General features: G+C 33.4%; 49 protein-coding genes (1 of these 49 only partly in view). 25 read left to right on the plus strand and 24 right to left on the minus strand.

Going from position 1 to position 55904, the window contains the following annotated elements; all coding sequences use genetic code 11:
* The 11 genes from pta to GSY47_RS11680 all read left to right on the plus strand — a co-directional run.
* On the plus strand, positions 1–785 hold the end of the coding sequence (gene pta, locus GSY47_RS11630; RefSeq protein WP_179003306.1) for a phosphate acetyltransferase. Its footprint begins 1309 nt before the window's first position; 785 of the gene's 2094 nt are visible here — the last part of the coding sequence; the start codon falls outside the window, past its left edge; it ends in the stop codon at positions 783–785.
* Positions 786–1003: 218 nt separating this feature from the next.
* Positions 1004–2188, plus strand: coding sequence for an acetate/propionate family kinase (locus GSY47_RS11635; protein WP_179003307.1), 1185 nt, complete (start codon positions 1004–1006; stop codon positions 2186–2188).
* A 101-nt stretch (positions 2189–2289) separates the two neighbouring features.
* Complete coding sequence (locus GSY47_RS11640; RefSeq protein WP_179003308.1) at positions 2290–5034, plus strand: helix-turn-helix and ligand-binding sensor domain-containing protein; 2745 nt, start codon at positions 2290–2292, stop codon at positions 5032–5034.
* 244 nt (positions 5035–5278) lie between these two features.
* Entirely contained in the window at positions 5279–8284 is a 3006-nt protein-coding gene (locus tag GSY47_RS11645; RefSeq protein ID WP_179003309.1) for a SusC/RagA family TonB-linked outer membrane protein, read from the plus strand.
* A gap of 4 nt (positions 8285–8288) precedes the next feature.
* A complete protein-coding gene (locus GSY47_RS11650; RefSeq protein WP_179003310.1) occupies positions 8289–9755 on the plus strand; it encodes a RagB/SusD family nutrient uptake outer membrane protein in 1467 nt (488 codons plus the stop codon).
* Between the two features lie 75 nt (positions 9756–9830).
* On the plus strand, positions 9831–11204 hold the full coding sequence (locus GSY47_RS11655) for a glucoamylase family protein (RefSeq protein ID WP_179003311.1): 1374 nt from the start codon (positions 9831–9833) through the stop codon (positions 11202–11204).
* Positions 11205–11302: 98 nt separating this feature from the next.
* On the plus strand, positions 11303–11926 hold the full coding sequence (locus tag GSY47_RS11660; RefSeq protein ID WP_246611321.1) for a carboxylesterase family protein: 624 nt from the start codon (positions 11303–11305) through the stop codon (positions 11924–11926).
* Positions 11927–11937: 11 nt separating this feature from the next.
* Positions 11938–14238, plus strand: coding sequence for a beta-glucosidase BglX (bglX, locus tag GSY47_RS11665; protein ID WP_179003313.1), 2301 nt, complete (start codon positions 11938–11940; stop codon positions 14236–14238).
* Between the two features lie 92 nt (positions 14239–14330).
* On the plus strand, positions 14331–15107 hold the full coding sequence (locus GSY47_RS11670) for a glycerophosphodiester phosphodiesterase family protein (RefSeq protein ID WP_179003314.1): 777 nt from the start codon (positions 14331–14333) through the stop codon (positions 15105–15107).
* Positions 15108–15135: 28 nt separating this feature from the next.
* Positions 15136–17055 carry a discoidin domain-containing protein gene (locus tag GSY47_RS11675; RefSeq protein ID WP_179003315.1) on the plus strand — a complete coding sequence of 640 codons (1920 nt, stop codon included), beginning with the start codon at positions 15136–15138 and terminating at the stop codon, positions 17053–17055.
* Between the two features lie 166 nt (positions 17056–17221).
* Complete coding sequence (locus GSY47_RS11680) at positions 17222–18613, plus strand: M20/M25/M40 family metallo-hydrolase (RefSeq protein ID WP_179003316.1); 1392 nt, start codon at positions 17222–17224, stop codon at positions 18611–18613.
* 186 nt (positions 18614–18799) lie between these two features.
* On the opposite strand, the gene GSY47_RS11685 is transcribed toward GSY47_RS11680, so the two are convergent.
* The 15 genes from GSY47_RS11685 to GSY47_RS11755 form a co-directional block, all read right to left on the minus strand.
* Positions 18800–19105, minus strand: a complete 306-nt coding sequence (locus tag GSY47_RS11685) for a hypothetical protein (RefSeq protein WP_179003317.1) — start codon at positions 19103–19105, stop codon at positions 18800–18802.
* Positions 19106–19110: 5 nt separating this feature from the next.
* The gene (locus GSY47_RS11690; RefSeq protein WP_179003318.1) at positions 19111–19563 is read right to left on the minus strand and encodes a hypothetical protein; all 453 of its coding nucleotides are present in this window, start codon (positions 19561–19563) and stop codon (positions 19111–19113) included.
* Positions 19564–19651: 88 nt separating this feature from the next.
* Positions 19652–20326 (minus strand): YiiX family permuted papain-like enzyme, encoded by a 675-nt coding sequence (locus GSY47_RS11695; protein ID WP_179003319.1) that lies wholly within the window; start codon positions 20324–20326, stop codon positions 19652–19654.
* 99 nt (positions 20327–20425) lie between these two features.
* Positions 20426–21331, minus strand: coding sequence for a hypothetical protein (locus GSY47_RS11700; RefSeq protein ID WP_179003320.1), 906 nt, complete (start codon positions 21329–21331; stop codon positions 20426–20428).
* Positions 21332–21350: 19 nt separating this feature from the next.
* Positions 21351–22169 carry a 3-deoxy-8-phosphooctulonate synthase gene (gene kdsA / locus GSY47_RS11705; protein WP_179003321.1) on the minus strand — a complete coding sequence of 273 codons (819 nt, stop codon included), beginning with the start codon at positions 22167–22169 and terminating at the stop codon, positions 21351–21353.
* 848 nt (positions 22170–23017) lie between these two features.
* The gene (locus tag GSY47_RS11710; RefSeq protein ID WP_179003323.1) at positions 23018–23470 is read right to left on the minus strand and encodes a 2-dehydro-3-deoxyphosphooctonate aldolase; all 453 of its coding nucleotides are present in this window, start codon (positions 23468–23470) and stop codon (positions 23018–23020) included.
* A gap of 16 nt (positions 23471–23486) precedes the next feature.
* On the minus strand, positions 23487–24170 hold the full coding sequence (locus GSY47_RS11715; protein WP_179003324.1) for a lysoplasmalogenase: 684 nt from the start codon (positions 24168–24170) through the stop codon (positions 23487–23489).
* A 9-nt stretch (positions 24171–24179) separates the two neighbouring features.
* Positions 24180–25451: a sterol desaturase family protein gene (locus GSY47_RS11720; protein ID WP_179003325.1), complete on the minus strand. Its 1272-nt coding sequence runs from the start codon at positions 25449–25451 to the stop codon at positions 24180–24182.
* 64 nt (positions 25452–25515) lie between these two features.
* Positions 25516–25791: an ATP-dependent Clp protease adaptor ClpS gene (locus GSY47_RS11725; RefSeq protein ID WP_057118487.1), complete on the minus strand. Its 276-nt coding sequence runs from the start codon at positions 25789–25791 to the stop codon at positions 25516–25518.
* A 37-nt stretch (positions 25792–25828) separates the two neighbouring features.
* Positions 25829–26662, minus strand: coding sequence for a 50S ribosomal protein L11 methyltransferase (prmA, locus tag GSY47_RS11730; protein WP_179003326.1), 834 nt, complete (start codon positions 26660–26662; stop codon positions 25829–25831).
* 219 nt (positions 26663–26881) lie between these two features.
* Positions 26882–27634: a triose-phosphate isomerase gene (tpiA, locus tag GSY47_RS11735; protein WP_179003327.1), complete on the minus strand. Its 753-nt coding sequence runs from the start codon at positions 27632–27634 to the stop codon at positions 26882–26884.
* Positions 27635–27747: 113 nt separating this feature from the next.
* On the minus strand, positions 27748–28245 hold the full coding sequence (locus GSY47_RS11740; protein ID WP_091497065.1) for a TlpA family protein disulfide reductase: 498 nt from the start codon (positions 28243–28245) through the stop codon (positions 27748–27750).
* Positions 28246–28572: 327 nt separating this feature from the next.
* Positions 28573–29241 (minus strand): DUF2974 domain-containing protein, encoded by a 669-nt coding sequence (locus GSY47_RS11745; RefSeq protein ID WP_179003328.1) that lies wholly within the window; start codon positions 29239–29241, stop codon positions 28573–28575.
* Between the two features lie 146 nt (positions 29242–29387).
* The gene (locus tag GSY47_RS11750) at positions 29388–30488 is read right to left on the minus strand and encodes a BT_3928 family protein (RefSeq protein WP_179003329.1); all 1101 of its coding nucleotides are present in this window, start codon (positions 30486–30488) and stop codon (positions 29388–29390) included.
* Positions 30489–30571: 83 nt separating this feature from the next.
* Positions 30572–31114, minus strand: coding sequence for a DUF1599 domain-containing protein (locus tag GSY47_RS11755; protein WP_179003330.1), 543 nt, complete (start codon positions 31112–31114; stop codon positions 30572–30574).
* A 217-nt stretch (positions 31115–31331) separates the two neighbouring features.
* Between GSY47_RS11755 and folP the strand changes: the two genes are divergently transcribed.
* Entirely contained in the window at positions 31332–32156 is an 825-nt protein-coding gene (folP, locus tag GSY47_RS11760) for a dihydropteroate synthase (RefSeq protein ID WP_179003331.1), read from the plus strand.
* A 154-nt stretch (positions 32157–32310) separates the two neighbouring features.
* On the plus strand, positions 32311–32946 hold the full coding sequence (locus tag GSY47_RS11765) for a hypothetical protein (protein WP_246611322.1): 636 nt from the start codon (positions 32311–32313) through the stop codon (positions 32944–32946).
* 49 nt (positions 32947–32995) lie between these two features.
* Here the strand turns inward: GSY47_RS11765 and rlmH are convergent, their stop codons facing one another.
* The 8 genes from rlmH to GSY47_RS11805 all read right to left on the minus strand — a co-directional run bounded on the left by rlmH (position 32996) and on the right by GSY47_RS11805 (position 38970).
* Positions 32996–33469, minus strand: coding sequence for a 23S rRNA (pseudouridine(1915)-N(3))-methyltransferase RlmH (gene rlmH / locus GSY47_RS11770; protein WP_179003332.1), 474 nt, complete (start codon positions 33467–33469; stop codon positions 32996–32998).
* 129 nt (positions 33470–33598) lie between these two features.
* The gene (locus tag GSY47_RS11775) at positions 33599–33901 is read right to left on the minus strand and encodes an antibiotic biosynthesis monooxygenase family protein (RefSeq protein WP_179003333.1); all 303 of its coding nucleotides are present in this window, start codon (positions 33899–33901) and stop codon (positions 33599–33601) included.
* 171 nt (positions 33902–34072) lie between these two features.
* The gene (locus tag GSY47_RS11780; protein WP_179003334.1) at positions 34073–35488 is read right to left on the minus strand and encodes an amidohydrolase family protein; all 1416 of its coding nucleotides are present in this window, start codon (positions 35486–35488) and stop codon (positions 34073–34075) included.
* Positions 35489–35727: 239 nt separating this feature from the next.
* A complete protein-coding gene (locus GSY47_RS11785) occupies positions 35728–36012 on the minus strand; it encodes a GNAT family N-acetyltransferase (protein ID WP_179003335.1) in 285 nt (94 codons plus the stop codon).
* Positions 36013–36018: 6 nt separating this feature from the next.
* Positions 36019–36414, minus strand: a complete 396-nt coding sequence (locus GSY47_RS11790; RefSeq protein ID WP_179003336.1) for an OsmC family protein — start codon at positions 36412–36414, stop codon at positions 36019–36021.
* Between the two features lie 2 nt (positions 36415–36416).
* A complete protein-coding gene (locus tag GSY47_RS11795) occupies positions 36417–37298 on the minus strand; it encodes a pirin family protein (protein WP_179003337.1) in 882 nt (293 codons plus the stop codon).
* Positions 37299–37488: 190 nt separating this feature from the next.
* Positions 37489–37833 (minus strand): hypothetical protein, encoded by a 345-nt coding sequence (locus GSY47_RS11800; RefSeq protein WP_179003338.1) that lies wholly within the window; start codon positions 37831–37833, stop codon positions 37489–37491.
* Positions 37834–37869: 36 nt separating this feature from the next.
* Positions 37870–38970: a DNA alkylation repair protein gene (locus GSY47_RS11805; protein WP_179003339.1), complete on the minus strand. Its 1101-nt coding sequence runs from the start codon at positions 38968–38970 to the stop codon at positions 37870–37872.
* Between the two features lie 204 nt (positions 38971–39174).
* On the opposite strand from GSY47_RS11805, the gene nadC reads away from it, so the two are divergent.
* From nadC to priA, 7 genes are all read left to right on the plus strand, one after another.
* A complete protein-coding gene (gene nadC, locus GSY47_RS11810) occupies positions 39175–40032 on the plus strand; it encodes a carboxylating nicotinate-nucleotide diphosphorylase (protein ID WP_109192846.1) in 858 nt (285 codons plus the stop codon).
* 85 nt (positions 40033–40117) lie between these two features.
* Positions 40118–41041, plus strand: a complete 924-nt coding sequence (locus GSY47_RS11815) for a YihY/virulence factor BrkB family protein (RefSeq protein ID WP_179003340.1) — start codon at positions 40118–40120, stop codon at positions 41039–41041.
* A 1-nt stretch (position 41042) separates the two neighbouring features.
* Positions 41043–41471, plus strand: a complete 429-nt coding sequence (locus tag GSY47_RS11820) for a DUF2147 domain-containing protein (protein WP_179003341.1) — start codon at positions 41043–41045, stop codon at positions 41469–41471.
* Between the two features lie 13 nt (positions 41472–41484).
* A complete protein-coding gene (gene bla-B1-FLAV / locus GSY47_RS11825; RefSeq protein WP_179003342.1) occupies positions 41485–42228 on the plus strand; it encodes a subclass B1 metallo-beta-lactamase in 744 nt (247 codons plus the stop codon).
* A gap of 73 nt (positions 42229–42301) precedes the next feature.
* Complete coding sequence (locus GSY47_RS11830; protein ID WP_179003343.1) at positions 42302–42601, plus strand: nucleotidyltransferase family protein; 300 nt, start codon at positions 42302–42304, stop codon at positions 42599–42601.
* Positions 42594–42929, plus strand: coding sequence for a HepT-like ribonuclease domain-containing protein (locus GSY47_RS11835; RefSeq protein ID WP_179003344.1), 336 nt, complete (start codon positions 42594–42596; stop codon positions 42927–42929). Before GSY47_RS11830 ends, GSY47_RS11835 begins: the two co-directional genes overlap by 8 nt.
* A gap of 33 nt (positions 42930–42962) precedes the next feature.
* Positions 42963–45413 carry a replication restart helicase PriA gene (gene priA, locus GSY47_RS11840; protein WP_179003345.1) on the plus strand — a complete coding sequence of 817 codons (2451 nt, stop codon included), beginning with the start codon at positions 42963–42965 and terminating at the stop codon, positions 45411–45413.
* A gap of 6 nt (positions 45414–45419) precedes the next feature.
* On the opposite strand, the gene GSY47_RS11845 is transcribed toward priA, so the two are convergent.
* Complete coding sequence (locus GSY47_RS11845; RefSeq protein ID WP_091497027.1) at positions 45420–46118, minus strand: LytR/AlgR family response regulator transcription factor; 699 nt, start codon at positions 46116–46118, stop codon at positions 45420–45422.
* 178 nt (positions 46119–46296) lie between these two features.
* On the opposite strand from GSY47_RS11845, the gene rpsF reads away from it, so the two are divergent.
* The 5 genes from rpsF to GSY47_RS11870 form a co-directional block, all read left to right on the plus strand.
* On the plus strand, positions 46297–46638 hold the full coding sequence (gene rpsF / locus GSY47_RS11850; protein ID WP_026729424.1) for a 30S ribosomal protein S6: 342 nt from the start codon (positions 46297–46299) through the stop codon (positions 46636–46638).
* A gap of 5 nt (positions 46639–46643) precedes the next feature.
* Complete coding sequence (gene rpsR, locus GSY47_RS11855; protein WP_002987043.1) at positions 46644–46940, plus strand: 30S ribosomal protein S18; 297 nt, start codon at positions 46644–46646, stop codon at positions 46938–46940.
* A 64-nt stretch (positions 46941–47004) separates the two neighbouring features.
* Positions 47005–47445, plus strand: a complete 441-nt coding sequence (rplI, locus tag GSY47_RS11860; protein WP_179003346.1) for a 50S ribosomal protein L9 — start codon at positions 47005–47007, stop codon at positions 47443–47445.
* Positions 47446–47577: 132 nt separating this feature from the next.
* Positions 47578–48051, plus strand: coding sequence for a DUF6495 family protein (locus tag GSY47_RS11865; RefSeq protein ID WP_179003347.1), 474 nt, complete (start codon positions 47578–47580; stop codon positions 48049–48051).
* A 1116-nt stretch (positions 48052–49167) separates the two neighbouring features.
* Positions 49168–55904: Ig-like domain-containing protein (locus tag GSY47_RS11870; protein ID WP_455429032.1), on the plus strand; the 6737-nt coding region annotated here is incomplete at its 3' end.

Below are 55904 nucleotides of genomic sequence, written 5' to 3' on the forward strand. Positions count from 1 at the left end.
AAGTAAACATCATTAATCCGATAGAATCTGAATTTTACGAAGATTATGCGAACACGTATTATGAATTGAGAAAAGCTAAAAACGTAAGTATTACAATGGCAAGGGATTTAATGGAAGACGTTTCTTATTTCGGAACTATGATGGTATACAAAGGCCATGCAGACGGAATGGTGTCGGGAGCAGCGCATACGACACAGCATACCATTTTACCAGCGCTTCAGTTCATTAAAACTAAACCAAATTCTTCAGTTGTTTCTTCGGTATTTTTTATGTGTTTAGAAGATAGGGTTTCTGTTTTTGGAGATTGCGCCATCAATCCAAATCCAACAGCAGAACAATTGGCAGAAATTGCAATTTCTTCAGCAGAATCTAGTTTGGCATTCGGAATTGAGCCAAAAATAGCCATGCTTTCTTATTCTTCAGGTTCATCTGGAAAAGGAGATGAAGTGGATAAAGTGAGAACAGCTACAGCCATTGTAAAAGAAAAAAGACCTGATTTAAAGATTGAAGGCCCAATTCAGTATGATGCTGCGGTTGATTTAAGTGTCGGAAAAAGCAAAATGCCAGATTCTGAAGTAGCAGGACAAGCAAGTGTATTAATTTTCCCTGATTTAAATACAGGAAACAATACTTATAAAGCTGTTCAAAGAGAAACAGGAGCTTTAGCAATTGGCCCAATGCTTCAAGGATTAAATAAACCTGTAAACGACCTAAGCCGTGGCTGTACAGTTGATGATATTATCAATACAGTGGTAATTACAGCAATTCAAGCGCAGGGAATGTAAACTCAATTAAAAATTGAGAATTAAAAATTAAAAAAAGGAACACGGATGAGAAAGATTCGCTATCACGAAAACGCAGATTTGCACAGATTTTATTTTTGACGAAATGAAAAATCCGTTTTAATCCGAGTCTTTACGAAGTAAATCTGCGTCATCCGCGTACTATCCCAACAATAAAATAAACTTAGTGACTTAGCGCCTTTGCGGCAAAAACATAAAAAATGAAAATACTTATTATAAACTCAGGAAGTTCCTCAATTAAATATCAATTAATGGTTATGCCGACAAACGAAGTAATTTGTTCGGGTATGATTGATAGAATTGGTTTAGAAACTTCGAATATTACTTTTAAAACAGCTTCCAATTCAATAGAAGAAATATTGCCAATTCCAACACATAAAGTAGGTTTGCAGAAAGTTTCGGATTTGCTTTTGGATCCTGAAAAAGGAGTGATTAAAACGACTTCGGAGATTGTAGCAGTTGGACATAGGGTAGTTCATGGAGGAAGTTATTTTTCTGATACGACCATCATTACAGAAGAAGTTAAAGAAAAAATTAAAGAGCTTTCAGAGTTGGCGCCTTTGCATAATCCCGCACATTTGGTTGGAATTAATGTGGCGGAAGAAATTTTTTCAGATGCCAAACAAGTGGCTGTTTTTGATACCGCTTTTCACCAGACCATTCCAGTTGAAGCACATAAATATGCGATTCCGAATTTCCTTTTAACTGAGCATAAAGTTCGTGTTTACGGTTTTCATGGAACAAGCCATAAATATGTTTCAGAAAAGGCTATTAATTACTTAGATAAGAATTCTAAAATCATTACGATTCACTTAGGGAACGGTTGCAGTATGAGTGCTGTAAAAGAGGGAAAAAGTATTGATACCACAATGGGATTTTCGCCATCAAATGGTTTAATTATGGGAACTCGTGCTGGAGATATTGATCAGTCGGTTATCTTTTATTTAGTGAAAAATCTTGGCTACACTCCAGACGAAGTGAATTCTATTTTGCTAAAACAAAGCGGAATGCTTGGTTTAACAGGTTACAGCGACTTAAGAGATATCGAATCTAAAGCTCAAGAAGGAGATAAAGACTGCAAACTAGCCTTATTAATGAATGCGTATAGAATTCGAAAAACAATTGGTGCTTATGCGGCAGCTTTAAACGGTTTGGATGCTATCATATTTACAGCAGGAATTGGCGAGAATTCGTCATTTATGCGTAATTTAATCTGTACCGATATGGATTATTTCGGAATTCAAATTGACGCAGGAAAAAATCAAATTCGTTCTAAAGAATTGAGAGAAATCAACTCAGAAAACTCAATTGTAAAAGTGTTGGTTGTTCCTACTGATGAAGAGTATGAAATCGCCAATCAGGTTTTTCAGTTGCTTGAAAATTAAATATTAATTCTAATAGTTTAAAAAGCTTCTCCATCGAGAAGCTTTTTTACTTTTTAGAAATTAAATTTTTGTGAGTATCTTTGAGTTTTAATCTGAACATATTGAAATCGATACTTTTAAAATCAGTTTTCTTCTTTTTCATCGCTTTACAACTTCAAGCACAAGAATTACTTCCTTTCGTAGAAAATTACAGCAAATCCGATTATCAGGGAGATAATCAAATTTGGAATGTAGTTCAGGGAAATGATGATGCGATGTATTTTGCTAACAATCACTATTTACTTCGCTATGATGGAGTAAAATGGGAAAAATATACACTTCCAAATAAAACCATTATCAGATCTATTCTTATTGAAGGAGATAAAATTTATTCCGGTTCTTATAAAGAGTTTGGTTATTGGTACCGAAAAAATGGAACAATGCATTATGTCTCGATTACCAAAAATCTAAGATTGTTTGATGAAAGAGATAATGAAGAAATCTGGAAAATTTTCAGATTTAATGGTTCGCTTTATTTTCAATCCTTTAATGATGTCTTTATTTATAATGGAAAGACAATCAAAAAAATTAAATTTCCTTTCCTTATTTCGTATTGTTTTGCTGTAGATGAAAATCTGTATGTGGCTTCTGTTCAGGATGGAATTTTCAAAATGAACGATAAATATATTTCTAATCCAAAAGGATGGGACATTTTGAAGAAAACGGTTGTTCATGCTATCGAAAAACATGAAAATAAGACCTATATATTTACTCAGAAAAAAGGTGTTTTTGTTGTAGATAAAGACGGTTTAAAAAGTTGGGACAATCCAATAAACGAAACTTTGAAATCGGCTACTATAAATGTGGCAAAATTTATAAAAGGCGAAAAACTGGTTGTTGGAACAGGGAATCGAGGCATTATTATTTTAGATCTCAAAAACAACACCTGTAAAAATATTGAACGAGATAATGTTTTGATGAATAACTCAGTGTTGAGTTTAGGATTTGATAAAGAGAATGATCTTTGGGTTGGGTTGGATAACGGAATTGCGCATGTTGAGGTCAATTCGCCGATTTCTTTCTTTTATGACAATTCAGGACTTTTAGGTTCGGTTTATTCTGTTGCGACTATTAATAAAGGCTATTTAATTGCCTCCAATCATGGAATCTTTGAATACAGTGCAGGAAAATTTAATATGATGCCCAACACACAGGGGCAGGGCTGGAATATTTCTTTAATAGACGGAAAGTATATTATTGGCCATAATGATGGAACTTTCTCATATGAAAATAATTCGCTGACCAAGATTAATGGTGTCAGCGGAGGCTGGAACATGTCCAAGAGCAGTATTAATGATACCTATTTTCAGTCTACCTACAGTGGTATTTTGGTTTATGATAATCCTTCAGATCTTTCTCACTATAAAATTATCAAAGATCTAGCGAAACCTATAAAATATGTAGCGCAGAATAAAAAAAATGAAATTTGGGCTGCCGATAATTATCGTGGATTGTATCGTGTTGTATTAGACGATAATTATAATACTTTGAAAGTTGAAAATGTCACACAACAAAGTAAAATAATAAACGATTTTGGGATCAAGATTTTTGAATTCAGAAAAGAAATTCTCTTTTTAATTAATAATGTTTGGTACACTTACAATGCTATTGCTGGTAAATTGGAAGAAAACGAATTATTTAATGAAAATTTTAAAAACCTAACCGATATTGTTTCTATAGATGAAGATCATTTTATGGTTTTGCAAAACGGAATCCTTTATCACATTTACGTAGAAGGAAACAAATTTATATGGAATATCATTCAGGAGAAATATTATAAGGGAAAACTCATCAATGAAAATTTAAGAATCTTTAAAAAAGACAATTATTACTTGTTTAATCTTGACGACGGATTTATTTCGCTTAAGCTAAAATATGAGAATAAACAAAACTCTAAAATAGAAATTGAAGCATTCAGCAATAATGTTTTAGTTCCGAATGAATCCAAAATTAAATTCAATACCGAATTAAGAATAAATGCTATTTCAGGAATTTATGGAGCAAGTAAGCCTAATTTATTTTATAAGTTAGATAAGGGCAAAGACTATTTTTCAATTTCTGACGGATTGATTATTTTGAACAATTTGAGCAGCGGGAATCATTCTGTAGAAATCTTTAAACACGATGGTGCAAATTATGAAAAAGTTTCTGTTTACAAATTTAAAGTTGCAGAGCCTTGGTATTTTTCTTTTTGGATGATCCTTTTGTATTTATTTGTAATAGCGACAGTTTTATTTTTCTATTACAAATGGAATAAGTTTCGATATATGCAAAAACTAAAATTGCAGGCTGAAGAATTAAAACATCAGCGAGAAATTCTCGAAATGGAATTGAAAAAAGAAAATGAACTCAATCTTCAGGAATACGAAAAACATATTTTAGAATTAGAACTTCAAAGTAAATCTTCTGAAGTAGCAGGCAAATCGTTATCAATTGCGAAGCAGACAGAAATGATTGATAAAATCCAAGGAATTCTAGAAACAGAAAAAGATTTTTCTAAACTTAAAAGCGAAATTAAAAAAGCAATTAAGATTAATGAAGTAAATAAGCACGAATGGGAAATATTTGAAACCAATTTGAATCAGATCCATAATGAGTTTATCATCAATCTTTCTAAAAAATATCCACACTTAACTCCAAAGGATATTAAATTATGTGTTTATCTAAAAATGAACCTTTCTTCTAAGGAAATTGCTCCTATGATGAACATCTCTTTTAGAGGTGTAGAACTACATAGATATCGTCTCAGAAAGAAATTAAACCTTACTCAAGATGAAAACCTATCAAAATTTTTATTAAGTCTGTAAGATTTGATTTTGTTTTTTACAGATATTATATTTTTAGATATCTATTTTTATATAATTCTAATACATCATTACTACATCATAACGTTATGTTAAAGAAAAAATGATAACGATTACTTTGTTGATAATCAAATATATATTCTTAAAATTTAACATAATGATGTAGCTGTGTTGTAGTGGTGTTTGATGTACTACAACGTTGTAATTGTTTAATTTGGCTCTACTAACTTAAACGATTACGTACTGTATGAAAAATTTTATTTTTAGCTTTTTAGCACTCTTGTTGCTGCCTACGTATATGATGGGACAGGCGCAAGCAATTAAAGGAAAAGTAGTAGACAGTAGTGGAATGGGAGTTCCAGGAGCCATTATTAGTGCTCCAGAATCCAGAGCTACTGCTGATGCTGACTTCGATGGTAATTTTACCATTAATGCTAAAGTTGGGGAAATACTAAAAATCTCTATGCTTGGTTTCGACGCTGTTTCTGTACCAGCAACGGCAGGTCAAATGACTATTACATTAAAAGAAGCAGGTGATACTGCTTTAAAAGAAGTAGTTGTTATTGGTTATGGTACAAGAAAGAAAATCGATAATACTTCGGCTGTAAGTTCTTTAAAATCAGAAGAAATTACAAAGATGAAAGTGTCTAATGCTACTCAGGCTATTCAGGGTAAAGCTGCTGGGGTTCAGGTTACGTCATCTAATACTCCTGGAGGAACACCTTCAGTAATTATTAGAGGTGTTGGTACTGCATTAGGAGGTAGAAATCCTTTGTATGTAGTTGATGGTATGCCAACGGATAACATTAACAACATCAACACAAATGATATTACTTCTTATGAAGTTTTAAAAGATGCATCTGCACTTGCTATCTATGGTACTAGAGGGGCAAATGGTGTTATCATGATCACAACTAAGTCAGGTAAAGGTAAAATGACTGTAGATATTGATAGCTACAGTGGTTTTAAAACTGCTTTAAAGAAAGTAAAAATGGCAAATAGCGAGGAATATGCTCGTTATAGTAATGCTGCTTTTAATGATCCAACAAAATTTTCTTTGAATCAGCCGATCAATACTAATTGGTATGATAAAATTACGAGAACAGGTACATTCTCAGAAAATAATATTGCAATTTCTGGTTCATCAGAAAGTGTTAAATACTTCTTAAGTGCAGCAAATTATGAAGAAAAAGGTATTTTGAATGGAACAGATTATTCTCGTACCACTATTAGAAATAATAATGAGTATAAAATTTCTGAAAAACTTAAACTAAGCCAAAATTTTAGTGTAAGTTCTATCAAAAATACACCACAGCCGCTATCTGCGTTTACATCAGCATATAGACAATCTCCTATAGTTCCTGTGCGTTATGCTGATGGGAAATATGGTGTTCCATTTGTAAATAATGGAATTGCAGCTGAAACTGGTTCTCAATTTAATTCAGTTGGAAACCCTGTAGTAGCTTTAGACTACAATAATGAAAAACAACAAACTGTTATTTTACAGGGAGGTCTAAAATTGGATTATGATATTTCAAAATCATTAAAATTTACATCTCAATTTAATGGAGAATTCTATACATATAAGCAATACAATTATGTTGATAATTTAGCTTTATGGTTAGCAGCAGATCCAAGCCGTGTTGCATCAGCTTATGATACAAACAGTTTGAATACTAATACTTTGACAAGAAATAGAGACCAATATTTCAATTGGAACTTATCTAACTATTTCACCTATAATAAAGTATTTGCAGAAATTCATGATGTTGAAGTTACTGCTGGTATTGAAACAAACGTTATTGGTACTAGAGAAAAACTTACAATTACTAGAAAAAATGTTGAGTCTAACTCAAACTACTGGGCTTTAGATGGTGTTCCTTATGCAGCAGGTGTTGTAGGATATAATGATGTTGCATTAAATCAATCTAAATTATCATCTTATTTTGCACGTTTCCAATACAAGTTAATGGATAGATATTTATTTACAGGTACTGTAAGACGTGATGGTTCATCTCAATTTTCTGATGGTAACCGTTGGGGAACTTTCCCATCATTCGGTGCTGGATGGATTGTTACAAAAGAAAACTTCTTAAGTAATGTTAAAGAACTTAATCTTTTAAAAATTAGAGGTTCATGGGGTAGATTAGGTAACCAAAAAGTGCCATTAAATAATCAAACTTTTACATCTGGTTTAAATTATGGACCAGATTCAAGTTCAGGAATTACTGTAGATTCATCTGTCGATCCAAATTTATCATGGGAGATTGTTGAAGAGCTTTCAGGAGGTTTTGATATTGAGATGTTCAATAACAGATTAAAAGGATCTTTTGATTTATATGACAAAAATACAACAAATGCGATTTTATATGTTTTACCTTATTCAACTTCAGGACTTATACAAAGAACTGCTACACACGTAGGAGAAGTATCCAATAAAGGTTATGAGATTGCACTACGTTGGGACGATAAAATTAACGATAACTTAAGTTATTGGGTAGGTGGTAACTTCTCTCATAATCAAAATAAGTTAGCAAGTTTAAATAATCCATCTATTGCTCCAATTGTTTCTGGAAACTTAGGAAATGGACAAAATACTAAATTGCTTGATTTTACCTCTGTGGGACGCCCTATCGGTAGTTTCTACATGTACGAATATGCAGGAGTAGATCCAGCAAATGGACAGATGTTGTACTACAATGCTAATGGAGATAAAGTTGCTCAGGGAGCTTTAAATGAAGTTAACGATAAAAAATATGTAGGTTCGGTTTTACCAACTACTAACTATGGTGTTACTTTAGGTCTAACTTACAAAGACATCGACTTTTCTGTTGATGGTTATGGTACTGGAGGAGCAAAAGTTTATAATGGTAAAAAAGCTCAACGTTTCTCTGGAGAAAATGTCGAAGCTTCTTTAACAAGAGATTTTTGGACCCCAACAAATACGACAGCTTCCAATCCAGCTCCGTTTAACCAAGTTCCAGTTGCTTCAACGTATTATTTAGAATCAGCTGATTTCTTTAGAATTAACAACATTACAGTAGGTTACAAACTTCCTATTAGAGAAAATAGTTTTATTAACTATTGCAGGATTTATGTAAATGCTGTTAATCCATTTATTACTCAAAAATTCTCAGGATTTTCACCGGAAGCATTAGGAGACGGAGAATTAGTGACAGGTACTCAGGGTGTTGAGCTTGATGCTTACCCATCGTTAAGATCATTTGTAATTGGAGCTAATTTAAAATTTTAACATTATGAAAAAAATATATATATCATTGTTTTTACTTTCTGGACTTTTCTTTGCAGGATGTTCGGATGACTTTTTAGATGTGGAACAAACGGATAAAATTCCGGTTGATATCGATTATCTAAATACAGACAGTAAAGCTACAGAATTGGTTACAGCAATTTATAACCAATTTTTATCTTGGGACATGTCATCTTTTGGATGGAATGCAGTAACAAGTATAATTTCTGATGATGCTGATAAAGGTTCTGATCCTGGAGATACTGGAACTGATAAAGATGTTATGGATGCATTAACTTACAATGCTTCAACACCATCTTTTGAGAGTGTTTGGAAAGCAAATTATGCCGGTATTAATAGATGTAATCAAGCATTGACTTATTTACCACAATTGGATAAAGTTACTCCTGCATTACGAAACAGATTAATTGGAGAAGCAAAATTCATGAGAGCTTTTATGTATTTTACCTTAGTAAAAGGTTATGGAGCTGTTCCTATTGTTGATCGTTTAACGAATACACCATTAACTGCAGAAGATAAAGAAATGCAGTTGACTCGTAAACCAGTTGCTGATGTTTATGCCTTTATTGTAAAAGATTTAGCAGAAGCATCAGAATTACTTCCTGATAAATCTACTTATTCAGGTAATGATAAGCAAAGAGTTTCTAAAGGTTCTGCTTATGCATTATTGGCAAAAGTAAATTTATATGAAAAGAACTGGCAGAATGTAATTGATAATTGTGATAAAGTTACTGGTTACTCTTTAGTTTCAGATTATTCATTTCAATTTAAAAAAGAAGGAGAATTTGGTTCTGAATCAATTTTTGAAATCAATGGTGTTGGTTCACCAACATCTGACCAAAAACTTGGAATTGGTAATTATACAGTTTCACAAGCACCAAGAGGTAATGGTGGCTGGGGCTGGGGCTTCAACACTCCAACACAAGGTTTAGCAAATGCTTATGAGCCTGGCGATGTAAGAAGAGCTGCCACAATTATTTTTAGAGGTTCAGTTTTATATGATGGTAGAGTAGTAGCTTCTACAGTAACTAATCCAATGTATAATTATAAAGCATATTCATCAGACTTTTACAATGTTGAATTTACAGATACAAATCTTAGATATTTAAGATATGCAGAAGTTTTATTGATGAAAGCTGAAGCTTTAAACGAATTAGGACAAACTGGAGCAGCAATTCCGTTGTTGAATCAAGTTAGACATAGAGCTAATTTAGGAGATACACCAGCTGTATCTCAAGGAGATGTAAGAACAGCAATCTGGAAAGAAAGAAGAGTAGAACTTGCATTTGAACACGACAGATGGTTTGATCTAGTAAGAACAGGTCAAGCACAAGCAGCGATGGCTGCAGATGGAAAAACATTTGTGGTTGGAAAACATGAATTATGGCCTATTCCAACATTCTTTATCAGAGAATCAGTTGGATATTCAAGCCAAAATCCTGGAGGATATTAATTTATAATCTTTAAAATCACTTCCTTCAATTTTCTGGAGGAAGTGATTATTTATTACAATCTCAAAATCTTTATAATGATTAGAATTTCAGTTTTATTTTTAGCTTTTACTTTGTTTGGTTGCGGCAATGGCGATAAATCAAAAAAGGATGTACAGGAAAATACTTCTGTTGTTGCGGCATTAACAGATGAACAGCTATTAGATGCTGTTCAAAAACAAACTTTTAAGTACTTCTGGGATTATGCTGAACCAAATTCTGGATTGGCCAGAGAGCGTTACCATCCTGACGGAAATTATCCTGAAAACGATTCAAATATTGTAACAACAGGCGGTTCAGGTTTTGGATTAATGGCTTTGGTTTCAGGAATGTCTCAAGGATATATTACAAAAGAACAAGGTGTAGAAAGACTGAACAAAATTGCAGATTTTTTAGGCAAAGCAGATCGTTTTCATGGAGCATGGTCACATTGGATTGACGGAAATACGGGAAAAGTAAAACCTTTTGGAACCAAGGATAACGGTGGAGATTTAGTCGAAACTTCATTTTTGGTTGCAGGAATGATTACAGTTCGTGAATATCTTAAAGAGGGTTCTGAAAAAGAGAAAGCAGTTGCTCAAAAATACGATGCACTTTGGAAAGGTGTAGACTGGCAATGGTATACTAATAACAAAAATGTTTTGTATTGGCATTGGTCGCCAAATTATGCTTGGCAGATGAACTTTCCTCTTCAAGGCTATAATGAATGCCTGATTACTTATGTAATGGCGGCATCTTCGCCAACTCATTCAATTGATGCAAAAGCGTATCATGAAGGATGGGCAAGAGGCGGAGAAATAGTTTCTCCAAAAACAAAATACAATCTGCCTTTAATTTTAATGCATAATGGTGCTGAAGAATTTGGCGGGCCTTTATTCTGGGCGCATTATTCTTACGTTGGTTTAGATCCAAATCAATTAAGTGATAAATATGCTAATTATTGGGATTTAAATGTAAATCAGACCAAAATCAATTATCAGTATTGTGTTGAAAACCCTAACAAAATTCCTGGATACGGCCCAGAATATTGGGGATTAACAGCATCTTATTCTAGAAATCCTGACGGTTCTATTGGATATAATGCACATATGCCAAGCAATGATCAAGGCGTGATTTCGCCTACTGCAGCAATCAGTTCAATTGTTTATACGCCAAAAGAGTCTATGACTTTTATCCGCAATTTATACGAAAATCATAAAAAAGAAACTTGGGGAGATGCGGGATTCTACGATGCACTTAGTTTAGGAAATAAATGGGTTGCAAAACGTTATCTGGCAATTGATCAAGGGCCTGAAGTAGTGATGATTGAAAATTACAGAACAGGTCTTTTATGGAAATTATTCATGAATGCACCTGAGGTAAAACAAGGTTTAACAAAACTTGGATTTAAATCCGGGAAATACGGAATCTAAGAATTCACATGAAATACAAATTAGCTTTTTTCTCCCTCTTGTTTTCTTTTTTTGGCTTTAGCCAAAGTGAATCAATTGGAAAAATCAACACCGTCATAATGTCAAAGTATGAACTCGGTTATGTATTGCATAAACCGAAAAATACAAAAGAAAAAAAGCCTTTGATTGTTTTTATTTCTGGAGATGGAGAAAAAGGAACCGATCTTGAAAAAGTAAAAATTAACGGCCCTTTAAAATATTTAAAGAGTCATCAGTTGGATGCTTATGTTCTGGCGCCGCAATGCAAAGAAGATGAAAACTGGGATATAGAATCAATCTATCAGCTGATTCTAAAAATTCAGAAAGAGAACAAAATTGATTCAGAACGAATATATGTTACTGGTTTGAGCTCAGGAGGTTGGGCTTCTTGGAATTTGGCTTTTGCACATCCGGATCTATTTGCAGCAAACGTACCTGTCGCTGGTTTTGTAGATTTAATTCAGTTAGAGCACGCTTGTGAAATAGCCAATATTCCAACCAGAATTTTCCACGGATTGTTAGACGATGTAGTAAATGTAAATTATGCCATCACGATTTACAAAGAATTGAAAAAATGTAATGCAAAAGAGGTAAAGCTGACCATTTTTGATGATGCCAATCATGACAGCTGGACAAGAGTTTATGATAATCAAGAAATCTATGACTGGATGTTCCAGCAGAAAAAAACGAATACAAACAAATAAATAAATTAGGAATGAAAAACAAATTAGTCTTACTTTTTTTAGGATGTGCTGTTTTGGGTTATGCTCAGAAAAAGCCTTCTAAAAATACAGTGAAAATTAAACCCAAGTCTGAATTTGTGGCGGAATTAATGTCAAAAATGACATTGGAAGAAAAATTAGGGCAGTTAAATTTACCAACTTCGGGCGATATTACTACAGGGCAAGCAAACAGCTCAAATGTGGCAAAAAATATTGCCGAAGGTAAAGTGGGCGGTTTGTTCAATATAAAATCAGTACAAAAAATTAAAGAAGTACAGAAAATTGCTGTTGAGAAAAGCCGTTTAAAAATCCCATTGCTCTTTGGTATGGATGTTATTCACGGTTACGAAACAACATTCCCAATTCCGTTAGGATTATCTTGTACTTGGGATATGGCTTTAATTGAAAGAAGTGCGCAGATTGCAGCGAAAGAAGCAAGTGCAGACGGAATCAACTGGACATTCTCTCCAATGGTTGATGTGTCTCGAGATCCAAGGTGGGGAAGAGTTTCTGAAGGTTCAGGAGAAGATCCATATTTAGGAAGCCAAATTGCGAAAGCAATGGTTAACGGATACCAGCAGCACGATCTTTCTAAAAACAATTCAATTTTAGCTTGTGTAAAACACTTCGCATTATATGGTGCTCCAGAAGCTGGACGTGATTATAACACAGTTGATATGAGTCATATCAGAATGTTCAACGACTATTTCCCTCCTTACAAAGCAGCTGTTGATGCAGGTGTAGGTTCGGTTATGGCATCTTTTAACGAAGTGGACGGAATTCCGGCAACTGGAAACAAATGGTTAATGACTGACGTTTTAAGAAAACAATGGGGCTTTAAAGGTTTTGTGGTAACCGATTTTACAGGAATTCCCGAAATGATCGAACATGGAATGGGGAATCTTCAAGATGTTTCTGTTTTAGCATTAAACGCTGGAGTTGAAATGGATATGGTTGGAGAAGGTTTCTTAGGAACTTTAAAAAAATCTTTGGATGAAAAAAGAGTTTCAATCGAAACAATCGACAATGCTGTAAAATTGATTTTAGAAGCAAAATACGATTTAGGATTATTCCAAGATCCTTATAAATATTGTGATGAGAAAAGAGCTAAAACGGAGATCTTCACAACTGATAGCAGAAAAGAAGCGCGTCAGATTGCAGCGCAGTCTTTGGTTTTATTAAAAAACCAAAATCAGTTATTGCCTCTTAAAAAATCAAGGACAATTGGTTTAATCGGGCCGTTAGCAGATGCTAAAGAAAACATGCCGGGAACTTGGAGCGTAGCTACAAAAATGGAAAATGCGGTTTCATTATTAAGAGGAATCAAAGAAGTTGCTGGAGCAGAAACTAAGGTTTTGTATGCAAAAGGAAGCAACTTAGATTACGATGAAACGTTTGAAACGAATGCAACCATGTTCGGGAAAACATTACATCGTGATGCTCGTTCAAAAGAAGAAATGTTAGCAGAAGCTTTAAAAGTTGCGGAACAGTCAGATGTAATTGTGGCAGCTTTAGGAGAATCTGCAGAAATGAGTGGAGAATCTAGCAGTCGTACCAACTTAGAAATTCCACAAGCGCAGAAAGATTTATTAAACGCTTTATTGAAAACAGGAAAACCAGTTGTTTTAGTTTTATTTGACGGACGTCCGTTAGTTATTACTGACGAAGAGAAATCAGTTCCAGCTATTTTAAATGCTTGGTTCGCAGGAACAGAAGCAGGTTACGCTATCGCTGATGTTTTATTTGGAGATGTAAATCCATCTGGAAAATTGACTTCAACTTTCCCAAGAAGTGTTGGACAATTGCCAATTTACTACGCACACAAAAATACTGGAAGACCACTTTCTAATACTGAAGGTAAATTCGAAAAATTCAGATCAAATTATATTGACGAAAGAAACGAGCCATTATTCCCATTCGGATTTGGATTAAGCTACACGACTTTCGATTATTCAAACTTGAAAATTTCTTCAGATAAAATGAATTCGACTGGAAAATTAAAAGTAACTGTTGATGTAACAAACACTGGAAATTTTGACGGAAAAGAAACAGTTCAATTATACATTAGAGATTTAGTTGGTTCTGTAACAAGACCAGTTAGAGAATTGAAAGGTTTCCAAAAAATAGCGCTTAAAAAAGGCGAAAAACAAACAGTAAGTTTTGACATTACTGTAGAGGATTTAAAATTTTATAACTCTGATTTACAATTCGTAGCAGAGCCTGGGCAGTTTGATATCTTCATTGGAGGTAATTCAAATGCCGATAAGAAAGTTAGTTTTGAGTTAACTAAATAGTTGGTTTATTGATTAGTAATTAGCCCTTCGCGTGTTTGGTTAGCGAAGGGCTTTTTTTCTGAAATAAAAAATCAATTTTAAAAAGGAATGAAATGAAGAATTTTAAAATAGTAAGTTCAGTTGTTTTTGTGCTTGTTTTTTCTTTTTGTAATGCACAGAAAAATGCGATTGTAGCACATCGTGGCGCGTGGAAAAAGAATAATCTGCCAGAAAACTCCATCGCATCATTAAGACATGCAATTGACTTAAAACTGCCGGGATCAGAGTTTGATGTTTGGAGAACTGCTGATGATTCGCTTGTGATCAATCACGATGCACATTACAATAAAATGCTAATTGAAGAAACGAATTACGCCGATTTGATAAAATTTAAACTTTCAAACGGAGAAAAACTTCCAACGCTGCACGAATATATTTCAGAAGGAAAAAAAAATAATAAACATACACTTTTGGTTTGCGAAATAAAACCATCAGAAATCAGTAAAGAAAGAGGACAAAAAACTGCTGTAGCAGCAGTCAAAACCATTAAAAAATTAAAAGCCGATAAAAACACCTGCTACATCAGTTTTGATTATGATATTCTAAAAGCAATCAGAAAAGTGGATGCTAAAACTTCTTTACAATATTTGGAAGGAAATAAATCTCCAAAAGAAGTGAAAGCAGATAATATTAATGGTGTAGATTATCATTATTCAGTCTTTCAAAAACATCCGGAATGGATTCAGGAGGCAAAAGATAATAAGGTGATTTTGAATGCCTGGACAGTAAATGAAGCTGCAGATATGGATTGGCTTATAGAACACAAATTCAATTACATTACAACAAACGAGCCCGAACTTTTAAGCGAAAGATTAAAAATCAAAAAATAATCCTGAGCTTACTAACATCTATCAAACAATGAAAAAAAGATATAAACTTCTTGCAATGTCGATTTTGTTTGTGATTTTTTTCAATCACAATCTTTTGGCACAAAAATTAGGTAAAACAGAATGGTTTGATCCTAATAGACCAGCAACTACTTATTGTAACCCAATCAATATTGGCTACAATTATACCACTCACAATCATAACGGAATTCCATACTCTCGTCGTTCCAGTGCAGATCCTGTTATTATAACTTACAAAGGCGAATATTATTTATTTGCGACCAATCAGGCTGGTTTTTTCTGGAGTAAAGACATGTCAGACTGGAACTTTGTTTACGGAAGTTTCCAAAGACAGCCAGGCGATGACGATCAATGTGCACCTGCGGCTTGGGTTGTAAATGATACCTTATTTTACGTGGGTTCAACTTGGAAAAGAGACCATCCCATCTGGAAAACAGCCGATCCAAAATCAGGAAGATGGACACGTCATGTTGATAAGGCGATGCTTCCAACCTGGGATCCAGCGATTTTTCAAGATGATGACAAAAAAGTATATATGTATTATGGATCAAGTGGAAAATTACCTCTTGTAGGTGTTGAGGTAGATTATAATACTTGGCTTCCAAAAGGAAATCAGGCAGATTATGCGGAATTGTATAAAGCAACTGAGGTTGAAGATATTCAAAAGCCTTATGGCCAAATTAAGGAAGTTGCCATTTTAGATCCGTCAGCTCACGGTTGGGAACGTTTTGGACCAAATAATGATATGGAACCTGCACCATGGGGAAATTTCATTGAAGGGGCTTGGATGACCAAACACAACGGAAAATACTATATGCAGTACGGTGCGCCAGCAACAGAATTTAAAGGTTATGCAAATGGTGTGCATGTTGGCGATAATCCTCTTGGGCCGTTTACCTATCAAAAACACAATCCAATGTCTTACAAACCAGGTGGATTTGTGATTGGAGCAGGACACGGAAATACTTTCGCAGATAATTACGGAAATTATTGGAATACAGGAACTTGTAAGATCTCTATAAAAGATCGTTTTGAGCGTCGTATTGATATGTTCCCAGCTGGATTTGATAAAGATGATGTAATGTATTCTATTACTTCTTATGGCGATTTTCCAATCGTTTTGCCAACAAGCCAGCGCGATCAGACAAAAGGCGCTTCATCAGGCTGGATGCTGCTTTCGTATAAAAAACCTGTAACAGTTTCTTCTTCTGAAGAATGTATGGAAGTAGAAACACACAGAATGGATAACGGTGGCAAAAAAGTCTTTGAAAAATTCTGTTATGGTCCTGAGAATCTAACCGATGAAAATATTCAAACCTATTGGTCGGCTAAAACAAGTAATCCTGGTGAATGGCTTCAAATGGATTTAGGAAGACCAATGGAAATAAAGGCGCTACAGATTAATTATGCAGATCATAAAGCAACACAGTACAACAAAGCGATGGATATTTATTACCAATATAAAATATTCATGTCTGATGATGCTCAAAACTGGACTTTGGTAGTAGATAAATCGAAAAACGATAAAGATGCACCACATGATTACGTAGAATTGACAAAGCCATTTAAAGCGCGTTACATTAAAATGGAAAATATCCACAATGCTTCAGGTTTATTTGCGATTTCTGATTTCAGGGTTTTCGGAAACGGATTAGCTTCAAAACCAAAAGCAGTGGCTTCATTTAAAGTTGATAGAAACAAAGCAGATTCCAGAAACGCCATGATTTCTTGGAAAAAACAAAACGATGCCGTTGGTTACAATATTTATTACGGAATTACTCCAGATAAATTATACAACAGTATTATGGTTTACGGAGACAATACCTACGATTTTAGAGGTTTAGATAAAGGAACAAAATATTATTTCACTATCGAACCTTTTAATGAAAATGGCATTGGCTCAAAAAATAAGATTATCGAAGTAAAATAGATTTTATTTTAGGAATATTAAAAAGCTCCGATTGCAAATTGAAGAATTTGTAATTGGAGCTTTTTTTTGAGAAAAGGTTGAAGAAAAAGCTTTCGAACTGTCTGAAATTTTGTTCCTTTGTGAATACGCCATTGGCAGAATAAACTCCAAAATTACTATAGAAACTATGAAAAAAACGATTCTTTTAACTGCTTTAGTTTTAAACGGATTGCTGTCATCTGCTCAGACAAATGACGAAAAAAACATCAAATTATTTTATAAAAAAGCTTTAACCGAAGCAAAATGCTACACTTGGCTGGAGTATTTGTCTAATGATATCGGAGCTCGTTTATCTGGTTCTAAAGGCGCTGCTGAAGCGGTAGAATATACCAAAAGACAATTAGAAGCATTAGGTTTAGATAAAGTTTATTTACAGGAAGTAATGGTACCGCACTGGGTTCGTGGCGAGAAAGAAACCGCTTATATTTTAAACGGAAAAGTAAAAACAAATGTGCCAATCTGTGCTTTAGGAGGCTCTATTGCAACACCAAAAACGGGTCTTACAGCAGAAATAATTGAAGTTCAAGGCATAAAAGAACTAAACGAACTTGGAGCAGACAAAGTAAAAGGCAAAATTGTTTTTTTCAACAGACCAATGAACCCTGAAAACATTGAAACTTTTACATCTTACGGAGCATGTGTTGACCAAAGATATGCTGGTGCAAAAGAAGCTGCAAAATTAGGAGCAGTAGGATCAATTGTACGTTCAATGAATTTACGTTTAGACGATTTTCCTCATACAGGAGCCCAAAGTTATGGTGATTTACCAAAAGAGCAATACATTCCAACGGCTGCAATCAGTACAAATGGAGCTGAATTATTGAGTAAATCTTTAAAAGCAAATCCGTCTTTAAAATTTTATTTCAAGCAATCTTGTGAAACCTTACCAGATGTATTGTCGCATAACGTAATTGGAGAGTTAACAGGAACTGTAAATCCTGACAATATTATGGTTGTAGGCGGTCACTTAGATTCTTGGGACTTAGCTGATGGTTCTCATGACGATGGAGCAGGAGTAGTACAGAGTATGGAAGTAATCAGAATTCTTAAAAATTTAAATTACAAACCTAAAAATACGATTCGAGTGGTTTTATTCATGAATGAAGAAAACGGCGGAAAAGGCGGTGCTAAATATGAAGAAGTTTCAAAACAAAAGAACGAAAACCATATTTTTGCTTTAGAAAGTGATTCAGGCGGATTTTCTCCAAGAGGATTTTCTATTGAAGCTGATGATGCGAACTTGAAAAAAATACAAGGATTCAGAGATTTTTTTGAGCCTTATTTAGTGCATAGTTTTACCATTGGACACGCAGGTTCAGATATCAGTCATTTAACGTCTAAAGCGATTGTAAAAGCAGGTTTAAAACCAGATTCACAACGTTATTTTGATTACCACCACGCAGCAAACGATAAATTTGATGCAATCAACAAAAGAGAGTTAGAATTGGGTGCTGCAACTATGACTTCTTTAGTTTATTTAATTGACCAAACCGGAATTGAATTGCCAAAAGCGAACTAAGATTTTTAAAATCGACATAGAAAATAGGCTGTTATTTTTGACAGCCTATTTTTTTATGCCAAAAACGATAAAGCATTTTTGGCATAAAAATTCCGTAGGAATGATTCATATTGTAGCAACGGATTTCAATCCGTTGTGAGATTATGTAGGCTACAAAAAGTTCCATCGGAACGACCCATATAATAATCAATTTTTCATGACAATCAAATAATACAAATAGGTTATAGGAATATTAGAAAGCAATAACAAAATTTTAATCCCAATTTCTTTTCGCTGTTGCGGTAAATGAATGAATCTATCTGTCAAATGAACAAACATGATGAGGTTTACAATTATTGCAAACAAAGCAAACGGCCAGGCAATAACCAAAACGTTTGGACTTTCATTTGAAACGATATAAAGCATAAATAGGACTGTACTGATAATAAATGTGCCAACAGTCAGTTCGATAGATTGTTTTTCTTTAAAAGGTTTATCCTGAATAGTTTTCATAGAAATTAAATTTTAAAAGTTTGTTGAATAGATGGAATTGGAACTAAAAGCATTTTCGAAAAGTCCAAATAATGAAACGGAAGAGCCTTTTTCCCTTTTTTGTATTGTTCAATGAAGTATTTAATTCGTTTTGGATAAAAGAGAGTTCCCGTTAAAATAACCATATACAAATACAAACTTCTTTTTCCGTTTCCGAAAAGATAATACTGCATTCCAATTTCTTCATAGACCGAAACTCCCGTATTGGTCAGTACATGAATAATATCGTGATCTTCCAGTTTTTCCTGAATATCAAAATGATTGTTATAAAGAAAATTTCCCAAACCTAATCCTAAGCTTTCTTGCGGATAATCCAATAATTTAGTTTTATCAATTTTCCAAGGTTCATTTTTCTTGAAATATTTTTGATACGGTTTTTTAGAAGATTCATAAAGTTTCTCAATCAAATAATCTCTCATACATTATGTTTTAAAAAGTTCTTTGAAACTCAAAGTTAATTGGTAAATAAAAAAGCTAGGAATAATAACTCAACTAGCTTTTTGCTATTTAGTAAGTGTCTATAACAGTTTTCAGTAAACTAGAATCGGAAAGGTCAGAAGGAGCAACGACTTTCTCTTCCAACGGAATATCATTGCCATAACGTTCTTTTAGTATTGTTTGAACCCTTGGATCAGTCAAATTAAATTCTTTCAATTCACGAAGTTTTGACAACTCAATTCCTGTTGCATTTTTATAAATTTTCCAAACCAACTCAGAGCAGTAAATCCTGTTGTCTGTCCATTCAAAATAAGCATCATATTCTTTACCATCAAACTGCTGACTGTAGTCTTTCATTTTTTGCAAAACTTCCGGTTTTAAAACAGTATCATTTTTTAATCTTTTAACCACATATTTACTGTCTCTTCCATGTTTGATCCAATCTTCAAGCGGTGTTAGTTTCACAGGCTGAACGGCCTCAAAAACAAACCATTTTCCGTTGATATCATAAATAATCCCGCAATGTGAAAACTTAGAATTTGTTGCAATACGAACCGCCTCACATTGTTTAGATTCAGAAGTCTGAAAAATTATATCGCCATCTTTGTATTTACTAGTCATCGTTTTTTCCTGTTTATTTCCAGTAAACGGATTATTTGGAAAAACCTTTAGACTAATAAATAATGCACATCCAAAACTGATAATGAATGTAATCAACGGAAATAAAAACTTTTTACTTTTCATAAAACACAATTTAAAGTACTTTGAGTTACAAAGTAAATAATAAAAAAAATAGCTGCCAAATAAAATGACAGCTATTTTCTAAATATATTTTACGAAATGTTAGATTCTGAAAATTCCTCCAACAGCAATAATTCTTTGGAAATAAGTAAAGTGCTGAGAAGCTTTATCTTCAGGACTTGTTGTCGTTTTAATATCCTGCATATTGATATAACCTCCTTTTAACTCTCCCTGAATATAGAAGTGTTTGAAAAAAGTAACGTTAAGACCCGCTTTTGCAGAAACACCGTAACCAGAAACATGAAAATCATCATGACGTTCTTTTCCTAAAAGAGTAGTATTGGTTTTTGGATATAAAACTCCAACTCCCAATCCTTCGGTTAAATTAATCTGAACTTTGTCAATGTTTGGTAAACCAAACCATTTAGAAACATCATCAAATCTCGCAACTTCTGTGTTAATGTAGTTTAAGCCATCTGTATGCTCATACATTAAAAAAGCCGGGCCGTTTGTGTTTATTTCACCATTTCCATAACCACCTTCTTGAGCTCCTCCTTGAGACATATCAACAGGAGTATGGTTGTAATTACCATTGTAAATTGATGCAGGATCATCTGCAGGTAAATTGATGTTTCCGGTAACATTTGCAATTTGATTTTGTGCCATTACATATTTCATGTGGTCTACACCAATTGTAACACTGTAATGATCGCTAAAAAAATAACCTAATCTTAAATTAGTTTGCGGAATCGTCATATTAGCGGGATTGATATAATCAACATGCCATCCTTTTGGTTTGTCATGAGCTCTCATATCTTCAACTGTAAAATTGTAATCTTTACCTCTAAAGTTTACATCAGATTTTGAGTAACTCTCTCTATTACCACCCCACATCACAAAGAATTTTCCTTTGTTATGCGCGGCGTATTTTTGTACTGGTATTTCTTCCTGAGCAAAAGTGTTTAGAGAAACACAAGTCAGTAAGAAAAATAAAATTTTTGTTTTCAAAGAACTTAAGTATTATAAATTAAAATGCGTTAATTGTTTTTCTAATAGCAACTAACTTGTTCATTAAACCTTCAAAATAGTCTAAGTGTAACATGTTAGCGCCATCACTTTTTGCATTTGCAGGATCAAAATGCGTTTCAATAAAGATTCCATCAACGCCAACAGCAATACCAGCTTTAGCAACGGTTTCAATCATATCAGGTCTTCCGCCTGTAACTCCTGCAGTCTGGTTTGGCTGTTGCAATGAATGCGTAACATCCAAAACAGTAGAAGCATATTGCTGCATAGTAGGAATGCCTCTAAAATCAACAATCATGTCTTGGTAGCCAAACATGGTACCGCGATCTGTAACCATAACATTTTCGTTATGACAGTCCAACACTTTTTGCACGGCATGTTTCATGCTTTCTGGACTCATAAATTGTCCTTTTTTCAAGTTTACCGTTTTTCCAGTATTTGCAGCTGCAACAACAAGGTCAGTCTGGCGCACTAAGAAAGCAGGAATCTGTAAAACGTCTACATATTGCGCAGCCATATCGGCATCTTCGTTTGTATGAATGTCAGTAACAGTTGGAACGTGAAAAGTTTCAGATACTTTTCTTAAGATTTTTAAAGCTTTTTCGTCACCAATTCCAGAGAAACTGTCAATTCTAGAACGGTTTGCTTTTTTAAAAGATCCTTTAAACACATAAGGAATCTGAAGATTATCGGTAATACCAACTAATTTTTCAGCAATTCTCAGCGCCATTTCTTCTCCTTCAATGGCGCAAGGCCCCGCTAATAAAAAGAAATTTCCGCTGTCAGTATGTTTAATTTGTGGAATATGTTGTATGTTCATAAAATTTATTTTTTTGCACTGCAAAGGTAGTCATGATTTATGAATACCAGATTAAGATTTAAGATTATTTTATGAAGCCATTCCTGCTATTCGCTTCAATATTTTTCTCTAAAACTTTTTTTTCCAATGGCTGTTCAGGAGCTTCCTTCGGTCGCTCTGCCCAGCCAGGAAAAAATAAGTTTTAGAGAAAAATGATTTCCGCTGCTATCAGGACTAGGACTTTAGTGGAATTACAATAATTCATCTAAAATCATATTTGATAATTTGGTTGCAATATTAGGATATCAAAAGAAAGTAGTAAATGATATTTATCATGTTTTATGATTCTCCAGCGTTCTTTATTTAAACCTCATTAAGAGCTATTTCTTTTAATTGAATTTGGAAAAATTAAGTTAAATTGTTAATCCCAGAAGATCTTTTGGCTAGAATATAAAACCTCCAAAAATAAATTTGTCCAATAAAAAACAAAATATTCAAGAAAATATTGATAAAAACTACAATTCGGATACGATCCATAATGCCTTCAGAACCAAATGAAATTAGTTCATAAAGACTAATTCTTCCAATAAATAGCGCTGGAAACGTAAATAAAAGATAAGTAATAAAAAATTTTAAAGCTATCTCTTTTTTGATTTTGAAAAGTTTCCACCCACAAATTGCAGTCACAAGAAGTACAAGGAATTTAATCGAATTAGAAATAATCTGTCCAGGAATAATGGTAGTGTTCCAGCCGGGAACTATTGATGATAAAGAATCCGAATTAATAAGGAGAATAGCTATATGATAAGGGAAAATACAAATGCATAGTAATAAGAGTATTACAAAAGCAGAATTAGTATTAATCATAACTAATTCTGCTTCAATCTCAATCCCATAGGAACCATTAAAATCCCTTTTTCATAGATATTCAGATAAAGTTTAATCGGCTTTTTTTGCCCTTCCCAAGTCAATTCATAAACATTTAAAAATCCGGCACCCATATTACTTCTTTTGGTAGGGAACGGACAACAGGTTTCCAGTTTTGTATAGGTAATTTTTTCACCGCTAGGCCCAGCAAGAGCATTTAGAAAACGGTTTTCGTTTAAGGTCTCACTGTTTGTATTCTGGAAAAATAGATTAACAGGATAGTCAGGGTCATAACCGTATTTTTTGTCTTTAGCAAATTGAGTAATGACAAAAGTATTGTCCTTTTTTAAAACCAAATCAGGCGCATTGTCGTCTACATTTTTTAAAGTCGATTTGGTGCTTACGCAAGAAGAAAAGGTAATTAATAAAACAATAAAAAGAGTTATTTTTTTCATGAGGTAATACTATAAACTAAGATTCTTTTACTTTTTTTGGGTTTAGTTTTAAAATACCAAGCACAATCAGATATTGTGCCAGAAGGTAGGTAATCATTATAAAAAATGAACTTTTTGGAATAGGTGTATAAAACTTATTCACAGCCAATATACTATCAGAAACCACAAAGAAAAAAGCACCTAAAAACACCAATAGATTTCCTGGTCTTTCCCAAACCAAAAGTCCGTTAAAAGCAAACAAAAGCATAATTGAAATGACTGTGGCGTAAATAGAAACTGGAATTTCAAGATCGCCTAAATGTGGCATTAATAAAGACACCATTCCAATTAAATATGTAGCAATTAAGATGCTTCCAATTACAAAAAATGTTTTGTTTTGTTTTTTTCTCACTCTGTTCAGTTTGTTAAACAAGATACAGTAGAGAATATGTGCTATTAAAAAGGATACTAGACCTATAATGAAATAGATTTCCCCAAGATCAGTAAAAAGCAGGACAACATCTCCAATCCAAGAAAATAAAAGGGCAATCAATAAAGTATTCTGAGTTGGAAATTTTCTGTAAAAATAAACAGTAAACCCTAGAATCGGTATTAAAATAGGCTTTAAAAAAAGATCGAAACGTTCATGGCCAAGCACCAGAATAGCTAGATAAACGATGCTGAAAGCTATAAAAAGTTTAAAAAATGAAGAGTTTCTCATAATAGGGGATTATGAATTATATATCGGTTTTGGTTGGTTTTTAAAATCATAGCGAACAAAATATACTGTCGCTATAATTGATAGTATTGAATATGTAAAAATAATATAATTACCAATTGGAATTACATTATTTAAACCAAACCAGTCTCCATAATAGCTTATAATGCAGATTACGATGCCTAATCGTAAAATTTCCCACAAAACAGCAAACCTGTTTTTGTCCATTAACTCTGAATAACTGTAAATGGTAATGAAAATAAAAAAGCCATAAACAAAGATATTTGGAAGTCCAATCTTAGCAATATTATCAAAAAGAAAACTAACAAATAATAAGGTTATTAAAACTTGGATAACAGACCAATATATTAATCTTTTAGAATTCTGCGTTCCATATTTTTCAAAATTAAAAACATTTTCAATTTTATTTACCGGATATTTTTCTTCAAAGTTTTCAGGACGCCATCCAGTGGGTTTAAACCAAATCGTGAATTTGTCTTTCCATTTTGGGGCACGCCAGGCATCTTTTATAAGCAAAGTTAAATGTTGAAAATTAATCTTAATTGGATTCCAAGTATTAGCAGGCCTTGTGATTCCGAAAACTGGCGGAACGTCATCTAATTCTTCCTGAAAAGTGCCGAAAAGTTTATCCCAGAAAATAAAAATCTGAGAATGGTTTTTATCCAAATATTCAGGATTTATGGCATGATGCACTCTGTGATGAGATGGAGTAACCAAAATATGCTCTACAAACCCCATTTTTTTTATATGTTTGGTATGATACCAAAATTGTAAAAACAAATGAATAGGAAGTGTAATGGCAATTACGGAAGCTGGAACGCCCAACAAAGCGGCAGGAATTAACAAAAAGGTAAATAGATTAACCAAACTTGCAATGGGCTGACGAAGCGCACAGGATAAATTAAATTCTTCACTGCTGTGATGAATCGCATGTTTGTTCCAAAGAAAATTGATTTGATGTGCCAAACGATGACTCCAATAACCGTAGAAATCAATGACAAAAAAAGCAATGAAGTAGGAGAGAACGTTTGCTTCTAAATGCTGTAAAGCAATTTTTGAAACCAGCCATTCGTAGGAAAGAAAAGTAATACTTAAACCCAAAACATCTTTTACGGAATTTGTAATTCCAGAACTAATGCTGGATACGCTATCAATTAGAGGTGCCGTATCATTTTTAGTATAGATGCCGTATATTTTTTCGATGATAATTAAGGTCAAAAAAATAGGCATTGCAATAATCAATATCTTTCCATATTCCTCCATAAAAAAAGCATTCTATTTCATCCAAATATAGAATAAAATAGAATGCCTTTTGAATTATTTTCAACTAAACAATTTCAGCGCTCAGTCCTGCTTCTAAAAGTTGTGTACATTGTGGTTTTAATTTGTCAATCGGGCCTGTTTTTACAGTGCATTTCCCGTTGTAATGTACAATTAAAGAACACTGTTCAGCTTGTTCGGCTGTGTGGCTGCAAACACGCATAAGAGTGTCAATTACGTGATCAAAAGTGTTTACGTCATCATTGTAAACGATAATTTCGTTATTGAAACCCGTTGCTTCTTTCTCGCGAATTCTTTCTCTAACTTTTTCTTTAGTACTCATTTTGTTTAAGTTTTTGTACTGATTTGATTATCAATATCTAATTTACGTATTTTAATGATACCCAGTTGTTTCTTTGAATCTTTTTAACATAAGTTAAACCTTTCTCAACACAAGAAGCATCAATAAACGGAATATCTTCTTCGTAAAAACCACTGAATAATATAATTCCTTTTGGATTCAAAGCATCAACATAAGCCTGCATGTCGTTCAACAAAATATTTCTGTTGATATTGGCAATAATCAAATCATATTTTTTACCTGCCAATAAAGCCGCATCGCCCTCATAAACGCTGATGTGTTTGCAATTATTGCGTTCAGCATTTTCAATAGAGTTTAAATAACACCAGTTGTCAATATCAATAGCATCAATAGGTGCTGCACCTTTCATTTCAGCCAAAATAGCCAAAATAGCAGTACCGCATCCCATATCAAGAGTCTTTAGGTCTTTAACATCCATTTCCAATAAATGCTGAATCATCATGTGAGTCGTTTCGTGATGACCCGTTCCAAAACTCATTTTTGGTTCGATTACAATATCAAATTCGGCATCCGTTTTTTCATGAAAAGGAGCACGAACATGGCATTTTCCATCAACATCAATAGGTTCAAAATTCTTTTCCCATTCCTCATTCCAGTTTACCTGATCGATTTCTTCAATAGTATATCCAATCTTAAACTCTTCCGATTGTAAAATATAAATATCATCCAGAATATTCTCATCCCATAAATCTTTCTTCACAAAAGCCGAAATTCCGTTTTCTGTTTCTGTAAAACTTTCAAACGCTTTTTCGCCCAATTCTGCCACTAAAATTTCAGAACCCAATTCTTTTGGTTCAATAGTAAAATGATATCCTAAATAGATGTTTGACATAAATAAAATTTTTTGCAAAGGTAATTGTTAATGTAGAAATTCCAATTTAAAAAATCCAAATTCCAATACGAAAAAACCATTCGCACAGCGAATGGTTTTTTGTAAAATCTAAAATCTAAAATCTAAAATCTAAAATCTAAAATCTAAAATCTAAAATCTAAAATCTAAAATCTAAAATCTAAAATCTAAAATCTAAAATCTAAAATCTAAAATCTAAAATTAGATAGCTGTAACGATTGCTAAGAAATCATCTGCTTTTAAAGCAGCACCTCCAATTAAACCACCGTCAACGTCTGGTTTAGAGAAAATTTCTTTAGCGTTTTCTGGTTTTACAGAACCACCGTATAAAATAGAAACTTCATCAGCGATTTCAGCTCCAAAAGCTTTACGGATAGTTTCTCTGATGAATTCGTGCATTTCTTGTGCTTGTTCTGGTGAAGCAGTTTCTCCAGTTCCAATAGCCCAAACTGGCTCATAAGCTAAAACCACTTTTGACCAAGATTCTTTTGTGATGTGGAATAATCCGTCACGTAATTGATTCTCTACAATGTTAAAGTGGTTATCAGACTGACGGTCTTTTAACTCTTCTCCAAAACAGAAAATAACAGTCATATCATGTTTTAAAGCAGTATCTACTTTGTTTGCGATTAAAGCATCTGTTTCGTGGAAAATAGCTCTACGCTCAGAATGACCTAAAATAACTGTGTTAACACCAATGCTAGTTAACATATCAGCAGAAATTTCTCCTGTAAAAGCACCACCTTCAGCTTGGTGAACGTTTTGAGCAGAAACGCCAATAGTGGTATTTTTTAATTTTGCAGCAGCTGCTTGTAAGTTTACAAATGTTGGAGCTACAATTACTTGTGCATTTGTTTTAGCTGGAATTTTAGCCACTAATTCATTTAATAATTCTTCAGTCTGAGCCGCATTTTTATGCATTTTCCAGTTTCCTGCAACAATCGATTTTCTCATTTTGGTAGTTTTTATTATTTTTTAATTTTTTGTTTTTGAAGGATGTCAAAATTGCAATTGTAATTGAATTTTGACATTGACATTGAAATTGTATTTGTTATTGTAATTGAAAATTATTTCAATGATTTTAAAGTTTCATCGATTTTAGCAAAATCAGTTTCGATAGCGCGGTAAAGGACAATTTTACCTGTTTTATCTACAACAATGTATCTTGGAATCCAGTCTAAATCGATCGCTTTTCCGAAAAGACCTTTCATTCCGTCATTCATCATATAATGATCGCCTTTGTTTAATTCGTGTTTTTCAATTCCGGCTTTCCATTTGTCAGCCGTTTTATCAGCCGAAATGAATAAGTAAGATACATCAGGATTATTAGCTTGTAATTCTTTTAATTTTGGCATTGCTTTTACGCAATCACCACACCAGGAAGCCCAAACTTCAATCACTAAAGTTTTGCCTTTGTATTTTTTTAAGATGTTTTTAAAGGTAGTTTGGCTGTCGTCTGTTCCTAATAATTTTTCGGCTAAAGCTTCTTTAGAGAAAGCTGTTTTTTGAGCCTGAGAGCAAGAAAAGGTAATAAATGCAATTACTACTAAAGCAATTTGTTTCATATGTAAAATAAATTATTTTTAAAATTAAGTACTGAATTCACAAAGTTAAACAAACAATTTGAAAGCCAAATGGAGATTAACAAAATTTGAAGACTCGTTTGTTTTGTAACAATAAGTTAAATTTCGGTTAGAAAAACGGGAATGAAATCGTAATAGTAGAGGAGAAATTTGGATGATTTTCTAAACTTTACTTTTCGAATCAGAAAAAAAGATTGATTTTTTGATTTAAGGAATAAAATTGAAAGCAAAAAAACGTCAGATTTCAATAAAAAAGTCTCCAAATAAATGGAATTATTTGAAGACTTTATAAGTTTTATTTTTGAAATTTTAATTCAGATTATAATTTCCATTAGCCCATTTTTTACTTGGAACAATCCATTCGTCTAAAGCTTTATATAAAAAACCATGTTTAAGATTGGTATTCAATTCTATTTCTTTAAAATGATTGACTTTCAGTTTTGAAGTTTCTTTACGTTTGATTGCTGAAACACCATATATGTCTGATTTTTCGTAAATGGTTAGAATATTACCACAGAAATTAATATCCAGAATTTCTTTTATGTCAACATCTCTAAAACATCCAATAAAAACAAAATTCATGTCTGGATTGGCCACAAAAGTCGAAACGTATTGTGCAATATAACCGCCTTTTGAAGTTCCGATTACGGTAATTTTATTTGGAGCAATTCCTTGTTTGAGAAGCTTTTTGATTTGTTTTGTTATCTTTTCGGCGTAGTCGTATGCATTCGTATTTTTCTTTCTGATTTCGCTATAGACAACGAAACCGTCTTTTCGAAAAGAAGCTAAAATTTCATTGTATTCAGCTTTTCCATATTCTGGATGTGCAACATTCAAAGGATTTTCTTCTATAAACTTATTGTGAAGGAAAAAGATATAACGTTGGTCTTTTTTTAATGTTTCGGATTGGCTAAAACTTGTTTGAATTAAGAAAACAATTAGTAAAAAGGTCAGGAATGACTTTGAGATTTGTTTCATAGATTTTTTTGTTTTTTTAGAATAGCGATAATAAATATAGAAAATAAAATATCTAATTTAATATTTTTCTTACGTTGTATTTTGAATGAAAAAAGCGCCAAATTCTAATTGAATTGGCGCTTTTTAAATTTAGTATATTGAAAATCCTACAACTTCAAATCATCAACATCGTTGTAATGTACTTTTTGAACAATAGTTCCGTTTTGAACTACCACAATACTTGGATTTGCTCTTTCAACGGTTTTTAAAGCTGTTCCATCGCAGAAATAGAATTCAGTATCCAAGTTATATTGTTTTTTAGCTTTTGCTATTTCATCTGCTCCAGAAGCAGTCATTCCAATCACTTTATATCCTTTAGCTTTTGCATCAGCACTTACTTTTGCTAATTTTTTCATTCCTTCTGGATTGGATAAATTCAAATCGTAAGTAACAAAAATTAATAGTTTTGGCTCTTTAAGTAATTCATCTTTGTAATCAGAATCATCTTTAGTCATGGTGAAATCGTGAATTGGCGGTACATAACCTTCAGAAATCACTTTATCTTTTCGGTCAACAAACGTTGCTCCTTCTGGGATATTCATTAAATCTTTCTCCGTAAATTCCTTTTCAACACCATTTACTTTGTAGATGAAAATCATTTCTACAACCGATTTTGGTGCACCTTCTGGAATTTCCATTCCTTTTTCAATGTTGGTTCCCACTTTATAAGGACGGAAATCTTTTATCGGATTGTGATTTAAAACCCAAACCGCCATAAATACACATAGAATAATGCTGATCAATACCACGATATTGGTAATCATTTTTGAAAATAAAGGTTTTACCAATTTTTTGTTGATGAATAAAATCAAGATAAAGAAAAGTAAAACAACATCTTTTGTGAAAGACTGCCAAGGTGTTAAATGTAAGGCATCTCCAAAACAACCACAATCTTTTACCACATCAAAATAAGCAGAGTAGAAGGTAAGGAATGTAAAGAAAATAATTAAAAGCAATAAAGCCCAAATCGTTAATTTTGATTTGTAACCCACTAAAAGCATTACACCTAATACTACTTCCAGAATTACTAAAAAGATAGCTAATCCTAAAGCCAATGGCTCTAAAAATGGCATATTGAAAACTGGTTCGCTAAAATATTCTGCTAATTTATAAGAGAAACCAACAGGGTCATTTAGTTTGATTAATCCAGAAATGATAAATAAAACACCGACAAATAATCGGGAGAATTGGGTAATAAAGTTTTTCATGGCAAATATTTAAATTTAAAAATTCAATAAAAAAATCCCAAATTCCAATCTTACTTGGATTTTGGAATTTAAAATTTTGGATTTTATTTGTTTATTGGATTTAAAATTAAAGCAAAAACAGAGTAATTAATCATGTCTTGGTAGTTTGCATCAATTCCTTCAGAAACTATTGTTTTTCCTTTGTTGTCTTCAATTTGTTTTACTCGAAGCAACTTCTGCAAAATCAAATCGGTTAAAGAGCTTACACGCATGTCGCGCCACGCTTCTCCATAATCGTGATTTTTGGCTTCCATCAAATCTTTAGTCAGTTTTACTTTAGCATCATATAATTCAGTTGCTTTTTCAACGTCCAAATCAGGTTGATCTACGACACCTAAATCTAACTGAATCAAAGCCATAATAGAATAATTGATGATTCCGATAAATTCTCCTTTTTCGTCTTCATCTACTTTACGGACTTCATTTTCCTGTAAACTTCTAATTCTTTGTGCTTTTATAAAAATCTGATCAGTAAGCGATGGTAATCTCAAAATTCTCCATGCACTGCCATAATCTGTCATTTTATTGATAAACAACGTACGGCAAACCGCGATAACATTATCAAACTCTTCGGAAGTATTCTTCATTTATATGCTGTATATTTGCTAAAATTTCTTCAAAAATAAGGATAATTTTTTAAGAGTTTCAAGTTTCAGGTTTTCTTTGTTTCAAGTTTTTTCTAAACAAATTGTTAACGCTGAGAACTTGAAACTGAAAAAATGTTTCAGGTTTCAGGTTTCAAGTTCCCAAACTTGCGTAATCTGCATGAACTTGAAACTTTAAACAAATAAAACTTGAAACCAAATGTTTATTAATTGTAAAGGCGAACTTATATACTTAACGATTCCGAAAGTAATGGGAATTCTAAACGTAACGCCAAATTCTTTCTTTGACGGAGGAAAATATAAAAATGAAGACGAGATTATTTCACAAGTTGATAAAATGCTTTCTGAAGGAGCTACATTTATCGATATTGGAGCGTATTCAAGCAAGCCAAGCGCTGAATTTGTTTCAGAACAAGAAGAAATCGACCGAATTGTTCCCGCAATAGAATTGATTTTAAAGCATTTTCCAGAAGCATTATTATCCATTGATACTTTTAGGGCTGAAGTTGCCAAAGCAAGTATAGAAAGCGGTGCGGCAATGATAAATGATATTGCTGCCGGAGAACTGGACGATAAAATGTTTGAAGTAATTGCCAAATACAACGTTCCATACATTATGATGCACATGCGCGGTAATCCGCAGACCATGCAGGGTTTGACGCAATATGAGGATATTATAAAAGAAATGCTTTTTTATTTTTCTGAAAAAGTGCAAGAAGCAAGAGCTTTAGGAATCAACGATTTGATTATCGATCCAGGTTTTGGTTTTGCCAAAACAACCGATCAAAATTATGAAGTGATGAAACAAATGGAACTTTTTAATTTATTAGAATTGCCAGTTTTAGCAGGAATTTCAAGAAAATCGATGATTTATAAGACACTTGATATTACACCGCAGGAAGCTTTAAACGGAACAACATTTTTAAATACAATTGCTTTGACTAAAGGTGCAAAAATTCTTCGTGTGCATGATGTGAAAGAAGCGGTGGAATGTGTTACTTTGTTTAATAAAATGAGTTTATAATAATATTTAAGCAATCGTTTTGTCATTCCGAGGAACGAGGAATCACACTAGTGTTTCCTCACAGAATGTCGCCAATCTTTGTCGAGTTTCGAGTGTGATTCCTCGTTCCTCGGAATGACAAACGTTGTGTTAATTCTTTGGAAAAAAAATAAATATGATGAAATACTTCACTTTAGTTATCGCTTTTCTTCTTTTCTCCTGCGGAAAAAAAGAAGATGTATTGTTGCCAAAATCAAATGTTACAATTGTAAAAGATGTACAAGATCATTCGCCTATTTATATCTTTTTTAAAACAGAAGGAAAAGACACCATTGCTGACTTAAACCGAAAAAGCGCGATCATTTCGACCAATTGGATTCTGAATATAGACAAACGTCTTCCTTTGAAATTAGTGATTCCAGAGGTAATGAAAATGCAGGATAAAAAGCGAACTGAAAAGATGCATCAAAATGAAGAATCTGAGAACTATTATTCTTATGCAGATTCTATAGGGAAGAATTTAGCTTTTCTACCTTTCACGAAAGTGTTTTATAAAATGGAAAGACCTGCCAAAGGAAGTTTTATTGTTTACTTTAAAAAAGGAAAACAACAGGTTTTTATGGGAAATCAAGAAATAAAAATAGCAGAAATATTAAAGCAATTTTACAGTATAAAATTTGAAAAAGTTCCAGATTTAGTCTTTTTGTTTGATAAAAATATGAGCTATGAAGAATATCTCCAATACAAGATTTTATTGCAAAAAGAAGTGACTTACAATCTCGATAAACTTCCAGTAGAGTACATTTTTTAAAACAGAACACTAATCCCGATAGCTATCGGGAGAGACTGAACACTATTTTCTACTGATGATGATAAGGTTCGTTTCGTAAAATCGTAAATCCTCGGTACAATTGTTCGATAAAAAACAATCGAACCATTTGATGCGAAAACGTCATTAGCGAAAGCGAAACTTTTCCCTGTGCTTTTTTATAAACGGTTTCAGAAAATCCATAAGGCCCGCCAATTACATAAACCAAAGTTTTAACGCCAGAATTCATTTTCTTTTGCAATTCTTCTGAGAAACCAACGCTTGAGAATGTTTTTCCGTTTTCATCCAATAAAATTAATTGATCGGTCGGCGAAAGCTTGGATAATATTAATTCGCCTTCTTTTTCCTTTTGCTGACTTTCAGATAAATTTTTTACGTTTTTGATGTCGGGAATAATCTCCAAATCAAATTTGACATAAAAGGACAAACGTTTGGTATAATCGTCGATCAAAGTCTGAAGCGATTTATTATCTGTTTTGCCTATGGCGATGAGTTTGATGTTCATTGGTTATTTTTTTAGCCACGAATTCACGAATTAATTTAAAAATATTTTTTGCTACAGATTTGATCAATAAACACAGATTAGATTTAAATAAAAAATCCTTTTAATCTGTGATATCTGTGGCTAAAAAAACTATTTTTTATTCTCAAAAACGGTTTCGAAATGTTCTACAATAGGAAAAGGTTCGTAATAATGATGTAAGATCTTTTTCCATTCTAAATACGCTTCAGAGGTTCTAAAACCTACTGTATGATCTTCAAGCGTGTTCCAATCTACCAATAAAAGATATTTGTTTTCGACTTCAAGACACTTTTCCAAACGATGCCCTAAATAACCATCGATTGATGAAATGTATTGACTTGCTTTTGCAAAATCAGCTTCAAATTGATTGGCTAATTCTGGTTTTACATAAAGAAATGCACCTTCTAAAATCATAGTAAATTATTTTATCTGCTTGATCTGCTAAATCTGCGGGAGAAAATTATACTCTCGCAGATTTAGCAGATTCAGCAGATTTTATTTTTATATTTTGGTTAAAAATAATCTGCAATTAGCAGCTTAAATCTGTTTAAAATCTGCGTGAAACTTTCGCATAGATTGAACATTTTAGTTTTTAGAAAACTTCGCTTCAAAAGTTTTAAAACGATTGTCTAAATCTTTAATCAATTGTTTTTTAACTGATTCGTCCTGAATAAAACTGTAGTTGATGCTGTTGTAAACGTATTTTTTTATCGTTTCATAATTCACATCAGGATATCTTTTTGCCAGCAAAACATATTGTTCCGTCATATTGCTTCTTAGAATTCCCGCATCGTCTGTACTGATAACAATTGGCACATTGAATTCTTTGTAAAGTGTGAAAGGATGTCTGTTTTCTTTTACTTTCAAAATAAATTCGTTGCTTGCTAAATTGATTTCAATCGGAATGTTTTTTTGAGACATGTATTTCAATAAATCGTACGAATTAGCTTCGTAAGCGATATCAACTCCGTGACCAATTCTGTTTGCGCCTGCTACATAAATCGCATCGTTAATATGCCAGGTTAATTCTTCTGGCTGTACTAAACCTAGAGTCAATTCGCCTGCGTGAAGCGTATATTTTACGTCTGGAAATTTAGAGTGGCAATATTTAAACATCACCATGTGAAGCCAGTAATCTTTCATAGAAGTTTGTCCGTGTTCCGGCGAAACGATATTTACACCAGCTGTCAATTTACTTTCGCTTGACGAAATAAAAGCAATCACGAGATTTTTGAATAAATCTACAGGTTCCATAAAACGAAGGACAAAGTTTTGGTAACGCATTGTGAAGTTTTCGTCATCCATTTTTAAATCTTTGTGCAGTTTTGCTATGAAATTGGTATTGAAATCTTCAGCATATTTTTTAGCGTCTTTTTTCTGAAGTGATTTATACAATTCATCCAAAAGTTTTAGAACCGCTTTTTCATCTTTCTGAGTTGCAACTTGACGTAATTTGGTGTTGAAATCGGTTAAGTCAGAAACATTCATATCACACGGAATCGTAGATAATTGTGTTTCGATATAAAGGACATTTTCGGAAATGGCACGTTTTTTTAATTCCAGCATTCCTTCTGCAAAATGACCTTTGATAGTAGGTTCGAATTTTTGAAAAGAATCAAAAAACTGATCGTCAGAAGGGACAGAACCATTATAGTCTTTAACCGACCAGGTTTGCATAATCTGCTGTTCGTAATACCCTAATTTTCCTTTTTTGGTAAGTGATGAAAAGTTTTCCCAGTTTCCATTCTCGGGTTTGGTTTTAGAAACTGCCATAGTTTCTAAATTCAAATAAAAGTCTTCTGCAATGGCTCTTTCTAAAAGAGGTTCAGCATAAACGGATCCTGAAAAATGATGGTGTAAATCGCCTCCTTTTGGCATTTGTTGGAAGAAAGCGGTTAAGAGCGCTTCATTATTTCTGATTTTTTCTAAATGACTGGCAGCTGATTGAGAAAAGCCAAGTTGTGCTATTAAAATACAGAAAATTGTAATTATTCTTGTCATACTCTAAGATTAAATTACATGCAAATATACGACTTTCTGCGAAAATTTGAAAACCGAATTTCGTTGTGTTGATTTTTTACCGCAAAAGTTCGCTAAGGTTTTATTCTATGCTAGATTTAATAGAAGCGTAAAAGTTCGCAAAGCTTTGTCTAAAAAACTTTGCGAACTTTGCGTGATTCTTTGCGTTCTTTGCGGTTTAAAAAAACTTAGAACCTTAGTATCTCAGCATCTTAGCATCTTTAAGAAAAAAGTACATCACGAATTTCCTCAACCTTATCAAAAACACTTTTCGCAAAAGGACAAAGGGGAATAATTTTCAGATTGTTATTTCTGGCATATTCTACAGCTGCCATCACTAATTTTTTTCCAACGCCTTTACCATTGAATTCTGGACTAACTTCAGTATGGTCAATGATGAATTTAGAATCTCCAGCCCAGGTGTAGGTCATTTTTCCAGCTTCTTTTCCGTCTTCTACAGCTTCAAAATAGCCTTTTCTTATATCGTTTATTTGTTGAATTTCCATGATTGTTTATACTAGTGAAGTTTCTATTTTAATTGTGTTTATAAGTGTTTTATGAACAGGACAACTATTAGCAATTTTCAAAATACGTTGCTTTTGAGAATCGTCTACATTTCCTGTAATTAGAATTTTTGTTGAAAATAAGGAGACGGTATGTTCTTCATTTTTTTCAAAATCTACCCAAATACTAAGTTCAGATACGTCCCAGGCTTTTCTGTCAATATACATTCGTAAAGTAATTAAAGTACAGGAAGCGAGAGAGGAAGCCAGAAGCTCAAATGGACTAAAACCTAGGTTTTTTCCGCCTATTTCCTGAGGTTCGTCCGAAATAAGAATGTTGCCAGTTTTTGACGTTATTTCGGTGCGATATTTTCTAGTATCGATTGTTGCTTTTACAGTATCCATATTTATTTAATTCTTGGTTGAGGCAATGGAACAAATTCAGTTTCGCCAGGAACTTTTGGGAAAGTTTGTTCTGTCCAGTCTTTTTTTGCCTTTTCGATGAGGTTTTTGTCTGATGAAACAAAGTTCCAAAAGATAAAATGTTCTTCCGGAAAAGGTTCTCCTCCAAAAATGTAAACTGTAGAATTTTCGGCAATTTCAAATTCGCAAAGAGAAGCTTCAGTTGTAATTAAAATTTGTCTTGGATCGTATGTATGTTCGCCGTTTTTAATGCTTCCTTCTAAAATGTACAAACCGCTTTCACCAAATAAATGGTTTCCAATATTGATTTTCTTAGCTTCTTTACTTTTGATTTCAATAAAATACAATGGACTATAAACTGGAACTGGAGATTTTTTGCCAAAAGCTTCACCGGCAATTAATTTGTACGAAACACCATCTTCTTCCCAAGCCGGAATATTATCTGCTTCAACATGTGTAAAATTAGGCTCCATTTGCTCTAATTCTTTTGGAAGTGCCACCCAGATCTGTAATCCGTGAAGCATTTTGTCTGAATGTCTTAAATATTCAGGAGTTCTCTCAGAGTGAACGATTCCTTTTCCGGCTGTCATCCAGTTTACAGCGCCTGGTTTTATTTCCAATTCGGTTCCTAAACTGTCGCGATGCATAATACTTCCTTCAAATAAAAAGGTTAGGGTAGAAAGTCCAATATGCGGATGTGGCGGAACATCCATATTTTCATGATCACTTAAATGTGCAGGTCCCATATGGTCGATAAATACAAATGGCCCGACAGCTCTTTTTTCACGGAAAGGCAATAAACGACCTACCATAAAGTTGCCAATATTGGCAGCGCGTTCTTCGATAATTAAACTGATATTTGACATGTGGTATTATTTGATTTGAAAACAAAATTACAGTTGTGATAGAAATCTGTAACTTAATTTAGATTAAGAAAGCTTGTTTTTTGTATTTATAAAAATAAGGAAAATCGTTGAGTATGTATTAGTTTTAAATACAAGATTTAAGGATTTTAATGTATATGTATTTTGTAGTCAGTATTTTAATGTTGTTTTGTTATTTGACTATTTCGATTTGTGTATATAAAAATACTTTTGCAGGCTCTGGATTTCCTTTTGTTGAAAAACCTTTTGGAATTCCAAGTTTCTTTTTAAAATGCCCTTTCACTTTTAATTTTAAGGGCAAAGTTCTTCCGTCCCAAATTTGATCAGCATCCAATAATTTGTCATTGACTCTCTCGAGATAAATGTTCTTTTTATTGTTTCTATTCTCTATCTTCCATTGTGCACAAGGACAGCTTATGGCTGAATAATAAACAATTAAAGTCTCTTCGTTTTTAGTTTGAGAGATGAAAATAAAAACAGAAAGAATTAAGTATAATATAAAGCTAAGTTTAATCATTAATTTTCTCAGATGCCACATAAGTTTTGGGTTAAGTTAATTAGTGAGTTCAAATTCTAAAACTTCACTTTCTGTTCCGTTAATTATAATCGATAATTGATGAATTCCAGTATAAAAAACTCTTGTTGTAATTAACTTAAAAGACTGATTTCTTTCAATCTTAATCAATTGATTCGGATGATACATCTTTTCGCTGATTTTAAAGACTTTTTTAGCCAGATGCCCTTTTGCTTTTTTATAATGAACAGCATATTCTAAACGAACTGTTTTTGGTTCTTCGTTTTTATTGTTTAAATGAAATTGAAACTGAAGATAATCGCCAATTTTTACCGTCGGTGTTTTAATTTCGAAAGACGAAAGTTCAATATTACTGCTTTCTAAACCATAATGGCTCAGGATTTCAGGATGTCCTTGTTTTAATAAAGTTCTAGATCCGTGTTTGATGATTCCGTCAGTTTCTTTGCTATGGCCTTTCCATTTACAAGCAATTTCTAATACAATCTGCGGATTATCTTTAGCAATATCATTCAAATTATTGGCTACACTTCTTCTGACATATTCGGAAGGATCGTTTTTTAGATTTTCTAAAATTAGAAGAATAGAAGAAGGATCTTTCTTCAAAAACGGAATCGCCATTGCCCAAGGCAATCTCGGACGTGAACCTTCGCTAGCCAAACGACGCACATGATGATTTTCGTGTAATGACCATTTGATCATTTCGTCAATCATTTGTTCTTTGTATTTTAAGATGAAAGGGCGAACGGCAAATTCACAACTGATAAACTGTGTTACAGAAACAAAGGCTTTTTTGGAAGTTTCAAAATCGTCTAAACCGTACATTTCAATATAATCGGCAAAGAAAATAAAAGCGAGATTGCTATCTGCAAAGTTGTTTTTTCTTAGATTATTTATGATTTTGTCAATTAAAGCAACGGCTTCAGGAAAATTTTGAGGCATAAACTGATGAAAAACAACAGTAGTATGTTTCATTCTTTCTTTCCATTCTTTTTGGGCGAAATTTCCATCAAAAATAGCTTCAATAAATTTTTGTTTATTGAAAGCCGGATAGACTTCAGCGACAGCCTGACTAAAATTTTCGTAAAAAGAAACCGAATAAATATCTTTAATTAATCCCATGATTTTTGTTTGAATAAACTTCAAAGATATTTAATTGATCGCTTATTAAGAGATTAAGTTTTGTTAAGAATTGTAACTTTATTTTCCTTAATATCTTAATGGTTAAAAAAGAGATGTTTAATGTTTTAAGTAATTTTTCGGACAAAGTAAACTTTTAATTCCATAAAATAAGTTCTAATTTAGCGTATTATTAAAAACAAGAAAATGATAAGTAAAGTTCAGTTTCAATCAGAGTTACAGCTTTTGATAAGCAATGCCATTAGAGAAGATGTTGGTACAGGAGATTACAGTTCACTGGCCTGTATTCCTGATACTGCTCATGGTCAGGCAAAATTATTAGTAAAAGATCAGGGAATTATTGCTGGTGTTGAACTTGCTAAAATGATATTTGAATACGTAGATCCTAAGCTGAAGGTAAAAACGTATATCGAAGACGGAACCCATGTAGAATACGGAGAAGTAGTTTTTGAAGTTTCAGGAAGTTCGCAATCTATTTTAAAAGCCGAAAGAGTAGTTTTAAATACGATGCAGAGAATGTCGGCAATTGCTACTAAAACGAATCAATATGCACAGCTTTTAGAAGGAACCGGAGCTAAAATTCTGGACACTCGAAAAACAACACCCAATTTTAGAGTAGCGGAAAAATGGGCAGTAAAAATTGGTGGAGGAGAAAATCACCGTTTTGCCTTGTATGATATGGTAATGTTAAAAGACAATCATATTGATTTTGCTGGTGGCATTACTCGTGCTATTGCTAAAACAAAAGAATACTTAAAGGCAAATAATCTCGATTTAAAGATTATTGTAGAAGCTCGTAATTTGGATGAAATTAGAGAGATTTTACAAAGTGAAGGCGTGCACAGAATTTTAATTGACAACTTTAATTACGAAGACACCAAAGAAGCCGTAAAACTGATTGGATCCAAATGTCAGACAGAATCTTCTGGAAATATCAACGAAAAAACCATCCGCGAATATGCTTTGTGCGGTGTAAATTATATTTCGTCAGGAGCTTTAACGCATTCTGTTTACAACATGGATTTGAGTTTGAAAGCTTTTTAGGGAAGTTATGAGTTTTGAGTTATAAGTTATGAGTTAGTTTTTGGTAATCTAAAATCTAAACTCAACAATCTAAAATCAAAAAAATATGTCGCAAGAGATAGAAGCTCGGATTGAGAAATTGCCTGTAATACGGAATCTGGCCCGACTTTTAAAAAGAATAAAACTACCTTGGCTAGAAGGTTTTTCGCTGTATGATCTGCTTGAAATGTACACTTTAGGTATTCTTGAAGGGGCATTTTCTTATCATGCCAGTGCGGTTTCTTTTAGCTTTTTTATGGCTTTATTTCCTTTTGCGCTATTTATTCTGAACTTAATCCCATTTATTCCGATTGATAATTTTCAGGAAGATTTTCTGCAGTTTGTCCAGCAGAGTGTTCCTCCGAATACTTACGATGCTATTAGTAAAATCATCAGCGATATATTAAATAATAGTCACTCTGGCTTATTATCATCAGGTTTTTTGCTTTCTATTTTTTTGATGGCAAATGGTATTAACGGAATCTTAAGCGGTTTTGAATCTTCTAAACACGTTTTTGATAAAAGAGGTTTTTTTAGGCAATATTTGGTCGCTTTAGCTATTTCACTTGTTATGACCGTTATATTGTTTGTAACTGTAGCAACGATTGTAGTATTTGAGGTCTTTATCCAAAAAACAATTATTCAGGATGTGTTGAGCGATCGTATTCCGCTGATTATTTTAGGACGATATTTATTCGTTATTCTGATGATTTTGATAACATCTTCAATATTATTACGTTATGGTACAAAACAGTACAATAAAGTATCTTTTATAAGCATCGGTTCTGTTTTTACAACCATATTAATTGTTATATCTTCGTTCTTTTTTGGGATTTGGGTTATAAAATTTTCAAAATACAACGAACTTTATGGTTCAATTGGGACATTATTAATTCTAATGTTTTATATTTGGATAAACTGTATGATTCTGCTTTTAGGGTTCGAATTGAACGCTTCTATCAGAAAATTAAAACAAAAAAAAGAAAAATAATATGAAAAATTTGATGCTAACTATCGGAGTGTTCTTCTTTGCGCTGACCATGCAAAGCCAAGGTGTAATTGGAAAATGGAAAACTATTGATGATGAAACAGGAGAAGCTAAATCGGTTGTAGAAATTTACGAAAAATCAGGAAAAATATACGGGAAGATTGTAGATATACTTCGGGAGAACCATAAAAAAGATGTTTGTGTAAAGTGTGATGGTGCTGAAAAGAATAAACCGATTTTAGGAATGGTGATTATAAACGGACTTAAAAAAGATGGTTCAGAATATAATGGAGGAACAATTTTAGACCCGACAAGCGGTAAAAAATACAAATGTTATATCTCACTAGAATCTGCAGATAAATTAAAACTTCGCGGTTATGTGGGAATTTCTTTGATGGGAAGAACACAGTACTGGACACGAGTTAAAAATTAATCAGAAACAATAAATGCGAAAATTAGCTTCGATAATTTTATTCTTAGTCGCAGTTTCAAACAGCTTTGGACAATCTAAGAATTCGCCATTACAAATAAGTCATCTTACAGGTGACTTTTATGTTTATAGGACTTTTAATGATTATAAAGGAAACAAGATTTCTGCCAATGCTTTATATTTGGTAACAGATAAAGGCGTTGTGCTTTTTGACGCGCCTTGGGATAAAACACAGTTTCAGCCGTTACTGGATTCTATCAAAGCAAAACATAATAAAGATGTTGTTATGCTTTTTGCAACGCATTCTCATGAAGATCGTGCAGGAGGATTTGATTTCTACAAGAAAAAAGGAATCAAAACGTATTCAATAAAACTGACCGACGATATTCTGAAAAAAAGCAAAGAGCCAAGAGCAAAATTTATAATTCCGAATGACACAACATTTACAGTTGGTCAGCATAAATTTGAAGTTTATTATCCAGGAAAAGGTCACGCTCCAGACAATATTGTGGTTTGGTTTGATAAAGAAAAAGTACTTTATGGAGGCTGTTTTGTAAAAAGTGCCGATGCGCAGGATTTAGGTTATTTAGGTGATTCTGATGTAAAAGAATGGAAGAAATCTATTAGTAATATAAAAACTAAATTTAAAAATCCAAAGTTTATTATTCCTGGACATGATGATTGGAAGAATATTGAATCTCTAAACCATACTGGCAAATTGGTTAATGAGTATCTGGCTAAAAAATCTTCAGACAAATAGTTGTGAATAATAAGGATATTGGACAAATAGCTTAATTTGCTTATATTTGAGTCCAGTAAAAGATTGAAAAAAAATGAACTTTTTAGAAAATCACATATTAGATATTTCTAAGCTTTGTAAAATACACAAAGTAAAAGCGTTGTATGCTTTTGGTTCGGTTCTGAGGGAAGATTTTAATGATAAAAGTGATGTTGATTTGGTAGTTGATTTTAAAACCTTAGATGTTTTAGACTACGCAGATAATTATTTTGATTTTAAATTTTCATTAGAAGAAATTTTCAAAAGACCGATTGATTTATTAGAAGAAAAAGCTATTAAGAATCCTTACTTTAAAGAAAATCTGAATAAGCAAAAGCAATTAATTTATGGATAATGATATTAAAACATGGTTGTTTGATATTCTGAGTTCTATAGAAGAAATTGAAAGTTATTTTTCAGGATCAATGCAATTTCAGGATTATGAAGCAGACCTACGTACCAAACGTGCTGTAGAAAGAAATATTGAAATTATCGGGGAAGCGATGAACAGGATATTGAAAGTAAATGATGAAATTCAAATAACCGATTCCCGTAAAATTGTTGACGTAAGAAATAGAATTATTCATGGATACGATTCTGTATCTGATGCCGTAATTTGGGGTATTGTTATAAAACAAGTTCCCGTTCTTAAAAAAGAGGTTGAACAAATGCTTTCAGAATAACTTTGATTATTCAAAATCTTATAAAATTTCTACATGTTTTTTATCGAAGTTATTTTACCGCTTTCTTTAGCAAAAACGTTCACTTACCGTGTTTCTGAGGCCGAATTCCATTTTATTAAAAAAGGAATGCGCGTGGCAGTGCCTTTTGGTAAAAGCAAAATTTATACGGCACTTGTATTAGATGTGCATGAAAATGCGCCAACACTATATGAAGCCAAAGAAATTCATCAGATTTTAGACGAAAAACCAATCGCAACCGAAACTCAGATAAAACACTGGCTTTGGGTGGCGAATTATTATATGTGTGGTATTGGTGATGTGTATCGAGGTGCTTTTCCTAGCGGATTGTTGTTGGAAAGTGAAACAGTCGTTTCGCATAAACCAGATGTTTTGGTAAATGATTCTGAACTTTCAGATGATGAATTCCTGATTTATGAAGCACTCCAGCATCAAAGCTCGCTTACAGTTCATGAAATTGCTTCTATTTTAAATAAGAAAAATATACTTCCGGTTCTGCAGAAATTAATAGCAAGAGATATTATTTTTCTGGAAGAAGAAATCAAAGAAAGCTATAAGCCTAAGTTGGTTCGATATGTGAAATTACATTCTAAATACGAATTGGATAATGGACTGGCAGAATTACTTGAAACTTTAAAAAATGCCAATAAACAAAGAGAGATTGTTTTGGCTTATTTTCAGCTTAGTGCTTCAGAAAAGAAACCAATTACTGTTAAGAAATTGACTGAAGTTTCCGGATCAACTTCTACTGTTGTAAAAGCTTTAATAGAAAAGGAAATCTTTGAAGAATATTATTTGCAACAGGATCGTGTTTCATTTAATGGAGAAAAATCAGAAAAAGAACTTCAATTAAGTGAGGCGCAAGAGAAAGCTTTTCTGGAAATTAAAGAAAGTTTATCAGAGAAAGAAGTTTGTCTGTTGCATGGTGTTACTTCGAGCGGAAAAACAGAAATCTACATTAAGTTAATTGAAGAATATTTAGAAACAGGAAAACAAGTTTTATATCTGCTTCCGGAAATTGCTCTTACAACGCAATTGGTTTCGAGATTACGTCTGCATTTTGGAGATAAAGTGGCTGTTTTTCATTCCAAATACAGCAATAACGAAAGAGTTGAGGTTTGGAAACAGACACTCGAAAATTCCCCAAAGGCTCAGATTGTAATAGGAGCAAGGTCGGCTTTGTTTTTGCCTTTTAATGATTTAGGATTGTTGGTTATTGATGAAGAACATGAACAAACCTTTAAACAGACCGATCCTGCGCCAAGGTATCATGCGAGAGATTCTGCAATAGTTTTGGCTAATTTTCATAATGCCAAAGTATTATTAGGTTCTGCAACTCCAAGTATCGAAACCTATTTTAATACAAAGAGTGATAAATATGGTTTGGTTACCCTTTCAGAACGTTATAAAAATGTCCGCCTTCCTGAAATTATTTTAGTCGATTTAAAAGACAAGTATTTTAGAAAAAGAATGACTGGTCATTTTAGTGATGTTTTGACCGAAGAAATTGCTGAGGCTTTATCGTTGGGAGAGCAGGTAATTTTGTTTCAAAACAGAAGAGGATATTCTCCTGTAATAGAATGTATGACTTGTGGACATGTACCGCATTGTCAGCAGTGCGATGTGAGTTTAACTTATCACAAGAATAAAAATCAGCTAAGATGTCATTATTGTGGCTATTCGATTGCAAAACCAACCCATTGTCATAGCTGTTCGAGTATTGATTTGACGACTAAAGGTTTTGGAACAGAACAAATAGAACAGGAGTTGTCTTCCATTTTTCCAAAAGCAAAAATTGGAAGAATGGATCAGGATACCACTCGTGGTAAATTTGGATTTGAGAAAATTATCGATACCTTTAAAAATAGAGAGATTGATATTTTGGTTGGAACGCAGATGCTGGCCAAAGGTTTGGATTTTGATAATGTGAGTCTGGTTGGAATTATGAATGCAGACAATATGCTTCATCATCCGGATTTCAGAGCTTTTGAGCGTAGTTTCCAAATGATGACACAAGTTGCAGGAAGAGCAGGAAGATCTGAAAAACAAGGAAAAGTAGTGATTCAGACTTATAATCCAAATCATAATACAATTCAGCAAGTCACGAACCATAATTATATAGGTATGTATAAGGAGCAGTTATATGATCGACAGATCTACAAATATCCTCCTTATTTCAGAATTATAAAACTGACTTTGAAACATCGTGATTACGATAAACTTAAAGAAGGGGCAATGTGGCTGTATCAGGTTTTAAGTCAGAATCTAGGAATTCCTGTTTTGGGACCAGAAGAGCCTGCGATAAGCAGAATACGAAATGAGTATATCAGAACTATCTTAATTAAGATTCCACACAATCAGCATTTAGGGAATACAAAAAAAACTATTCAGAAAATGCTGAATAGTTTTGAAGCTGTGGCTCAATACAGAGCTATAAAAGTTGTTGTGAATGTCGATTTTTATTAGTCGTAATTAAGAAGGAGTAGAAAGTGCTTTTACTAAGTCTTCTTTTTTGTTACGGCTTAAAGGTATTTTTGTAATACCAATTTCAGCGAATTTACTATTAAAACGCTCTACCTTATCTATATTAATAATGTAAGATTTGTGAACACGAATGAATTTGTCTTTTGATAAATCATTTTCAAAAGATTTCATTGTAGAAAGAACCAGGTTGCTGTCATCTTCTGTTACTACTCTCACATAATCACCAAAAGCCTCAATCCATTTTATTTTTGAAGTGAAGATCTTAAGCTTTTTTAAATTACTTTTGATGAAGATATGTTCACCTTCTTCTTCTTTGACATCTTTTTTAAGTAAGTGCATGTCGATTGCTCTTTTAACCGAAGCATTAAAACGGTCAACAGCAATTGGTTTCTGCAGGTAATCAGTAGCATCGTAATCAAAAGCTTTTAAAGCGTATTCTGCTTTAGAAGTAATAAATATAATTTGTGGTTTTGATTTTAATCCGTCAAGGAAATCAAAACCATTGATAACAGGCATTTCTATATCAAGGAAAATTAGGTCAATATTATTCAGGGAGATACAACTTTTTGCTTCAATTGCATTCGAAAAGTCACCAATTAAATGCAAGCCTGGGTGATTATTAACCAATTTGGCAATAATTGTCCTCTGTATAGAACTATCATCTACAACAACACAATTTAGTTTCATAACATGTCAATTTAAAATAAATTCAGGATAGCAGTAGTAAATGTATTGTTTTTTTTGGAAAAAAAACTAAAATGAACGCATATTTTTTGCATTATGACGAATAAAAGAAAAAAAGTGTTGTTTATTTAAATTTAATGATTACTTTTGCACCCAATTTTAACAAATAAATATTGTATTTATGAATCATTATGAAACTGTTTTCATTTTAAATCCCGTTTTATCTGAGGTTCAGGTGAAGGAAACAGTAACGAAATTTGAAGAATTTCTTACTAGTAGAGGAGCTGAAATGGTATCGAAAGAGGATTGGGGTCTTAAAAAAATGGCTTACGAAATCCAAAACAAAAAAAGTGGTTTTTACCATTTATTCGAATTCAAAGTAGCTGGAGAAGTTCTTGTAGCTTTTGAAACTGAATTCAGACGTGACGAAAGAGTTATGCGTTTCTTAACTGTAAGTTTAGACAAGCACGCTATTTCATGGGCGGAAAGAAGAAGAGCTAAATTAAAATCTACTAAAGCGTAATTATTATGTCTACAATTGAGCAATCTGCAAAAGGAAAAAAAGACGGAGATATCAGATATTTAACGCCTTTAAACATTGAAACTAACAAAACTAAAAAGTATTGCCGTTTCAAAAAATCTGGAATCAAATACATCGATTATAAAGATGCTGATTTCTTATTGAAATTCGTAAATGAGCAAGGGAAAATTCTTCCTCGTCGTTTAACTGGAACTTCATTAAAATACCAAAGAAAAGTTTCTGTAGCTGTAAAAAGAGCTCGTCACTTAGCTTTAATGCCATACGTGGCCGATTTATTAAAATAATTAAAAACTCTAGTCGCTGGTTTCTAATAATAGAACCTAACTTCTAAAATATAAGGACAACAACATGGAACTTATTTTAAAACAAGACGTACAAAACTTAGGATTTAAAGATGATGTAGTATCTGTAAAACCTGGTTACGGTCGTAACTTTTTAATTCCTCAAGGATTTGCAGTTTTAGCAACTCCTTCTGCTAAAAAAGTTTTAGCTGAAAACCTAAAACAAAGAGCGCATAAAGAAGCTAAAATTGTTGCTGATGCTAAAGCATTAGCCGAAACATTAAAAGCTCTTGAAATTAAACTTAGCGCAAAAGCTGGTGGAGAGAAACTTTTTGGTTCTATCACTAATATTGATATCGCTGAAGCTTTAGAGAAATCTGGAAATGCTATCGATAGAAAATTCATCACTAGCGGTATTGTTAAACGTACTGGAAAATACAATGCAAGCATCCGTTTACACAGAGATGTAATCGTTGAATTACCATACGAAATCGTTGCTGAAAAATAATATTTTTATTTACGATATAAGAATCCCGATGAAAATCGGGATTTTTTTGTTTTATGAATTTAATAATAAACTTAAATTATCAACGTAAACTTTACTTGTGGTTTATAATTTAAGAAATGATGCTTAGAATAGATGAAATACGCAAGATTAACAAAAGAACAGTTTGATGAATTACACGCTGAATTCGCAAGTTTTTTGGCTACACAGGCAATTGATAGAAAAGAGTGGGAAGAACTTAAAGAAAATAGACCAGAAGTCGCAGAACAGGAGCTGGATGTATTCTCGGATTTAATTTGGGAAGGAGTATTGTCCAGAGCGGAGTATTTGGAACATTTTTCGAAGAATCACATCTTTTTGTTTCACTGTTTTGATACCTACATACAATCAATCGTTTTAAAATCTCTTTCTGCTGAAACTGATTTTTTAACTAAAGAGGGGCTTCAATGGTTAAGTGATAATATGTTTACGGATAATATTGAAATGAAAGTAGGGAAAAAAGTGTTTACTGAAGAGCGTAACATTTCGATTTTTGAATTGATAAAACAAGGTGCTTTTTTAAGCGATGGGCAGTTGTTTAATCAAATTAATACTATTATTGAGTCATAATTAGGTTTATCTCTTTTTTTGAAAGGCAAACAATTGAATATTAATTGTTTGCCTTTTTTGTTGTTTTTTAACTTTTGTTTAAGTTTCTTTTGATTTTCTTCTAGGTATTTCTACGTGTTTTCCTTTAATTTTTCAAAGTTTTAGCATATTAATTTCGGAAGTGCTTTTTTTTGATGTATTTGGTCTGAATTACGGATAGTTTTGTCGATAAAATTTTAATTAATGTAGGAATATACTTTATTTTTAATATTTAACACTTTTTGTTGAACTTTTATTTAAGAAAATTTTTACCGCTTAATTTTGTTAAAATAGTAGGTTTTTCTGATGTTTTCGAGGCTTGTTAAAATTTGGTTTTGGATTTAAGAGAAAAATTATAGGAATTTTATCCTTGTTTTCTGTTTTGGATTTTTTTAATTTTAATATAGAAAAGTTAAACAAAGTTTTGTTTGTACTTTTTTCCAAAACCAAATTATAACCTAAAAAAACTGCGTATGGAATTGACAATTACTTTATTTATCAATTTTATCTTAGCTTTATTTTTTATTCTATTAAGCTTAATTCATCTCAATGATGGATATAATCGTTTTTCGATTTCTAAATCTGTTTTATTACCCAAAGTTTTATTTTTCAAATTACTGGTTTTTATAAATTATGCTCGGCATATTTATGAAAAACAGCAAAATTGTTTGTGCTGATATAAACGAGTTCAAATCTTAAGATTTATTCTTGAGTGATTTTGAGAAAGACTAATCAACTTTCTTTAAAAATTGAACCTAACTATATAAAAGAGAATTTTCCCCAATTCTACGTCAACTAAAAATTTTCATTATGAAAATTAGACCTGCAACAAATCACTCCTCTGAGAAAATTGACTACAATCAATTTTTCTCGCAAATGACAGAACTTTTTTTACCTCAGAGAGGTAAGGTTTGTTCTCTGGCATATTTAGGTATGCCTAATTCAACATAATTTTTTTAATGAAACTAAATTTAGACCTTATAGAAGGTTTTAAGTTTTTGTTTTAACTGTTTGATTTTTAATTGATTGTTTAATTGCGTAGGTGCTTGCACTTACTGCAAGAGGTGTTTTATTGTCCATTTTCTAATCTTCCAAATTATGAAAAAAAACTTTACTTTTTTTGATCTCATACGCTATAAGAGATCATTAGGACTTTTGTTTTTATTACTTCTTTGTAATAAAAATTTTGCTCAAACCTTTTGCCGACCAGTGTCCAATACTAATAGTATTGGTGGTTTGGCATGTGTAGGTGCTACCTTGACTAGCCCAACGGCAGCTTATGACAATGATCCTAGTTTAACTACTTATACCTCTTTGAATACTCTTGTAGGGGTATTGTGTACGGTAGAAGAAACTATGACCTTTGGACAGACAGCACAAGCTGGTGATCAGGTGGTAATGTACATTGGCAGCGGTTCAGGTTTGCTTAGTTTGTCATTATTGTCGACGGCAAATTTGCAGGCAAAACTCAATGGAGCCAATGTAGGCTCGAGTGTGGCGGTCAATAGTCCGTTACTTAATTTATCGTTACTTCCAGGTAATACGATTGGGGTCATTAGATTGACACTAACAGGTCCAGCCAATCAAATTCAGTTTAATTTGGGAGGTGCTGTTACGGCACTTACTGAATTTAGAATTTACGATGTCAGATTAGAGTTTGCAAAACCAACTGTAACAGGTGGTTTAACTCAAACAGTTTGTTCTGGAAGTACAGCTACTTTAACTGCAGTACCTTCAGCAGGTACTTCATTAGCTTGGTATAGTTCTGCGACTTCTACAACAGCTTTAGCGACAGGGAATACTTATACCACTTCTGCTTTAACTGCGAATACTACTTATTATATAGGTGTTACTCGTGCAGCAGGTTGCGAAAGTAACGAAAGGGTTCCTGTAGTATTAAATGTTTCCAATCCGGTGGCACCGGCAATTAGCAATACTGGGCTTACGGTTTGTTCTACTGGAGCAACGCAGCAAACGACTCTGTCTGTTTTAAATCCAGTACCAGGAACTACTTATTCATGGTACGCTTCAGCAACATCAACTACTGCTTTAGCAACAGGTACCACTTATTCGCCAACAGTTCCTTTAGGAACTACTCCATTTTTTGTAGAAGCTTCTATAGGAAGTTGTGTCAGTAATAGAATCCAAACAAATGTTATTTCTACAGCTGTTCCTGCAAATCCAACAGTTTTAACTCAAAGTGTTACAATTCAATCAGGTCAGAATGCAACGCTGAATGCTTCTACTTCTGAGGCAGGGGTACAATTAAATTGGTATGAAAGCGCTACAGGAGGTTCACCAGTTGCGACCAATACAAATACTTTCATTACTCCAATTTTAACAGCTACAAAAACTTACTATGTTGAAGCGCAAAGTCCAAATGGAAGTTGTCCAAGTGTAGCGAGAATTCCAGTAATTGTTACAGTTCAACCAGCGTCTTTAGTAGGTTGTCTTGAAGCAGGCAGTCAAGCCATAGTTCAAAATGGTTTATGTTTATTATGTAGTTCTGCAAATCCAAATAATTCTGTGGATGGAAATACTGCAACAGCGACGCAATTATCTGTACCAGTTGGATTAATCAATGGATGGATTCAACAGACAGTACAATTTGCAAATCCGGGTAAAGCTGGTGATATTGTAGATGTTGATTTAGAATTACCGGGTGGTTTAGCAGACTTATCATTATTAGGAGCTGTAAGTTTAGCTACTTATAATGGAGCCACATATAATAATGACAGAGTTGCAGTTAATAATCCATTAATTACTTTGCAATTATTATCAGGTAATCGTTTTAGAGCTAGTGTTGTTGCTGGTGCTAACTTTGATCGTGTAGAAATTCGATTAGGGGGTTTAGCAACAGTATTGACTACTGTAAATATTTATCAGGCTACATATAGATATAAAGCTCCAATAATAACTGGAAACACAACGGTTTGTAGCGGACAAACTACTACATTAACAGCATCTTTAGCTGTTGGTGAAACTGTTAATTGGTACAGTGCAGCGACTGGTGGAGCTTCATTGGCTTCTACTGCAGCATTTACTACGCCAGTTTTAACGGTTCCAACTACATATTATGTTCAAGTAACAAGAAATGGTTGTGTAAATAGTGAGAGAAATCCAGTTCAGGTTTTATTGAATGTTCCTTTAAATCCTTTAGTTACTGCTTCTCCAACGACAATTTGCAGCGGACAATCAACAACTTTAACTGTTCAGGTACCGGTTGCGGGAACAACATATAATTGGTATGATGCGGCAACAGGTGGCAATTTAGTGTTTACAGGTAATTCATTTACAACACCTGCTTTAGCAGTAAATACGGATTATTTCGTAGAAGCCGCTATTGGAGATTGTGTATCATTAACCCGTACTCCAGTCAATTTAATTGTTAGCCCAGTACCGGCAACACCAACTTTTGCCTCATCGGATGTAATTATTCATTCTGGACAAACAATTACATTGGCGGTACAAAACCCAGAAATTGGTGTTCGATACAATTGGTATGATGTGCCGACAGGTGGTAACTCAATAGCTTTTAATGCAACAAGTTATACTCCTAACCCAGCATTAACCGCAAATAAAACTTATTATGTTGAGGCTGTAAATGCAGCAACAGATTGTGCTAATTCTGTAAGAGGTGTAATTAATGTTACTGTAATAGCGAATGCAAGTACATGCTTACAAGCAGGAACAGAAACAACGTCTATAGATCCAACGTTCCCTCTTTCATTATGTGTAGGATGTAATGTTCAAAATCCAAACCGAGCTGTGGATGGTGATATTAATACATATTCCCAATTTTCTGTGCCAGTTGGACTTGGAGGTTATTTACAACAACAATTAATTTTTGCTAATCCTGGACAAGCGGGAGATATCATTGATGTAGATCTTGAAATTCCAGGTGGGATTGCAGATATTAATGCTTTATCTTTTATCAGTCTAGCAACATATAGTAATAATGGAGCAACCTATAATAATGATAGAGTAGCAATTAATAACAACATATTAGGTATTCAGTTATTATCTGGAGATAAATTTAAAGTTAGTTTTACAGCTACAGCTCCGTTTGATAGAATTGAAGTTAGATTCAATGCAGGACTTTCACTTTTAACTAATCTTTATGTTTATCAGGCTTCTTATAGATTTCCAAATGCGAATGTTACAGGGGCAGCAAATCCAATTTGTGTTGGCCAGAGCGCTACCTTAACTCCAGTTTCTACAGGAGGGGAAACTTTTACTTGGTATAGTGTTCCTACAGGAGGAACTGCAATAACGCCGACACCTGGAGGTGTTTTAACAACGCCGACTTTATCCGCTACAACAACCTACTATTTACAAGGGACACGTTTAGGCTGTGATAATAGTTTACGCCAAGGAGTGACAGTAACGGTGTTAACAATTCCTACTGATGCCGACATAGCGGTTACAACTCCTATTGAAGCGACTTGTGCAGGAGGAGCAGTTATAGCACCTTCAACAACTATTGCAGGAGCTCAATTTAGATATTATACAGCTCAAGATAAAGTAACAGAAATTGTAGATGGAAGTACAATTGGAACTGCTTCATTTACAAAAGATCCAGTAACAGGTGCACTTACAATTACAGGACTTACGGCAGGAACTTATAATTATTATATTTCTATTTTAAATGGTGGCACTTGTGAAAATCTCAATAACACATTAAAACAAGTTACGGTTAATTTTCCTTCGACTACACCTTTAACGGTAATTACTGCTCCATTGGTAGCTTGTGGAAGTGCCAATTTAAGAAATGGAATTACGAATTTTGATTCTACTGGAAGTACAATATATACGTTTTACGATTCTTCAAATAATATTATAACAGCAGATGCTGCTTCTAATATTACTGTAAGTGGAACTTACTCAGTAGAGGCTCAAAATAATACAACTACTTGTCCATCTGCTAGACAATCAATAACAGTAACAATTAATGCGTTGCCAAGCTTGGTGATAACAAATCCGCAAGAATCAGTAAATGTTGGATCAAATGTCACTTTAATGGCTGTTTCAACTGGAACTGTTTCTTGGTATGGTCCGCAAGGAAATCTTTTGCCAAGCGGAACAACAGGCGTTTTAAATACTCCAGGAGTATATACTTACACGGCGGTAGCCAGTGATGGAACTTGTACTGCGACAGCAACGAAAATAATCAATGTAATCGATCTTACAAGCTGTCAAACATTAGCAGAAAGAGTTTACGCAACAGGACAGTCAGCAGGTTCAATTATTACTGGAGGAGTTACAAATGGAGGAAATGCTATTGATGGTAATCCTCAAACATTTTCAACAATTACTACAGGTTTAGGACTTTTAGGAGTAGGAACTACTTGGCAGAATTTAACATGGCCAACAACTATCGCAAAAGGAACTCCAGTTACTGTAAAATTAGGTTCAGAATATAGTTTATTAGCTGTAGGACAGAATTTATCAGTGATAGGAACTTTAAATGGTACCGATATTGGTGCTATGCAATCGGTATCTGGTTCATTATTAAACTTGATATCCGGTGATAATACATACGAATTTACTTTTGTACCTTCAAACGCTGCAGGGCCTCAGGATTATAATGGTATTCGTATTCAGTCTGCTTCAGTCTTAAGTGTTGCTCAAAATACAAAAGTATTTGACGCACATTATAACAGACCAGTTGCATCAGTAACCTGTACACCGGGAGATATTCAGGATATTTTTTATGGTGCAACAGATATAAATCTTCCTGTGGGCGCGGCAACTGCTTTGATAGGAGTAAGTGATGCTTGGAATGTTGCTGATAATGACGTAACAACTTTTGCTACAATGTATAGTGGAGTTGGAGTTGCGGCAGCAGCAGATTTAACGGTGCAATTTAAAACGCCTTCGGTTCTTAGTGATACTTTAAGAATTGTGGTTTCAAAACCAGGAACTCTTTTAAGTGTTAATCTGCTTACAGGATTTACAATTCAGCGCTATTTAGGAAATGTGGCAGTAGGTGCTCCGATTCAAAATACTAGTCAATTATTAAGTATAAAGTTACTACCAGGAAATTCTTTAGCAATGGTACTAGTATCTTCACCAACAGAAATTTACGATAGAGTAAGAATTCGTTTAGGAGGGGTTGCTGGAGTATTAGATTTCTTAAGAGTTCATACAGTAGAAAGAACAGCTAATACAACTGTTATAGGAGCAGATCCTCAGAACAAAATTACAGTCTGTCCAGGAACGGATATAACGCTTCAGATTCCAGAAGAAGCTTGTTCAACTTACATTTGGTATGATGCAGAAACAGGAGGTAATCCTTTAGCAACTGGTATTAAATACACTGTACCAGCAAATTTAACTGCAGGTATTTATAAATATTATGTTCAGCCAGTACGTTACGGATGTGAAACTTTTGCTAGAGGAGAGGTAACTGTTGAGGTAAAAGCTTCAGCTCCAATAAATGCTTTAACAGACATTACTTTAAATGGTGGAACAACAACTTCGATTTGTTCGACTTCAGGTACGGTAACTTTGGCAACTGGTTTAAGTGGAACACCAGTTTTAACAAATCCAGTTTACCATTGGTATAGTTTAAATGGAACAACTCATCAGTTAATTCCAGGTGAAACAACAGCACAATTAGTCATAAACGGATTAACACCTGGAACTTATACCTATTATGTTGGGGTGAGTTCAGATCAATATTGTGAAACAACAGAAGCAAATCGCAAACAAATTACGTTTACAATTTTGCCTTCTTCAACTGCAAATGATATTTTAGTAGATGATTTAGTAAGCTGTCATAGTGTGCCAGCTTTATTAACACCAACTGCACCAATGTTGACTGCTCCAGTATTTACATGGTATTTGGATGCAAATAAAACACAGCCAATTACAAATGGGGCTATAATAAATAATGTAACCTATGCAATAGATGCGGCTGGTATATTAACTGCAACAGGATTAACAAAAGCGATGAGTCCGATTACTTATTATGTAGCTGTTGCGAGCACTAATACTTGTGAAAATCTTGCAGGAACATTACAAGATGCAGTAATTATAATTAGTGATCCAGATACGCCAACTTTAGTGACACCTGGAACTCAAAATTTCTGTTCAGAAGATGCACCAACATTTGAAAGCATCCAAGTTAATGGAGCAAATATTATCTGGTACACTGCAGAAACGGGTGGTACAGTAATTCCAGTAACAACTGCACTTACGAGTGGTGTTTATTACGCAGTATCAAGAGATTTAGGTACTGGTTGTGAAAGTTCAGAAAAACTAGAGGTAACAGTTAATGTGAATGATCCAGGCACACCGACATTGGTAACAGCAGGAACTCAGAACTTCTGTTTGGTAAATGCACCAACATTTGCAAGTATTCAAACTAACGAAAGTAATATTGTCTGGTATACAGCTTTAACTGGAGGAACATTGATTCCATCAACAACTGTGTTGACAACAGGACAGTATTTTGCAGCAATTTCAGATCCAACAACAGGCTGTGAGAGCGCTTCAAGATTAACAGTAGATGTAATTGTAAATGATCCTGGAACACCAACATTGGTAACAGCAGGAACACAAACTTTCTGTTTAGAAGATGCACCAACATTTGCAAGCATTCAGACTAACGAGAGCAATATTGTCTGGTATACAGCTTTAACAGGTGGAACATTGATTCCATCAACTACAGCATTGACAACAGGACAGTATTTCGCAGCAATCTCAGATCCTGCAACAGGTTGTGAGAGTGCTTCAAGATTGACAGTTGATGTAACTGTAAACGATCCTGGAACACCGACATTGGTAACAGCAGGAACTCAAAACTTCTGTTTGGTAAATGCACCAACATT

This window comes from Flavobacterium quisquiliarum, assembly GCF_019308285.1.
GTDB lineage: Bacteria > Bacteroidota > Bacteroidia > Flavobacteriales > Flavobacteriaceae > Flavobacterium > Flavobacterium quisquiliarum.

What these genes read in the sequence shown, in the direction of transcription:
- GSY47_RS11635 (WP_179003307.1), top strand. Translation starts at nt 1,004, where the DNA reads ATGAAAATACTTATTATAAACTCAGGAAGTTCCTCAATTAAATATCAA.
- GSY47_RS11645 (WP_179003309.1), top strand. Translation starts at nt 5,279, where the DNA reads ATGAAAAATTTTATTTTTAGCTTTTTAGCACTCTTGTTGCTGCCTACG.
- GSY47_RS11650 (WP_179003310.1), top strand. Translation starts at nt 8,289, where the DNA reads ATGAAAAAAATATATATATCATTGTTTTTACTTTCTGGACTTTTCTTT.
- GSY47_RS11655 (WP_179003311.1), top strand. Translation starts at nt 9,831, where the DNA reads ATGATTAGAATTTCAGTTTTATTTTTAGCTTTTACTTTGTTTGGTTGC.
- GSY47_RS11660 (WP_246611321.1), top strand. Translation starts at nt 11,303, where the DNA reads ATGTCAAAGTATGAACTCGGTTATGTATTGCATAAACCGAAAAATACA.
- bglX (WP_179003313.1), top strand. Translation starts at nt 11,938, where the DNA reads ATGAAAAACAAATTAGTCTTACTTTTTTTAGGATGTGCTGTTTTGGGT.
- GSY47_RS11670 (WP_179003314.1), top strand. Translation starts at nt 14,331, where the DNA reads ATGAAGAATTTTAAAATAGTAAGTTCAGTTGTTTTTGTGCTTGTTTTT.
- GSY47_RS11675 (WP_179003315.1), top strand. Translation starts at nt 15,136, where the DNA reads ATGAAAAAAAGATATAAACTTCTTGCAATGTCGATTTTGTTTGTGATT.
- GSY47_RS11680 (WP_179003316.1), top strand. Translation starts at nt 17,222, where the DNA reads ATGAAAAAAACGATTCTTTTAACTGCTTTAGTTTTAAACGGATTGCTG.
- GSY47_RS11685 (WP_179003317.1), bottom strand. Translation starts at nt 19,105, where the DNA reads ATGAAAACTATTCAGGATAAACCTTTTAAAGAAAAACAATCTATCGAA.
- GSY47_RS11690 (WP_179003318.1), bottom strand. Translation starts at nt 19,563, where the DNA reads ATGAGAGATTATTTGATTGAGAAACTTTATGAATCTTCTAAAAAACCG.
- GSY47_RS11695 (WP_179003319.1), bottom strand. Translation starts at nt 20,326, where the DNA reads ATGAAAAGTAAAAAGTTTTTATTTCCGTTGATTACATTCATTATCAGT.
- kdsA (WP_179003321.1), bottom strand. Translation starts at nt 22,169, where the DNA reads ATGAACATACAACATATTCCACAAATTAAACATACTGACAGCGGAAAT.
- GSY47_RS11710 (WP_179003323.1), bottom strand. Translation starts at nt 23,470, where the DNA reads ATGAAAAAAATAACTCTTTTTATTGTTTTATTAATTACCTTTTCTTCT.
- GSY47_RS11715 (WP_179003324.1), bottom strand. Translation starts at nt 24,170, where the DNA reads ATGAGAAACTCTTCATTTTTTAAACTTTTTATAGCTTTCAGCATCGTT.
- GSY47_RS11720 (WP_179003325.1), bottom strand. Translation starts at nt 25,451, where the DNA reads ATGGAGGAATATGGAAAGATATTGATTATTGCAATGCCTATTTTTTTG.
- GSY47_RS11725 (WP_057118487.1), bottom strand. Translation starts at nt 25,791, where the DNA reads ATGAGTACTAAAGAAAAAGTTAGAGAAAGAATTCGCGAGAAAGAAGCA.
- prmA (WP_179003326.1), bottom strand. Translation starts at nt 26,662, where the DNA reads ATGTCAAACATCTATTTAGGATATCATTTTACTATTGAACCAAAAGAA.
- tpiA (WP_179003327.1), bottom strand. Translation starts at nt 27,634, where the DNA reads ATGAGAAAATCGATTGTTGCAGGAAACTGGAAAATGCATAAAAATGCG.
- GSY47_RS11740 (WP_091497065.1), bottom strand. Translation starts at nt 28,245, where the DNA reads ATGAAACAAATTGCTTTAGTAGTAATTGCATTTATTACCTTTTCTTGC.
- GSY47_RS11745 (WP_179003328.1), bottom strand. Translation starts at nt 29,241, where the DNA reads ATGAAACAAATCTCAAAGTCATTCCTGACCTTTTTACTAATTGTTTTC.
- GSY47_RS11750 (WP_179003329.1), bottom strand. Translation starts at nt 30,488, where the DNA reads ATGAAAAACTTTATTACCCAATTCTCCCGATTATTTGTCGGTGTTTTA.
- GSY47_RS11755 (WP_179003330.1), bottom strand. Translation starts at nt 31,114, where the DNA reads ATGAAGAATACTTCCGAAGAGTTTGATAATGTTATCGCGGTTTGCCGT.
- folP (WP_179003331.1), top strand. Translation starts at nt 31,332, where the DNA reads ATGTTTATTAATTGTAAAGGCGAACTTATATACTTAACGATTCCGAAA.
- GSY47_RS11765 (WP_246611322.1), top strand. Translation starts at nt 32,311, where the DNA reads ATGATGAAATACTTCACTTTAGTTATCGCTTTTCTTCTTTTCTCCTGC.
- rlmH (WP_179003332.1), bottom strand. Translation starts at nt 33,469, where the DNA reads ATGAACATCAAACTCATCGCCATAGGCAAAACAGATAATAAATCGCTT.
- GSY47_RS11775 (WP_179003333.1), bottom strand. Translation starts at nt 33,901, where the DNA reads ATGATTTTAGAAGGTGCATTTCTTTATGTAAAACCAGAATTAGCCAAT.
- GSY47_RS11780 (WP_179003334.1), bottom strand. Translation starts at nt 35,488, where the DNA reads ATGACAAGAATAATTACAATTTTCTGTATTTTAATAGCACAACTTGGC.
- GSY47_RS11785 (WP_179003335.1), bottom strand. Translation starts at nt 36,012, where the DNA reads ATGGAAATTCAACAAATAAACGATATAAGAAAAGGCTATTTTGAAGCT.
- GSY47_RS11790 (WP_179003336.1), bottom strand. Translation starts at nt 36,414, where the DNA reads ATGGATACTGTAAAAGCAACAATCGATACTAGAAAATATCGCACCGAA.
- GSY47_RS11795 (WP_179003337.1), bottom strand. Translation starts at nt 37,298, where the DNA reads ATGTCAAATATCAGTTTAATTATCGAAGAACGCGCTGCCAATATTGGC.
- GSY47_RS11800 (WP_179003338.1), bottom strand. Translation starts at nt 37,833, where the DNA reads ATGATTAAACTTAGCTTTATATTATACTTAATTCTTTCTGTTTTTATT.
- GSY47_RS11805 (WP_179003339.1), bottom strand. Translation starts at nt 38,970, where the DNA reads ATGGGATTAATTAAAGATATTTATTCGGTTTCTTTTTACGAAAATTTT.
- nadC (WP_109192846.1), top strand. Translation starts at nt 39,175, where the DNA reads ATGATAAGTAAAGTTCAGTTTCAATCAGAGTTACAGCTTTTGATAAGC.
- GSY47_RS11815 (WP_179003340.1), top strand. Translation starts at nt 40,118, where the DNA reads ATGTCGCAAGAGATAGAAGCTCGGATTGAGAAATTGCCTGTAATACGG.
- GSY47_RS11820 (WP_179003341.1), top strand. Translation starts at nt 41,043, where the DNA reads ATGAAAAATTTGATGCTAACTATCGGAGTGTTCTTCTTTGCGCTGACC.
- bla-B1-FLAV (WP_179003342.1), top strand. Translation starts at nt 41,485, where the DNA reads ATGCGAAAATTAGCTTCGATAATTTTATTCTTAGTCGCAGTTTCAAAC.
- GSY47_RS11830 (WP_179003343.1), top strand. Translation starts at nt 42,302, where the DNA reads ATGAACTTTTTAGAAAATCACATATTAGATATTTCTAAGCTTTGTAAA.
- GSY47_RS11835 (WP_179003344.1), top strand. Translation starts at nt 42,594, where the DNA reads ATGGATAATGATATTAAAACATGGTTGTTTGATATTCTGAGTTCTATA.
- priA (WP_179003345.1), top strand. Translation starts at nt 42,963, where the DNA reads ATGTTTTTTATCGAAGTTATTTTACCGCTTTCTTTAGCAAAAACGTTC.
- GSY47_RS11845 (WP_091497027.1), bottom strand. Translation starts at nt 46,118, where the DNA reads ATGAAACTAAATTGTGTTGTTGTAGATGATAGTTCTATACAGAGGACA.
- rpsF (WP_026729424.1), top strand. Translation starts at nt 46,297, where the DNA reads ATGAATCATTATGAAACTGTTTTCATTTTAAATCCCGTTTTATCTGAG.
- rpsR (WP_002987043.1), top strand. Translation starts at nt 46,644, where the DNA reads ATGTCTACAATTGAGCAATCTGCAAAAGGAAAAAAAGACGGAGATATC.
- rplI (WP_179003346.1), top strand. Translation starts at nt 47,005, where the DNA reads ATGGAACTTATTTTAAAACAAGACGTACAAAACTTAGGATTTAAAGAT.
- GSY47_RS11865 (WP_179003347.1), top strand. Translation starts at nt 47,578, where the DNA reads ATGAAATACGCAAGATTAACAAAAGAACAGTTTGATGAATTACACGCT.